The sequence below is a fragment of the Pisciglobus halotolerans genome (assembly GCF_900113675.1).
GTDB lineage: Bacteria > Bacillota > Bacilli > Lactobacillales > Carnobacteriaceae > Pisciglobus > Pisciglobus halotolerans.
This window is the reverse complement of the sequence record NZ_FOQE01000014.1, coordinates 1-52,134: the sequence shown is the minus strand read 5'-3', so window position 1 is coordinate 52,134 and position 52,134 is coordinate 1. Positions and strand designations below refer to the sequence as shown.

Below are 52,134 nucleotides of genomic sequence, written 5' to 3'. Positions count from 1 at the left end.
GGGCTACTGATAGCCATGAAAAAAGATGCAATGTGAATCACTTAGTGTTAGGCTTTAGCCGTTACACTAAGTTTGAAGCTTGCAAGCATTGAGACGTGATTTTCGGCTCACTGTGTTCTCATGGCTTTCCATCAGTAGCTCATCGACCAGAGGAAATTTCTTTATCAACGTTATTTGACGAAGAACTCAAAAAAGCATGGCAGAGTTTGGCTCTGACCATGCTTTGAATGAATAAACGTTCCTATCGTTTCTCATAAAGGCTTTCAAAAGAATCGCAAAGAAACGTTTAAAACGCCTAATTAAAATAGATAGCAACGAAAATATTAGTCGTAAAGAGGGCGTTGTGTTGTTAGTTCGTGGACAGCCTCTTTGATCTCAGCTAGCTTAGCTTCATCATCTTTTGATTCAAGTGTCGCCACGATCAATTCTGCCACCTTTTTGGCATCTGCTTCATCGAATTTTCTTGTTGTGATAGCTGGAGTACCAATACGGATTCCACTGGTCTTCATTGGACTGAGTGTTTCGAATGGAATCGTATTTTTATTGACTGTGATTCCTACTTGATCTAACAATTTTTCAGCTTCTTTTCCATTTAAATCAAATGGACGAACGTCTAACAGCAACAAATGGTTGTCTGTTCCGCCACTAACAAGGTGTCCTTTTGACTGCTTCAATACTTCAGCCATTGCTTGGGCATTCTTGATGATTTGTTCTCCATACGTCTTAAATTCTGGTTGCATGGCTTCTTTTAAAGCCACAGCTTTTCCAGCGATGACATGTTCCAATGGTCCGCCTTGAATGCCTGGGAAAATCGCACTATTGATTTTTTTACCGAAGGCTTCTTTGGCCAAAATCAAACCGCCTCTTGGACCGCGAAGTGTTTTGTGAGTAGTGGTAGTCACAACGTCTGCATACTCAACTGGGTTTTGATGCAACCCTACTGCCACCAATCCAGCAATATGCGCCATATCAACCATAAAGTAACTGCCAATTTCATCAGCGATCGCTTTGAATTTTTTAAAGTCGATGGCGCGCGGATAAGCACTTGCACCAGCAATGATCAACTTGGGTTGGTGTTCGAGTGCCAGTTGCCGAACTTGTTCATAATCAATGGTTTCGGTAGCTTTATCAACGCCATACGCCACAAAATGATACTGCTTGCCGCTAAAGTTGACGGGTGATCCATGTGTTAAGTGTCCGCCATGTGTAAGATCCATTCCCAAAACAGTATCGCCAGGCTCCAGTAAACTATTATAAACCGCCATATTAGCGTTTGAGCCGGAATGGGGTTGAACATTAGCATATTCTGCTCCAAATAGCGCTTTGGCTCTGTCGATCGCCAAGTTTTCGATCACATCTATATATTCACAGCCGCCATAATAGCGTTTGCCCGGATAACCTTCTGCATATTTGTTCGTTAAGATACTCCCTTGGGCAGCCAACACAGCTTTTGAAACAAAATTTTCAGAAGCAATCAATTCAATATTTTGTTCTTGACGTTGTTTTTCGTGTTCGATCGCTTCAAATACATCTGGATCCATTTGTTTGATTTCCATCTCTCTCATCTCCCATTGTTCACTTTTCCAAAAAGCAGCGGCCCGTTTCTCCAAAAGCTTGGATCATACGTATCTCATGTACTCGATACAGCAGGTAAGAAGCCAAAGCTCCTTATTGTATCCGCTTCTCTTTTCTCTTCTCTTTTCTCTTCTCTTCTATCCTACACTACTGTCGGTTTCTTGTCACTCACCAAAAAAGTGAGCACCTGCTGCTTTCTTTAATCGATTCATATAAGCTATCCCCAACCCTTTTTCAGGAAAAGCTTCAGCTAAGATCAGCGTGGCGTTTGTTGTTTCAAAATAGCGCAAACCGGCAAATAGACGATGAGCTGCCATTTCGATATTTCCTTCTTTGCCTAATGAAAAAGGAATCAGATCATCAGACTGCAAACGAGCGATTCTGTCTTCATTTGCCAATAATCCGATTTTTTCCCCTTTATGCTGATAAAAAGCAATGGCTTCTTCCCACACTTTGTCATCTCCGTCTACGATCACGACAGGTTCTTCAGGAGAATAGTGCTTGTATTTCATTCCAGGAGCTTTAGGCACTTCATCAGCACTGACCAAATGAGCATCGACATAAACAGTTCCAATCACTTGTTCCAATGCTTCCTTGGATACGCCGCCGGGACGCAAGATCGCTGGGCGACTTGGGTCAGTAATATCTAAGACGGTCGACTCTAATCCAACACCTGTTTCTCCATCATCTAAGATTCCTGCAATATTCCCTTTTAAATCGTGATAAACATGTTCAGCTGTTGTTGGGCTCGGCTTTCCGGAAGTATTAGCACTGGGACCGACTAAAGGAGTTCCTGCTTCTTTGATCAGCTGCAACGTCGCCTCGTTGTTCGGCATGCGCATTGCCACGCTGTTCAATCCAGCTGTTACTGTCGGCGCAAATACATCTTCTTTTACTTGAAAGATCAACGTCAACGGTCCTGGCCAAAAAGCAGACATTAGTTTCTCTGCTACAGCTGGCACCGTTTTAGCATATTTTGCGACTTCTGCTTTAGAAGATACATGTACGATCAATGGATTATCGCTTGGTCGTCCCTTTGCTTGGTAGACTTTGCTGACCGCTGTTTCGTTCAGCGCATCAGCTCCTAATCCGTATACCGTTTCAGTCGGAAAAGAGACGCATTCTCCTTCTCGTATTTTTTCCGCTGCTTCCTTTATTTCGTTTGTATGAAATATTTTTGTTTCCAACATGACTTCCTTCTTTCCTTTTATCCCTTTCACGCAAAGTGCCATCGTTCAAAGCTTAGAACTTTATTAACTTAATTGAACGAATATTAACCGGTCTTGTCCGCTCATATCTTTTTCAACCGACACTTCTGCGGTGGGAAAAGCTGCTTCAAATAAAGATTTTACTGCCTTTCCCTGACGAAAACCGATCTCTAAATAAATTTGTCCGCCTGCTTTCAAGCGTTCAGGCAATTCTTTTGCTAAACGTTGATAAATCTCTAACCCATTAGACGCTGCAAAAAGGGCCATTTTCGGCTCATAAGCCAGCACCGATTCATCCATGAACTTTTTTTCATTCTCAGCAATATATGGAGGGTTAGACAATATGATGTCAAACTGTTCATCTTGTACTGGTTCGGTCAAGTCGCCTAATTTGAAGCGAACTGCTGCACCGAGTTCTTCTGCATTTTCTTCTGCTACTTTCAAAGCATGAGCAGAAAGGTCTGTCGCGGTCACAGAAAAAGAGGGCCGTTCTTTCTTGATGGTAATGGCGATCGCACCTGTTCCTGTGCCAATATCGAGCACCTGCAATGTTTTTCCATCAGGATTTCGCTTTAAACATTTATCCACGATCTCTTCCGTTTCAGGTCGAGGGATCAAGGTGTCTTTGGTCACTTTAAAAGAGTAGTCATAAAACCATTCATAGCCTAACAAATGCTGGATCGGAATACCTGATCCATGCTCAGAAACGTCTTCGATCAATTGCTTTTTAACGGCTAAAGGCATCGCCTGATCCAAATGCAATAACAAATCCGTCCGATTCCACTGTTGTCTTTCCATCAGCAGCCGTTCAGCAGCTGCTGCCTCTTTCCCGCTGGCTTTTAAAAAAGAAGAAGCCCATTTCAGGACTTCTCTTACAGTTGCATTAGTACTCATTATTCTTTAACTTCTCCAGTTTTGAAGTTTGGTCCGCTAAGATCAAGGCATCAATGATCTCATCCAATTCGCCGCCTAAAATCTTATCCAGCTTTTGAATCGTCAAACCAATACGATGATCCGTAACACGGTTTTGCGGGAAGTTGTACGTTCGGATCCGTTCTGAACGGTCCCCTGTTCCAATGGCAGATTTCCGTTCTGCATCGTATTCACTTTGAGCTTCTTGTTGAATCTGATCATATACTCTTGCACGCAAGACTTTCATCGCTTTCTCACGGTTTTTGATTTGTGAACGTTCATCTTGCATAGCCACAACAATCCCTGTTGGAAGGTGAGTCAACCGTACTGCAGAAGCTGTTTTGTTGACGTGCTGTCCACCTGCACCGCTGGCATGATAAATATCTGTGCGGATATCTTTGTCTGCAAGGTCTAATTCTACTTCTTCTGCTTCTGGCATAACCACGACGGTCGCAGTCGATGTGTGCACGCGTCCTTGTGATTCGGTTGAAGGAACACGTTGTACACGATGTGCACCACTTTCATACTTCAGTTTGGAATAAACGTTGTTGCCCGTGATCATAAAGGTAATTTCTTTATAGCCGCCAATACCAGTAATGTTCGCATTCATTACTTCCGTTTTCCAGCCTTGTGCTTCTGCATAACGTTGGTACATACTGAACAAGTCGCCAGCAAAGAGCTGAGCTTCGTCTCCGCCAGCAGCGCCGCGGATTTCCATAATGATATTTTTATCATCATTTTCATCTTTAGGCAGCATCAAAATTTTGATCTTTTCTTCTAATTCATCTTTTTGACCCTTCAGATCTGCCAATTCTTCTTTAGCCATTTCAGCCATTTCTGGTTCTAAGTTTTCGTTCAGCATTTCTTCTGTTTCAGAAATGCCTTCCACGACTGCTTTATAATTTTTATAAGTCGCTACGGTTTCACGTAAATTTGCTTCTTCTTTTGACAATTGCATGAAACGTTTCGTATCACTGATGACATCTGGGTCACTGAGCAGTTCATTTAATTCTTCGTAACGTCCCAACACACTTTCTAATTGATCAAACATTTTCTTTTTCCTCTCTTCTACTTTCTTCTACCGTTACCATTTGCGGCGGGTGGTGATAATGTTTGCGACAAACGGGAAGGTAACTTTCATTGCCGCCGATCTGGATCTGCTCGCCTGCATAGACGGGTTTCCCGTCCACGATGCGTAAGTTCATCGTCGCTTTCTTATGGCAGTACCAACAAATGGTTTTCATTTCTTCTATTTTATCAGCGTATAACAACAGATATTTTGACCCTTCAAAGAGCTCATTTTGAAAATCATTTTTTAAGCCGAATGCCATCACAGGGATACCTAATTCATCCACAACTTTTGTCAACTGCAGAATATGCGCTTTTTTTAGAAACTGTGACTCATCGATCAAAACGCAAGCTGGATTGTAATCTAATGTATCGACGACCTCTAAAATATCCGTTTCATCATAAATCGACACAGCTGATCTGCGTAAACCAATTCGGCTGGATACGACTCCAGTTTCATCGCGATTATCGATCCCACTTGTCATGATGAGGACAGGTTTATTCTGTTCTTCATAGTTGTGGGCTACCTTTAAAATTTCAATTGTTTTCCCACTATTCATTGCACCATACTTAAAAAATAACTGAGCCATCTCTTTTAATCCTCATTTCATCTGTAGAAATCCAATAAAATTATACTGTAAAAAATCGGAACATACAAGAGAGATATGGTATAGGATCGCGTCCATTAAGTGTTAGAAAAAGGTTTTCGCACTTATGCTGGCCATGTTTGCTATTTTTTATTTTTTTGCTTTTTTATCCAGAACGATGATAGACGCAAGGCAAATCCTTCACTTTTGCTATTGAGCTTGATGGATATCCTAAATCTTAATGAATGAGGATAAAATGAATAGGCGAGACGTTGCGTTGGATGTTTTTCTTATTTCGCACAAAAAAAGGAGCCTGCTTTTCACAGTCTCCTTTTCCTCTACAAGCTTATTTTATTTGGTTAATTTTTTCCCTGGAGTAGAAGCGATGATTTCTAAGTTGCCGTTGATCGACCAAGATTTCAAGTCATTTGGCAAAATAAAGTGCATTCCTTTTTCGATCCATGCTTCGTGTTCAGCATCAATAATCAAATTTCCTTCTCCTGAAAGGACACTGACCAATGTATAAGGTGCATCAGCTGTGAAGGTTGCTACCCCGCTGACATCCCATTTGTACACATTAAAGAAGTCCGTTTCGACAAAAGTCGTGATATCAACGTTATTTTCTTTATCTGTGTGGATATCCAATTCAGGATCAACATGCGGTGTGTTGGTTACTTCAATCGATTGTTTAAGGTGAAGCTCACGTGGTTTGCCATCGTCACCTTTACGATCATAATCATACACACGGTAAGTCGTATCGCTAGATTGTTGCGTTTCTAAAATCATGATACCGCCGCCGATCGCATGGATCGTGCCACTTGGAACAAAGAAAAAGTCGCCTTTTTTCACTTTTATTTTTCTTAGCAAATGTTCCCAATCGCCGCTATCGATCATCTGTTTCAATTCTTCTTTCGATTGAGCATGATGACCATAAACGATTTCTGCGCCTTCATCTGCATCGATAACATACCAACATTCAGTTTTGCCTAATTCGCCTTCATGTTCCAAGCCGTATTCATCATCGGGATGGACTTGCACGGAAAGATCTTGACTAGCATCGAGGATTTTTGTCAATAAAGGAAAAACATCGCCTTCACTGTTTCCAAAAACTTCCCGATGTTTGTCCCAGACCTCATTTAGCGTCATGCCAGCAAAAGGACCATTTTCAACAGTACTTGGACCATTTGGATGAGCGCTGATCGCCCAGCATTCTCCTACGTGTTCACTCGGCAGTTCATACCCAAATTCTTCCAGTTTTGTTCCGCCCCATATTTTTTCTTGCATAACAGGTTTTAAAAATAAAGGATATTTCAACATATTTGTTCCCTCCGTGCTTTAAATTTTCACATGCTCATTTTAGCATAAATCATTACGATTGTTGAGCAGAAACTATGCACTATCTACTTAAATGAAAAGGCTATTGCTTTTTTCTTTCAAATTACCGGTGTTCCAATCAACGTTTTTATGGACAAGTCAAGCATGTACACAACTTTACATTTGAAAGATGAAGCCCGGATATTCATTTGAAATCTGAGCATTTTATTTCTATTTGGTCAAAATGCATCATACAGTTCGGGATGTCCATTCGGCACTCGTTCTACAAAGTCTTGTAAAACAGCTTTGTCAGCTAAGATGCGTTCATGAAAGGCCATCTTTTTAATATCCTGACTATGAAGCAAAAAGCAAGTCCAGTCCTGAATCGTTCCTTCGATCCAATGATGTGCCGGAACTTTTTCTTCCTCTTGCACTTTGGTTACTTTCCTGCCGGTCGTGCGCAGCTCCACTTTCCAAAGGCCGTTGTTCCATTCAGCAAAGTCGTCTTTCACCTTGAGATAAAAAGTCGCTTGCGCTCGTTCTAAAAATGGATAAGTTTGAATGAACGCCGGAAAGTCAACGATTCTTGCCATCATATGGGGCTGTGTTTTCTGCTGGATACGAGGATTTTCAAATAAGTCAGCTAGTTTTTCCCCATCGTTAGCCACATAAGAAAAAGCAGCGAAAGAAGAGCGATGCGAAGTGATGAATTGCCACAATCCTTTAAATGCATCATGGGTCAAATAGACCATTTCATCTAACACAAAGGTTGATTTTTGCGACTTACTGAAATGATAAAGCAAATAACCTTGTGCCTGATTATCTTCATCAAGATAAAGAGCGACCTGTTGATGTTTATGCTGCTCCAGTTTTAATTCCCAATTCCATTCTCTTCTTACGACTGGACCAACAGCTTGTTGATACCTTTTTTGGTACAAGTCAGCTAATTGAGAAAGGACTTGTGTACCCTTGACTCGTTTCACAGTTCCTTTTACCTCTTTGAAATGAGGCAAGTCTTTATTTGCGATGGTATACGTTGTTTGATTAAAAACATGTTCATACCCATATTTGCGATAAAAAGCGTAAGAAAAAGGGCTCAAGAAAGAGAGCAGTTGTCCTTTTTCTTTCATTCCTTTCAGCGCTCGACCGATTAGTTCTGTAATGTTTCCTGAACCTCGAACTTCAGGATAGCTAGAAACATAACTTACACCGCCCATCGGTATCTCTGTTTCATGTAAAAAAATACTCATTTGCAAAACGAGCAACTGACTCGTTAAATGATCTTGATCAATTGCACCATACACAGCTGAATGAAGGGCAAAAGAATGCAGCATTTTTTGGAATTCTTCATCGGGTTCAAGATCAAAAGCATAAGCGGCAAGTTCAAGCATTTCCTTAAAACGATCAGGTTGGATCTGTTGATAGTCCATATTTTCCCCTTCCTTTCTACGTTCAGCATCTTTATTGCTTAGACGGCTTCTTTTTGAGCAAATTGACTGTTGTACAAGTCAGCATAAAAACCATTTTTAGCCATCAATTCATCATGTGTTCCTGTTTCAATGATATCTCCTTGATTCATTACAATAATGTTGTCCGCATCACGAATGGTGGATAAACGGTGTGCAACGACAAAACTGGTTCGGTCTTTCAATAACTTGCTCATCGCTTTTTGGATCAAAATTTCCGTCCGTGTATCAACACTAGAAGTAGCTTCATCCAGTATCAAAATTTCCGGATCTGCTAAAAAGGCCCGTGCAATCGTGATCAATTGTTGTTGTCCTTGAGAAATATTACTGCCTTCTTCATTCAGCACCGTATCATATCCATTGGAGAGACGACCGATAAAGTCATCGACATGAGCTGCTTTAGCAGCTTTCATGATCTTATCATCGCTAGCTTCTTTGCCTTTGCCACCGTATGCAATATTATCTTTGATCGTACCATTGAACAGCCACGTATCTTGCAACACCATTCCAAAATGCGAACGCAATGTTTCTCGAGGAATATTGCGAATATCAGTGCCTTCATATTTGATCGAGCCGCCATTCACATCATAGAATCGTTCTAGCAAGTTGATCAATGTCGATTTACCGGCCCCGGTTGGTCCAACGATCGCGATCATTTGACCATCTTTCACATCAAGGTTAAAATCATTGATCAAATAAGGCTCGTCTGGTCCGCCATATCCAAACTGAACATGTTCAAATTGAACTTTATATGGTGTGTTCGCTTCTTGCTGCGGTATTTCTTTTTCAGAAGAAGTCGTTGTCATTTCAGGTTCATCCAACAACTCAAAAACACGCTCTGCAGAAGCTACGGTTGCTTGGATAATATTGGTCAAGTTAGCGATTTGACGCATGGGTTGACTAAACTGATTGACGTATTGCAAGAAAGCTTGCACATTCCCTAATGTTACTGTCCCATTGGCCACTTGGATCCCGCCGAGTACGGCTACAGCTAGATAAGCAATATTTTTTGCAAAGGTGATCAGCGGCATCATGATCCCTGATAGAAACTGAGCTTTCCAAGAAGCATCATAATAAGCTTCATTTTGTTCTTCAAAGTCTTTTATTTCTCTTTCTTCACGATTATAGATTTTAACGATATCATGCCCAGCATAGGTCTCTTCCACTTGGTTATTCAAAATACCTAAATCTCTCTGCTGTTTAGCAAACATCCGTTGGGAACGCGGAGCGATAAAAGAAATAAAAACCAAACTAATTGGGACTAAAATCATTGTAACGAGCGTCAGTAAGGGACTGATCAACAGCATCATCAGCAAAACAGTTACGAATTGAACGATACTCTGTACAAAGTTGGTCAGTGTTTGCTGGAAAGTCGTTGCGATTTGGTCCATATCATTTACGACACGAGACATGATGTCTCCATTTGAATGAGTGTCATAGTAATTGATCGGTAATCTTTCCATTTTTGCTTTCAAGTCTTTCCGCAAATCATATACGGTACGCTGCGCAATACGCGTCATCATAAACTGTTGGAAATACTGGAAGATACCGGATAAAACATATAAAACAAACACAAAAGCCAGTATCTTCACGATCAAATCAAAACGAATCGGCATCACTTTGACTACTTCTCCAGCTTGCTTCATTGCTTGTCCTTCTTGGAAGCCACGGTAGATTTCAGTTGTGGCTCTTCCTAGGATACTAGGAGTTACAGAACGGAAAATGGTCGCAATGATGGCTAAAACGAGCACGAGGACGATCACCCAAACTCGTCTGGACATATAATGAAGCAAGCGTTTGACGGTTCCCCAAAAATCTTTTGCTTTTTGGGTATCTCGGCTTTTTTGTTTGACAACATTTTTTCTTTCCTTCATTAAATATCCTCCTCTCTCATTTGCGACTTCATGATTTCTTGATAAGTCTCATTTGAAGCTTTCAATTCTTCGTGCGTTCCTTTACCCACGATCGTTCCTTTGTCCAAAACTAAAATCGTGTCTGCATCGATGACTGTACTGATGCGCTGCGCAATGATCATTACAACTGCATCTTTTGTCTCTTTCTTTAATGCTTGCCGCAATTCAGCATCTGTTTTGAAGTCTAAAGCAGAAAATGAATCATCAAAAATCAAAATCTTGGCTTTGGAAACAAGTGCTCGAGCAATACTCAATCGCTGCTTTTGTCCGCCAGAAAAGTTGCCGCCGCCTTGTTCTACATGAGCATCCAACTGTTTGGGCATCGCTTTTATAAAATCGCTTGCTTGAGCAATATCTAGTGCATGCCAAATTTCTTCATCTGTTGCTTCTGGTTTCCCATACTGCATATTTTCACGAATCGTACCAGTGAATAGCAAAGCTTTTTGCGGGGCATAGCCGAGTAAGGTGCGCAATTTATGTTGGGTGATGTCTCGAATATCTGTTCCGTTGATTTTAATACTGCCGGTCTCAACGTCGTAAAAGCGCGGGATCAAATTGGCAATCGTGGATTTCCCAACACCTGTACCGCCAATAATAGCCAGTGTCTGTCCTTCTTTTGCATAAAAGTCAATGTCTTTAAGGGCCAGTTTTTCAGCACCCGTGTAACGGAAGTCAACATGTTCAAAGGCAAGTGAAGCTGGTTTATCCTTATCGAGCGACTGACTTCGCGCTGGATCTTTCACACTGCTTGTTTTATCTAATACTTCATTGATACGAGCGGCAGAAACTTGCGCTCTTGGATAATACATAATGACCATACTCAACATCATGACACTCATTAAAATTTGTCCTGCGTACGTCAGAAACGTTACTAAGTTCCCGGCTCCCATTTCATCAAAGCTGATCAAGCGGGCACCGATCCATACGATAAAAATGTTGGTCAAACTAAACGCTAACGTTAAAGACGGCATAAGAAAAGCCATGATGGTTTGTCCTTTGATCGCCGTTTCAGCAAAATCTTTGTTGGCTTCGTCAAACCGTTCAATTTCATGTTGTCCTTTACGAAAAGCACGAATCACCCTGACACCCGTCAACCCTTCTCTGAAAACCAAGTTGAGTCGGTCTGTCTTTCTTTGTAATGATTTAAAAATCGGTACAGCAAAGTACATAATAATGCCGATCAATAAAGCCAGTAACGGTACAGTTCCTAAAAATACGCTAGCCATTCTTGGTTCACGCTGATAAGCTAAGTAACCAGCTCCAATGATCATGATGGGCGACATGATCACCATGCGCAACATCATCATGAAAATCAATTGCACCTGTACCACATCGTTTGTTGTACGAGTCATAAGTGAAGCTGTTCCAATATCATCCATTTCATCTCTTGAAAAATAAGATACTTTTCGATAAATCTCATTTCGAATCTCTTTCCCTGTTCCTTGCGATTCTTTAGCAGCAACATAAACATTGGCTACTGCCCCACCGATCGAGATCAAAGAGACAATAATCATATACATACCCATTTTCAAAATATAAGGGATATCTCCATTAGCAACTCCATTATCAATGATGTCTGCCGTTAAAGTCGGCAAGTATAATTCGCCGACTGTTCGAATGATCATGAACAAGACAGCTAACCCGATCATCCCTTTGTTCATTCTTTTAGCAAGTTTCAGCATCCTGCGACCTCCTTTTTTACATTTTCTTCTATCATAATGAAGTGACATCAGCATCCCACATGCTTTCTCCCTCATTCCAAACATACTTTCTGATTCGGATCGCACTCTTGACCAGTACGCTTTTATCTGTTCTCAGAATAAAAAAAGATGCCTCCCTATCATCATAGTATAATGATAAGAAGACATACAAACGATAGACTCTACTTTTGGCAGATGATTTTTGCTCTGCTTCTTTTAGGTCAGTTTATATTGTCATGACTCTTGCATTTTCATCGCTTAGAGACAGGATATACTTTGCTGGATGGAACGGCAACAGTGCTTCCGATAACGATTTTGCTTTTTCATTCTGTGTTATTTCAGGCTTTCTCCGTATCCTATTTTTAGTTGAGCTGCGCGAGGTAGTGGCTCGGGTAAAATTCAAAAGTCGCTCGCATGCGCGGGATGCTCTGCGCCGCGCTTTTTCATTTTCCTGTCGCCCCTATCAACCTCACTCCGCATCCTCGTTTTAATTGAACTGCGAAAGCCAGAGTCTTTGCAAAAAAGATAAGTTGTTTTGATGCGCGCTCCGCTACTCTCTTCAACAACTTCCTGTTTTTGCTGTGACTCTTTCAGGCTTTCTCCGTATCCTGGTTGTTGAGTTGCGCTCCCCAGAGATCTCCGCCTAACTTGCAACATCCGCACAACCGCTTCGCTGGGTTGCTTGCGTTGTTCCTTCGTTAGTGCTTGTTCTCTTGCAGAGTCACTCCACATCCGGGTTATTTTGCATTTGTTTTTTTTCTTTTTGTATGATTTCGGCGGGTTGGTAGCTTTCTTCGTTTTGGTATAGGTTGGAGTTGTCTTTGTACCATTTGAAGATGTGGGTAACGATAATTTTTAAGATGGCATAGCCGGGTATCCCGATGAGGACGCCGGTTACGCCGAAGAGTTTTCCGGCTGTTAAAAGAACAAATAGGATCGTAATAGGATGGATTTTCAGGGTGCTGCCTAGGATCTGCGGTTGGATCACTCGTCCTTCAATTAGTTGTTCGATCCCAAAAACCAAAATGACTTTAACGAACATCGCAGGCGAGTCGACTAATCCAACTACGATAGCGGGAATGGTTGCCAAAAAGGAGCCTAGGTAAGGGATCAAGTTTAAAAATCCGGCCAGTGTTCCTATACTTGCTGCATAGTCTAAGCCGATAATGCTGAAGCCGATCCAGAACATCATCCCTACGAAAAAGGCAACGACCAGCTGACCTCTCACATATTGACTGACTTGCATATTCATTTCATACATCACATGATACGTTTTGCTGCGCATTCTTGTAGGAACAAATTTTAATAGGTAATTCGGTAATTCGCGTCCATCTCGCAATAGGTAAAATAAGATAAAAGGCATGGTAACAATTGCGATGACCACACTGGTGACGGTGCCCAAAAAGTTGCCTAGTCCATCAAAAGTGGAACCTAAGACCAATTTTCCTTGGTCGGTAAGTGTCGTCAGCAAGTTTTCTCTGAATTCATCCCATTGTATCTGCAACTGTGAGAAGCCTTGACTCTTAATGAGTCCTTCGACTTTCAAAGTCAATGTTTTCCAATAATCTGGCCAGTTATCAACCAAACTAACGATCTGATTGCGAATGAATGGAAAAACGGTTGTGATCCCCCAGATCAGCAAACCAACAATCACAATAAAGACGATCGTGATTCCCCAAACACGCGGCACTTTTTTCTTTTCTAACCAATCGATCACTGGATTTAGTAAGTAATACAAGATGGCCGATAAAATTACTGGCAGTCCGACGATTTCAAAAAAGCCTCTGACTGGATTTAAAATATAAGATACTTTGCTGAAGACGAGAATATTCAGCAGGATCAATAAAGAAATACTAAAAATCGCTACTGCTTTATTATTCAACACCCACTGTTTAAACCAACCGACTACAGCTTTTCGGTTGCCTATTTTCTTCTCTGGATTTTCCAATCAAAAAGACCTCCTCTAACAACAAATTTGACTAAAAAGAAGCCAATATCTTTAAGAAATACTGATTTTTGTGCCAACCTTTAAGACCGGCAATTCATGAGGAGCTAAATAAATGGCATTCTCGATGCGATGGTCTTTTTCATCAGGCACTTCAGAAAAGTTCAAGGTAACGTGTCCGATACTGTTGAAATTTTTATTGGCCAAAGTTCCGACCTCTTCAATGGTATAAACTTGATCATCAAAAGAAACCGTTTGGGCCTGGTTCAAATCGACCTGATTCGCTTCTGTTTGAACAGTATGGATAACGGAAACTTTTCGCAGTTCCTCGGTTGCTTCTTCTCCAAATAAAATAATCAAAGGGTCTTTCTTGCTGATGGCAGATGCACCAATTTCTGTAACAGATGATTTAAACATTCGACTCTTCCTTTCGCAAACTTGCTTTTACTGGCTCTATTCTACCATATTCTATTTCAGAATAATAACCTTCTGCGTGTTAGAATTGACTGATAATCTTAGAAACCGTTTGCCAGCAAGCCTATTATACTGGTATGATAGAAAAGATAAATAAAGAAGGCACCTTTTTGTTAACGGAGGTTTAAAAAGTGAATAGAAACGAAACAGATTCTTTGCATAATCTCAGTGAAAAGAATCTTCACCCTCTCTTTTCCATTCGAAAAAATGAGGATCAAATCGAAGTCAGCTTGAAATTACTCAATAAAGACGAGATTAAAATGAAAGACTTTTTCATTATTCATCGAGAAACAGGTAAACGAGAAACATTTGACGCTGTTAGACTAGAGGATGGTTCTTTTGCCTTTTGTCTTTCTCTTTATAACTTATTTGCCGATACGGCCAAAGAAAAAACAAAAGAGCATATTGAATTTTTCTTTTCCTTAGAAATAAGAGACGGCGAAAATTGGCATACTGAAGAGTATCCTCTGTCTTTGAATTTATTTCAGCAGTTTGACTCTTTAGGCTTAAGCCAAAGCACTATCGACGGGAATACGATTATTCCTTACTTCAGTAGAAGAAATGACATCTTCTGTCTGGCAGTCAATGTGCCGATCCGCAGTACACGTTTCATCCGTGATCATACGATCGAAGCCATTTCTGTTTCGAAGGAATCGTTAAAAGCCAGCGGTAGATTAGCTGTTAAAGCTTTTACCGTTAATCGGATCGATGTTTTAACGGTTGGCAGACGGTCTGGAAAAGAAACAGTCATTCATACTGAGCACCAGTTTGAGCATAGGGATGAGCATGAAAAACATTTATCCTATTATACTTATGACTTTTCTTTATCTTTACAAACTTTTACACGCGAGCATTTTGTTAAAAATAAACAAGATGAAGACGTTGATTTTTATTTGACCGTCTATTTGAACGGGCTCTATAGTCCAACTGTGATTCCATTGGCACATCCTAGTGAACCTGTTCCTAAAAACTTTTACCGCGATTTCGGCATCTCTTATGGTCGTTCAACGGCTGTTTTAAGCTTTTACTTTACAGGTATTCAGCAAGCATTGACTTTAGCTATTTCAGTGTATGAAAAAGAAATTTACACGGAATACCGAGAATCGGCTCCTGCCTCATGGCTGATGCATACGCTCTATGAAAAGCGGAACATTTGGGTCATAGGGGAAACGCCTTTGACAGCAAAAGGAAATGGCTGGCACTTCTTCCGCTATATGCGTGAAGAACATCCAGAGATCGAAACGTATTATGTTCTCGACGAACAATCCCCAGATTTTGCCAAAGTTGCGGCCGTCGACCCAGAAGCTATCTTGATTTTTAAATCTAAAAAGTATATCCAAACGCTGTTGGCGTCAAGAGTAATCTTGACGACTGGTGAACCTTATGCCATTTATCCTTCACGCAGTCCTTTAGCGGTTGAACATATACGCGCGAAACATGTTTTGTTAGGTAAAAATGTATTAGGCTTGAATGACTTGAGTCAGACAATCGGCTATACAGAGAAAACATTCCGCAATGATCTGCTCTTAGTCAGTTCAAAAACCGAAGAACGTTATGTCCAGCAAACGTTGGGCTACCCTGAGAAAATGATCCGCAAAACTGGGCTTGCAAAATTTGATGAGTTGCTTTCAGATGCTCCTTCAGATAAAATCCAGCGTCGTTTACTCATTTTGCCTGAAAATCGTTGGACAGGCGCCTTCGATCCGCGAGATGATTTGAAACAAACAGCTAAAGCTTTCTTATCGCTGCTTAATGATGCAGACTTCCAAGCGTTTACAGCGACTCACCATTTAGAAGTTGTTGTTGCTCTGCCTACTTCATTGAAACAATATGAAACGGCATTTGAAGAAACTGACGTGACGTTAGTGCAGCAAGATCAAGAAGAAATGATTGATTTATTTAAAACAAGTCTGCTGTTGATCACCGATGCAGATGCTAGAGCTTTTGATTTTAGTTTCTTAGAAAAACCAGTTTTATTCTATCAGCCTGAAACAGACGAACGCAGAGTAACCAATGAAGCGAATGTCAGACACACTTATTTAAATGAGCTTCCTGGAGAAATAGCTGTAACCAAAGATAGCTTGCTGCATTTATTGGAACTGTTGGCTAACGATCAATTTAATATGTCGCGAAAGAATCGACAAAAAATGGATGCTTTATTTGAATATCGCGATGCTCACTCTAATGAACGCATATTCAAAGCTGTTCAAACTTTCTTATCTTAACTAAATAAAATCAAAAAGACTCGTGTATTGTATCATCTCCAAAAGTTTAACTTTTGGGGACCACTACAATGAACGTGTCTTTTTTCGGTTCTTCCTCTTTTAACGTTGGTAAAGAAATTTCCTACAGTCAATGGGCTGCTGATGGAAAGCCATGAGAACACATTGAGCCGAAAATCACGTCTCAATGCTTGCAAGCTTCAAACTTAGTGTAACGGCTAAAGCCTAACACTAAGTGATTCACATTGCATCTTTTTTCATGGCTATCAGTAGCCCTATGCGCCTCCTGAAATTTCTAGAAATAGGATTCTAACGAGCTTAGCATTAAAAAAATTGATTTTTTACAGACCAACGTTAAATATTGTAGAACCCTTTTTTCTTACTAGCATTTTAGGACCATCCAATCCTGCTGTAAATCGGAGTCGGTAAAATAAAGGATTGTTTTACAAATGTAAGCTTTTTGATAAGAGCTAAGCTTCCGTTGTAAATGAATCCTTTTTCATTTTGTTTTATGGCAACTGTGTTATACTGGATTTGGATAAAATGACAAGCTATCAAGGAGGATACCCATGAAAGAGAAGATTTTCTTAGGGACTTATACAAAACGCGAAAGCAAAGGGATCTACCAGATCACGCTAGATACAGAAGCTAAAAAGTTGGAGGATTTAACGGTTGCAGCTGAAACGAACGGACCAACTTACTTAACTTTGGATAAAGAACACCAGGTCATCTATGCTGTTCTTGGCGGAGACGGTGAAGGCGGCATTGCTTCTTATAAGAAAAATGAAAATGGCGAATATGCGCAAGTCGATACGGCCACTGCTACTGGCGCTTCTCCATGTTACGTGTCTTACGATGCAGATCGTTCATTCGTTTATACAGCTAATTATCACAAGGGACAAGTCGCTGTTTTCAAAACAGATGATGAAGGTCATTTGACATTAACAGACACCGTGCAGCATGAAGGGACAAGCGTTCATAAAAACCAAGACCGTCCTCATGCCCACTACTTCGACTTGTCTCCAGATAAGAAATTCCTTATTGCTTGCGACTTAGGTAATGATACGGTTTATACGTATGCTGTAGATGAAGAAGGAAAAGTGAAAGAAATCAGCACGACAACGGTTGCGGCTGGAACTGGACCGCGTCATATCGTTTTTGCGCCTAACGGAAAGAAAGCCTACTTGTTTGGCGAGCTGAGCAGTGACGTGATCGCTCTTGATTATGATCCAGAAACAGGGATTCTTACACCATTCCAAACCATTTCAACAATTCCAGAATCCCATACTTCTTTCAATGGAGGAGCCGCAATTCGCATTTCAAATGACGGAAAATACGTCTATGCTTCTAACCGTGGACATGATTCTATCGCTGTTTTTGCTGTTTCTGCTTCAGACGGTTCGCTTTCATTAGTTGAATATGTTCCGACTGAAGGGAATATCCCTCGCGATTTTGATTTAGACCCGACAAATCAGTTTGTGGTGGTTGCCCATCAAGATACAGATAACTTAACGTTGTTTGAACGTAACAGTGATTCCGGCAAACTAACACTTCTTGAAAAAGATGTTTATGCACCAGAAGCTGTCTGTGTTTATTTTGCTTAATGCCCTATCATTTAAAAAAAAGCCGAGATGAATTTCTCGGCTTTTTAACTATACAAAATTCATTTTACTTATTTATTGTAAGTTTAATATTTTTATGATACACTAGGTTTATCTTAAACATCTAACCCAAATTTCTTACTTTATAGGAGTGAGTTAATGATAACCGGCATCCATCATATTTCAGCTTTTGTTAAATCCGCACAGGAAACAGACCGTTTTTATACTGATTTGCTTGGACTGAGATTAGTCAAAAATACTGTCAATCAACAAGATACTAACATACGTCATCTCTTTTATGGCGATTACCAAGGAAACCCTGGCACGCTCTTGACCTTTTTTGAACTAAAAAAAGCAGGCCATGCTTACCTTGAAGCAAATTTCTTTTCTACTGTTACCTTAAAGATTCCTAAAGGCAGTTTAACTTTTTGGAAAGAACGTTTAACAGCTTTTGGTCTGCAGGTCGAACACGATGAAGGGCGACTCTGTTTTTATGATCCAGATGGCTTATCTCTTGCCTTCATTGAAATGGATGAAATCCTTCCTGTTGCAGCTGTTGTTCAACAAACTGATATTCCTGCAGCGCATCAAATCACTGGTCTCTTTGAAGCTTCGCTGAAAGTTGAATATCCTGAAAAAACGCAAGCTTTCTTAACTGAATTTTTAGGGTTTAAGCAGTTGAATGATCAGCAATTCATTGACCAAAATCAAGGCTTTATCACGACTGTTTTGCCTTCCGATAGCAAAAAGAAGACACGTTTTGGCCGAGGTGCCATCGATCATATTGCTTATGGCGTTGAAACGGAAGCAGATCTAGAAGAGCTTTATCAAAAAGCTCAGCAAATGTCTGTACCGATTGAACTATACGTTAATCGCGACTACTTTAAATGCCTGTATGTAACGGACCCCAATGGATTACGTATTGAGATCGCGACAAATGGACCAGGCTTTGCCATTGATGAATCGCTTGATTCTTTAGGTGATTCCCTAGCTCTACCCTCTTTTCTAGAAGATAAAAGAACTGCTATTACCCAACAATTGGAGGAATTTTAAATGGAAATGATTAAAGGTATACACCATGTTACAGCGATTACGAGTAGTGCAGAAAAAATTTATGACTTTTTCACCTATGTTTTGGGTTTGCGTTTGGTAAAAAAGACGGTTAACCAAGATGATATTCATACGTATCACTTATTCTTCTCAGATGGCGCTGGAAATGCTGGAACAGATATGACATTCTTTGATTTTCCAGGCATCCCTAAAGGTTCTAAAGGAACAGATGATATTTCAAAAACATCATTCCGTGTGCCGAATGATGCTGCATTAGACTACTGGGTCAAACGCTTTGACCACTATGACATTGCTCATGAAGGGATCCGCGAACTATTTGGGGCAAAAGTTTTGTCCTTCCACGACTTTGATGATCAGCAATATCAATTGATTTCTGATGAACACAATACAGGTGTGGTAGCTGGTATCCCTTGGCATAAAGGACCAGTACCAGACGAATTTGCCATTACTGGCTTGGGACCTATCTTCTTTAGAGTTTCTCAATTTGACTTTATGAAAGATATTCTGGAAAATGTTCTTTACTTTAAGGAAATTAACAAAAACGAACGGTATCATCTATTTGAAGTCGGCGATGAAGGCGGACATGGTGCACAAATTATTGTGGAACCGACTCAATTCTTGCCGCGCGCTATGCAAGGTTACGGAAGTGTCCATCATGTTGCTTTCCGCGTAGATGACCGCAACGGGATCGAGGAATGGGTCGAACGGATGCAAGACTTTAACTTGCCAAACTCAGGGTATGTAGACCGTTTCTACTTTGAATCCACTTATACTCGCATCTATCCAAATATTTTATTTGAATTAGCAACTGACGGTCCTGGCTTTATCGATGATGAAGAAACGATTGAGACCCTTGGCGAAACGTTAGCATTGCCGCCTAAATTCAGAAATGACCGTGAACGGATCGAAAAACTTGTACGTCCGATCGACACCGTACGCAGCACCAAAGAATTTAAGAAAGAATATTTTGATTAAGAAAGAAACAGACCGATCGAGAGAGGAAACTGAAATGATTCACTTTAGCGCAGACAAGCTTTCAAAAAAACAACAGTACAAATTTATTTCAGGCAGCGTGATTCCTCGTCCGATCGCCTGGATCACAACGCTTTCCAAAGACGGAAAAGTCGTCAATGTTGCGCCTTTCAGCTTCTTTAGCGGTGCATCTAATGAACTTCCGCTGTTGACCTTTGCCATTTTGAGAAACAACGGACAGCCAAAGGATACTGCTCGCAATTTGCTAGAACGCCAAGAAGCAGTTGTGCATATCGTGGATCAAAGCGTGGTTGAAGCGATGAATGCGACTGCTGCTCCGCTTCCGCCAGAAGAAACTGAATTAAGTCGTACAGATCTAACATTGATAAACAGTCAAACAGTTCAAGTTCCCGCGATTAAAGAGGCAAAAATTCGTTTTGAATGCCGGCTTCACCAGTATGTGCCTGTACAAGGTTTAGAAGGGGAAACGGTTTCCGATCTTTTTATTGTAAAAGTGACGGACTTTTATTTTGATGAAGCTGTTTTTGACTCAGAGAAAGAATATATTCAACCTTTGGCTCTGCTACCAGTCGCTCGTTTATCTGGCAACCAATATGCTACGCTTGAAAAAGAATATACCCTTAAACGCCCAACTAACTAAAATCACCCCACTAAAAAAGACGTTGCGATCGCAACGTCTTTTGTATATTTTTTTATTTGCCGGAAACTGTTCCGATTTCATTATTAACAGAAACTTGGCCTGTTTTGCTCAAGCTGTATTCGCTAACTTGATCCATATTAGTGAATACAACAACGATTGCATCATCTTTATCAGCTTCCGCTAGTCCTTTCAAATCAATCGTTGATAGTTTCGTTTCTGGCGTGACTTCTTGCCCTTCAGTTGCAACTGTATTAAAAGGTTTCCCATCTAGTTCAACAGTGTCCAATCCCATGTGAACCAATACTTCGATGCCGTTGTCCATTGTAATTCCTACTGCATGTTGCGTTGGAAATACACTGACCACTTTACCAGAGACTGGAGAATAAATGTTGCCGTCTGATGGTTTTACAGCAAAGCCGTCTCCCATCATTTTTTGAGAAAACACTGGATCTGCTACTTCTTCGATAGCGATCACAGTACCATTTACTGGTGAAAACAGTTTAACTTCTTTACTTTCCTCTTTTTTATCTTTGCCTTTTAGAAAATCGAATAACCCCATTTTCCATCCCTACTTTCTTCATTCTATGTTGCATTTGAAACACGCCAGTTAACAAATGCTATACCTAATGATAACACAATTATGGCAGCGAGTATAAACAAAACTCCTTTTTTGTGTTTCCCTTTTATCGGTTTGCTTTTCTCTTCATCTTCGGATGCTGCAGACATACTTTCAGGCAACTCTAAGTGTGCAAAAAAAGCAAGCACTGCACCAAAGATATTTCCTACGATCAGTTGTTGCAGAATCGCAAACTTAAAGATCAAACCGCTAAGACCTTCTCGACTGCGTTCTTTTACTTCTGTTCCATAGAGCAAATACGCAAAAAATAAATTGAACGCCAACATCAATGAAGTCGCAATCACTGCAACGCCCTGCTCTTCTGTCTGCTGATGCGTTAAAGCAAGATTCAGCGAGCCGAAATATACGAGCGATAGGACGATCCAGTACCCCATAGTAAGGTTATAAAAGAGCGTTTTTCTTTTTTTTACCTCTGCTTTTTTTGTTTCGAACATTCTTTAGCAGACTCCTTTAGTGTATGTTAATAGCTATCTTTCTCTCCTCCATCAGTTTATCAAAAAAGCCTTTTCTTTACAATATACCTTCAGCTGGAAGATCGTATCACTGCACTAAGTTGGAATGATAACTGATTTGCACTCCTACTCAAATTGGTTCTGTCCATTGAGTTGGAATGGTAACTGATTTGCGTTCCTACTCAAACTGATTCTATCCATTGAGTTGGAATGATAACTGATTTGCACTCCTACTTAAACTGATTCTGACCATTGAGTTGGAACGATCAGCTGAATTCCGCTATTTTCTGAGTTGTTTGTTACATGCTCTCCACGCGTTGCTTCCTTTGTTGTTATCCGATTACGCCCACTTCTCTTTTTCTTAGTTCTAGCATATTTTTTATAAATTCGGTATAATACTGTTTGTTGTACATATTTTTCCAAGTATGAAAGGAAGTAGAAAATGGATTTTTTTGAAATTTTAAAAGCAATTGTTCTCGGGATTGTTGAAGGAATTACCGAGTGGCTGCCTATCAGCAGTACTGGTCACATGATATTGGTAGATGAGTTCATTCAACTAGATGCTTCTCCTGCCTTTAAAGAAATGTTTTTTGTTGTCATCCAATTAGGAGCTATCCTAGCCGTCATTTTTCTCTTTTTCCATAAACTCAATCCTCTTTCGCCAAAGAAAACAACAGAGGAAAAGAAAGAAACGATGTCCATCTGGTATAAAGTGATCGTTGGTGTGATTCCAGCTGGTATCATTGGTGTGTTGCTGGATGATTGGTTGAATGCCCACCTTTACAATTATCAAACTGTTGCGATTATGCTGATCGTTTATGGTGTTTTGTTTATTCTTGTGGAAAATAGAAACAAAGGGAAAGCTGCACGTTATGAAAATTTTCAAGATTTAAGCTATCAAACAGCCTTTCTTATCGGTGTCTTCCAAGTTCTCTCCTTGATTCCGGGAACCTCGCGCTCTGGGGCAACGATTCTAGGTGCTATCTTACTTGGTACGTCTCGATTTGTAGCGACTGAATTTTCTTTCTTTATGTCTATTCCTATCATGTTTGGTGCTAGTTTGATCAAACTTTTAGACTTTGGTTGGTCCTTTACTGGTATGGAATTAGCTGTATTGCTAACTGGTATGGTCGTTGCTTTTATCGTATCTGTTTTAGCCATCAAATTCTTATTAGGTTACATCCGCAACAACGACTTCAAAGCTTTTGGCTGGTACCGAATCATTTTAGGGATCCTAGTGATCGGCTACTTTATTCTTTTTCATTAATCAATCAAAAGATCTTTTTGCTTCGGCAGGAAGATCCTTTTTTTTCGATTATTTTGCCACAAAAAGCAAAATAATTTATAAAACAAGGCTAAAGTCCACTATTTTATTTTTCTGTTTCGGCTTATAATGAAAGTGATGGCAAAAGGATTGTTCTATTTCCTCATTGTTCGTAATGTCCGGTTGGTATGAATATTCAAAGGGGGTTTTCAAATGGCTTCACATCGTTTACTTAAATATCTTCTCAGCGCTTCTTTTATCGCAGGTCTTACTAGAGCTTCTCTGAAATATAAGGAAAGCAAGACTAACCAAAAGAATGATCAGCTCTTGTCGCCTTATCTTGGGAATTGGCATATGCAAGATCCAGCAGGTCTCTTTTCGGGACAACTATTGATCGACGCTGAAGAAAATATCGTTTTAAATGGAAAAGCAATGAAAGGTTCAGTAACTGCTTTAACAAAAGATCAGTTGGTTTATACTGACCATTTTGGCTATGAGTTGACATTTAAAGTCCAGGATGAAAACAATTTGACCCTATTAGATAGTGCAGACGACAAAACTTACTTATTGAAGAAAATAGATTAAAAAAGCCGGATAGAATATCATCCGGTTTTTTTACTTTCATTTGCTTCTACCTGGTTTACCTCATTTATTTTCAGCTACTGCTGATTCCCTATCTTATGATGAAACCAATTTTTAAAAAACAACCATTCTTTTGCTAAACGATTTTACATTGCAATCCGCTACTCCCTCCCTTAAAATGAAAGGATACATCAACAACATATAAAGGAGTGCTTTTTTTGAAGATCGATATTTGGTCCGATTTTGTTTGTCCGTTTTGCTATATCGGCAAGCGTCATATTGAAGAAGCTGTCAAAGATTTGGGTAAGGTTGAATTTGAATATCATAGTTTTGAATTAGATCCGCAAGCACCCAATAAGGTAACTAGCAGTATGAGCGATTACTTTGCTCAATCAAAAGGCTTGTCTCTTGAACAAACAGAAGAAATGATCAAAAATGTAACCGAAATGGCCCATCAAGCAGGACTAGATTATCATTATGAAAATATCCAACACAGCAATACAGTCAAAGCTCATCGCTTATTCCAATATGCTAAAATACAAGACAAAGGTACGGAATTTATGGAGCTAGCAAAAAAAGGCTATTTCACACAAGGTCAGTGGTTGAATGATAACCTGTTTCTTTTATCGCTTGCAGATGAACTGGGCTTAGAACATAAGAAAGCTGAAGAAATCTTAGCGAATGAAGATGAATATTTGCTTGAAATGCAAAACGACATTGCATTAGCTCAACAAATCGGTGTACAAGGCGTTCCGTTTTTCGTTATAGATGGAAAGTATGGACTTAGCGGTGCACAACCTGTTGAAACCTTTCAGCAAGTATTAAAAGAAATCAGCGAAAAAGAAGATTAAATAAAGCGATTCAGCTCTTTCTTATAGATGAGGAGAAGGTTTTTTGGAGGAAAAACATGTCTAAACGGATAAAAGTAATGCAAGAAATAGGATATTTCTCAATATTGGCTGTCTTGATCGGGATAGTAGTAGGCGCAATTGATGCGTTATTTGGACGCGTATTGATCGCCATTACAGATTTTCGCGATCTTCATGCTTATTTCTTATTGCCTTTTTTGTCTCTTATTGGTCTGATCATCGTTTATGGTTATCAGAAATTTGGAAAAAATACTGGAAAAGGAATGGGATTGGTATTTGCAGTTGGCAACGAGGAAGAAGACGAAATTCCAAAACGAATGATCCCTTTAGTGATCGCTGGAACTTGGTTGACGCATTTATTTGGTGGAAGTGCTGGACGTGAAGGTGTAGCTGTACAAATTGGTGCCGTCGTTGGTCACCGAGCTGGACGCGTCCTTCCCTACCCATCAGCTGGAAAGTTGTTGCTGGTTTCTGGAATGGCAGCCGGTTTTGGTGGGTTATTCCAAACACCTATTGCAGCTGTTTTTTTCGCTATGGAAGTTTTGATGGTCGGCAGAATCGAAAGTCGGGCTGTTCTTCCAGCTACATTAGCTGCCTTTACAGCTAGTACGACTTCTCACTTGTTAGGACTAGAAAAATTCAGTGTTGTATTAAAGCAAGAGGTTGTTTTTGACCTTTCTTCTGTTTTACGGACTTTGTTGATCGGCATCATTTTCGGGATCGTCGGCGGCTTTTTTGCTTTTGGATTAAAAAAAGCAAAAAGTTGGTCTACTGCTCGCTTCCCGGATCTCTATAAAAGGATTTTTCTGATTGGTTTGCTTGTCAGCTTGTTGCTGATGGCCTTTCACTTTGGCCGTTACTCTGGTTTAGGAACCAATCTGATCAGCGAAAGTTTTACAAATGGTTCTATTTATTCTTATGACTGGTTCTTGAAGTTGGCGCTCACGATCATCACTTTAGCAGCTGGATTCCAAGGTGGAGAGGTGACACCGCTTTTTGCTATTGGAGCCAGTCTAGGATTTATCTTAGCGCCTCTCCTCGGATTTCCAATTGAATTTGCGGCTGCGCTAGGTTACATTAGCGTATTTGCTTCCGCAACCAATACCTTTATCGGCCCAGCTTTTATTGGAGCAGAAGTATTTGGCTTTCAACACTTGCCTTTCTTCTTTTTAGCTGTCATCGCAGCATATGCCTTTAATGGCAATCAGTCTATTTACGGCGGACAAAAAGAAATCATTTGGGAATTGAACGAATAAAAACTCCGAACTTAGGAGAGGTATTCTTGCTGACCAGCAGCAGAACCTCTTCATCCATTCGGAGTTTTTTTGTTATAAAGTTGCAATGGCGATCATCGTCAAGAAGAATAAGAAAGAAACGACATGCATCATTTTTTTGATTTTGAAAAATTCACCTTTTGCCATTTTTAAAAGCGGATAAGCAATAAAACCAAATGCCAATCCGTCTACAATACTAGACGTCAGCGGGATCATGACGACAATAAGGAAAGCAGGGAACCATTCACTGAAATCTTCAAAATCGATCCTTTTCAAACTTTCCATCATGATCGCTCCCGTAATCACAACAACAGGCGAGAGCGCTGCACTAGGAATATAGGTCAGTAAAGGTGTAAAAACAAAGGACAGCAAAAACAAGATGCTCACTGTCACAGAAGTCAGTCCAGTCTTACCGCCTTCTTTGATCCCTGAAGCACTTTCAGCAGCAACAACAGTCGGACTTGTTCCCAACAAACTGGAAAGTACCGTCATGATTCCTGTCACACGAAAAGCTTGTTTAAATTGTTTTTTATCTTCCAACAAACCTTCCAGAAGACCAATCGACTCAAAAATCAAGATCATGGTCATTGAAAAGACAGCCAATATAAACGGCAAGTTGAAGAAAGCAGATAAATCAAACGCACCTAAAATCTGTGGGTATTCCACAATTTGACTCATGGAAAAAGTCGAAGACGTTGGTTGATGACTGCCGGTCACAAGCGATAAAAGCGTGATCACGATAATACCGATAAAAAAGCTGCCTTTGACTTTCCGCAAATATAAAACCGCAGATAGCACGATGCCCAGCAACGTCAACAGAACCAAAGGATCCGTCAGATTTCCTAAGGCAACAAACGAATGACTGCCACCATCCACGATCACTCCCCCGTTTTCCAGCCCAATCATCACTAAAAATAGTCCTATTCCTGCTGTAATTCCTTGCTTTAAAGATTCTGGTATAGACTCCGCCAACTTCATGCCGAGATTTGTAAAACTGATGACGATAAAAATCAAGCTAGAAATCAGAATAACGCCTAGCGCTTGCTGCCAACTCAAGCCCATAGAGACAACGATGGTATACGTAAAGAAAGCATTAACGCCCATCCCAGGAGTCATCACAAGCGGAGCATTTGCAAGCAATCCCATCAATAAACTGCCCATCGCAGAAGCTAAGATAGTCGCAAATACACTTAACTCAGAAGGTATTCCTGCATCTGCCAATATCATTGGGTTTACGACAATAATATAAGAAATTGCAAAAAAGGAAGTCAGCCCTGCCATTATTTCTTGCTTCAAGGACGTTCCTTTTTGATTTAGATGAAATAATTTTTCCATTTTTCTCTCCTCGCATTCATTTAATATAAATTCGCGGAGACATGGGCGAGTTTTCATTTCTGTACCACGCAGAGAGAAAGCAACTTTCTCACACGCCTCAACATTAAATTATACCATAAGAATCCCCTCTTTTCATCAAAAAATAAATATTAGGTAACTTAGTTAACTGTTGAAAAAATATTATCCTTATGCTGACAATATTTCTTTTTATTCTTAAAGTTTAATTCAGATAGTCATAATAGGAAGAAATCTTATTTTTGCCATTTAAGTTCTCGTTTTATTTACAAAAATGAACTCTCTTCGTTTAGAAATATCGTTGCTAGTCCTTAAATGATACTAACGAATGCACTTGAGAAAGCAGTCTTCTCTTTGTTTGCTCAATATAGGATGATGAACTTTTAGATATCTACTAACAGACGATATTTAGCAGCTCGACTATCCTATAGTTGTGCAGCGAATTGGTCCCGATGTGAAAGGAGCAAAAAAAGCTCCTTACATTTGCTTGGTGCCTTTATGTAAAGGGTCAGATAAAGCGGAAATAACTACTTATAATCACACAACATTGTCTGCATGAAAATTTTTGTTTGCCTTTTTTCTGAAAGTTGCGTAAACTAAATGTTTGTGTAAGAATTTTTTGACTAGAAGTACATAACGATGGCCTTTTCTAGTCTGTTTAAGGAGAGGTTATATTGAAACAATTGGTCAGTCGCCTGCTTATGCTGGTCGTTACCGTTATATGGGGAGCTGGATATGTTGTCAGCAGTGTAGGTATTCAAGCAATCAGTCCCTATCAACTGATTGCTAGCCGTTTTTTAATAGCTTTCATCTTATCTTTGCTGTTCTTTTTCAAAGCGCTCAAAGACATTAAGAAATCCACTTTGATTCGCGGCAGTATGATCGGCGTCACGCTCTTTTTGGCTTTCATATTCCAAACAGTGGGTTTGGCTTATACAACACCTTCCAAAAATGCATTTTTAACTGCAGCCGGTGTCGTGCTTGTTCCTTTCATCAGCTCGGTTTTCTTTAAAAACAAAGTGCCGTTAAAAGCCATATTCGGTGCGCTTTTTACATTTGTTGGTTCAGCTTTGCTGTCGCTTGATCAAATCAGCGGATTAAATATTGGTGATATCTTGACTTTGATCTGCGCGGTTTGTTTCGCACTGCAGACTATTTTTTCAGGTTTGTATGTCAAACATGAAAATGTCCAAGCATTAACCATCGTTCAACTAGGAGCTGCTGCCATTTCAGGCCTTGTGACGCTTCTGATCCGCGGCGAAGGCTATAACTTTTCTAGTAAAGAAGCCAATTTATCGGTATTATACTTGGCTTTGTTTGGAACCTTTATTGCCTACTTTATTCAATCAGTTGCCTTGCGCTTCATTTCAGATAGCGAAGCGATGATCATTGCCTCTTTAGAATCTCTTTGGGGAATGGTGCTTTCTATCTTGATTTTGAACGAATGGGTCACCGTCCAAATGCTTATCGGTGCCTTCTTTATTTTATCCGGCTCTATTGTCGCTCAGCTCAATTTTGCTAAAATCAAATGGCCTAAGCGAAAGGTGTCTGCCGAATCAATCCCCCATTTGACAACCGTTGAACAAACAGATCCTTAATCAGCAGAAACAGTAAGACCCATGAAGATACTCCTTTAAAAGGAATCCTCCATGGGTCTCTATTTTTTATCCAATTAAGAAGTCTAATACATTCCATTCTGCATTGGCTTTGTATAATTCTGTATATCCACAATTCTTACAACTGATCGTAATAAACTTTTTATTCTGAATATCCATAAACTTTGCAAAGTTGCCGCCTGTAGCTTGGAACTGATCGTTTTCATATTCGTGGTGCCCACATTTTTCACATTCAAATCTTCTTTTTTCTTCCATCCAACTCTCCTCCTCTTTTTTTCATTATATAAGAAAAGACAGAACATTGGCTATATTTTTTTAACTCGCATCCTTTATGTCATACCGGCTGTCATTCATTTGCTTGCAGCCCCATCAGAAATAGGACACTTGTATAAGTTGCGGGTTCTCAAAAGAAAATGGCACGTTTTTTATCAGCTTCACATCGGTTCATGATGCATATGCTGTTCTTCTTCTGGCAAAACTGAATCAATGTGCCAGATCTCATCTGCATATCGTTTGATGGTAAAGTCAGCTGAGAACGGTCCAGAACTGGCGATATTTAGAAGTGATTTTTGATTCCATTTGTGCGGATCTTGATAGAGTTCATCAACTTTTTCTTGTGCACGCAAATAGCTGTCAAAATCCTTTAGAATAAAGTATTCATCATTATCGTTGACCAATGAGTCAAAAATCACATGACCTTCTTCTAATACATCTGGGATCGTTCCATCGATCAGCGCGTTCAATACTTTTCGCACCTGTGGATTGGTTTCATAAATTTCTCTTGATTGATAAGTGCCATCTTGATAATATTGATAAACTTCTTCAGCTGTCAGACCAAATAAGAATATATTATCGTCGCCGACGTGATCTCGAATCTCAACATTCGCACCATCTAATGTCGCAACTGTTAACGCACCATTCAACATCAACTTCATGTTGCTAGTACCCGATGCTTCTTTACTGGCTAACGAAATTTGTTCACTGACTTCAGCAGCTGGAATAATCAGTTCTGCCAATGAGACACCATAGTTTTCAACAAAAATGACTTTGAGCTTGTCTCCAACAGCGTGATCTTCATTGACTAGTTTAGCTACTGAATTGATCAGCTTGATCACATACTTGGCGTAGAGATAACTTGGCGCAGCTTTGGCTCCAAAGATGAATACACGCGGTTGAATATCTTTTTCTGGGTTCTCTTTGATATCAAAATACCGGTGAATAATATGCAAAACATTTAACAGTTGTCGCTTGTATTCATGCAGACGCTTGATCTGTACATCAAACAAAGCAGTTGGATCGATTTCAATGTCTAACGCTTCTTTGACATAAGCTGCAAAACGTTTTTTGTTTTTCAACTTCACTTCTGCTAATTCATTCAATGTTTCTTCATCTTCCGCAAAACTCTTAAAAATCTTCAATTCAGCAGGATTCTTTTTCCATTCTGTACCGATTTTCCGATCCAATAGAGCGGTCAATTCTTCGTTTGCCAGCTGCAGCCACCGACGCTGAGTGATCCCATTCGTTTTATTATTGAATTTTGCTGGGTACAACTGATTGAATTCTTTTAATACCTCATGCTTCAATAGATTCGTGTGCAGCTGAGCTACACCATTCACACTATGACTGCCGATGATCGCCAAATGAGCCATATTGACATGTCCTTCTTGAATGATGGCTGTTCGATAAGCCATTTCTTCTCCATAAAGCGGAATTTTCTTTTCAATTTGGCGTCTATTCAACTCTTCAATAATTTGATAGACACGCGGGATCGTTTCTTCCAACATATAAACAGGCCATTTTTCCATCGCTTCTTGCATGATCGTATGGTTGGTATAGCTCATCGTCTTTTTAGTGATTTCCCAAACTTGCCCCCAACTCATCTGTTCTTCATCCAACAAGATCCGCATAAATTCTGGGATGCAGAGTGCTGGATGAGTATCATTAATATGTATCGCCACATATTCCGCGATTTCTTGCATAGTACGATCCATCTTTTTATAATAGCGAATAATACTTTGGATCCCTGCTGAGCACAAAAAGTATTCTTGACGCAACCGCAAAAGACGACCTTCATAATTGGAATCGTCAGGATATAGGACTTCTGTCAGTTGATTGACCGATTGCTGATCAGCCAAGTTATGATAATGAATTTCTTCATGCGGCGGAATCTCTGCTGACCATAGTCGCAGTGTATTGATGATTTCATTTTGATAACCTATGACGGCCGTGTCATAAGGAACGGCTAAAATGTTCTGTGTATTTTGGTAAAAAGGCACAAGATGTCCATTTGCGTCTTCATATAAGTAAGCTTGACCGCCAAATCGTACAATCACCGCTTTGTTTTCGCGTCGTGTTTCCCAAACGTTCCCATTCCGCAACCAATTTTCAGGCACTTCAACTTGATGTCCTTCAATAAATTTTTGTTGGAAGAGGCCGTACTTGTAGCGAATACCATCGCCGGCACCCGGGATGCCTAAGGAAGCAAGCGAATCCATGAAGCAGGAAGCTAACCTTCCCAGACCGCCGTTTCCTAAAGCTGGATCGACTTCTGCTTGAATCAATTCATCCAGATCGAGGTGCATGTCTTTTAGAATATCGCGGACCGTATCCAGCAGGTCAAGATTCAGCAAGTTGCTTTTTAACATCCGTCCTGGCAAATATTCCATTGAAAAGTAATACAATTGTTTGACTTGTTCTTCTTCATAATACTTCTTTGTTTTATTCCAGTCTTCTCCTGCATAAGCTTTTATAAGTGTTCCTAAAACGGTGTACAGCTGAGAGGGTGAACACTCTTCAATATCCACCCCGTATAAGCCAGTCGTTACCCGCTGAAAATTTTTTTTAAAATCCGTTCTATCCAGTTCCATAGCGTCCCCCTGCCTTTACTCTTCTCGGGCATCTAAAACGTTGTTTATCCTTCTATTGTTCAGTGATCTGTTCATAGGAATCCAAGTATTCGCGTGTTGATTTTTCCCAACTAAAGTCTTGTCTCATCGCTGTTTTAACTAATGTTGTCCAATCTTTAGACTGATCATAGTAAACAGATAAAGCTCGATCGATCGTCTCTAACATGACTTGTCCATTGAAATCATAAAAGCTAAAGCCAGTTCCTTCACCCGTAAATTCATTATACGGCTGAACGGTATCTTTCAATCCACCTGTTTCATGAACGATCGGCAGTGTACCGTAACGCAAAGAATTGAGCTGAGAAAGTCCGCATGGCTCAAAAGCAGACGGCATGATATATAAGTCGCTGCCAGCATAGATCTGTTGCGCCAATTCAATATCAAAGTCAATAATGGCTTTGAACTTTTCAGGATAAACACTATTGAAAAAGTTGAAACTATGTTCAAACTGTGCTTCTCCAGTTCCTAAAATCAGAACTTGAATATCTCGCTGCATCAATTCATTCATTTTTTCTTCCAGCAAATGGCAGCCTTTTTGTTCCGTCAAACGACTAACCATCGCCATTAACGGTACATCTTCTCTAACCGGCAAGCCTACTCTCTCTTGTAAAGCTTTTTTGTTCGCTTTTTTGCCTTCTAAATGATCAACAGAGAAGTGAGCTGCGATCCATTCATCTGTTTCAGGATTCAGCATGTCATAATCGATCCCATTCAAGATCCCTTTCAGTTTCCAACTATTTTCCCGCAAAACACCTTCCAAACCTAATCCAAATGCTGGCGTTTGGATTTCTTGCGCATAAGTTGGACTAACGGTTGTAACTAAGTCAGCGTAAAAAATACCGCCTTTCAAAAAGTTGACGTTGCCATAATACTCTAATCCATGCTCATGAAACGCGTTATAACCGATATCGAACAGATCCGAGAGCACGATTTGATCGTAAATCCCTTGGAATTGAAGATTGTGAATGGTCAAGACGGTTTTAATAGATTGGTACGCTTGGATCCATTGATATTTATCTTTTAGCAAGACCGGAATGATCGCTGTATGATAATCGTTGACATGTAGCACATCCGGAATAAAATCAATTCTTTCCAGCATTTCAATGATCGCTTGCGAGAAGAAAGCAAAGCGTTCGCCGTCATCATCAAAACCATATAATCCTGGTCGATCAAAATAATAAAGATTGTCGATAAAATAGTACGTTACAGCATCTTTGACAAGTTTTTTGATTCCGCAGAATTGTTTGCGCCAACCCACTTTAACTTCAAATTGAGCGACATCTTCTAACTGTTCTTTGTACACTTCAGGCATTTGTTGGATGTGATACGGAAGTACCACACGGATATCTGCGCCTTGTCGTTTCAATTCTTTAGGAAGAGCCCCGGCAACATCACCGAGGCCCCCTGTTTTAAAGAATGGTGCGCATTCTGCAGCTGCAAACAAAATTTTCACTGGTTTAGCGCTCCTTCCGATTGATGAATCACTTCATTTTTCTTCACCACAATTGGTTTTTCTGGTGTCCCGATTAATTTGACACCTGGTTCAATTTTGACATTCTTGTCTAAGATCACATAATTCAACTCAGTGTCTTCGGCAATTTTTGCCCCTTGCATGATGACCGCATTTTTAACACTGGCCGTTTTTTTGATTTCTACTTTGCGGAAAAGAACAGCATTTTCAACTTCTCCTTCAATGATGCAGTCAGTAGCGACCAAAACATTTTTGACATTAGCTGTTTCCGCATAGTAAGTCGGTGCACCGTTTTTTGCTTTGGTGATCACTTGTTGGTTACGGTAGAACAGTGCATTATAATTGACATCATCTAGCATCTCCATATTGGCTTCGAAATAGCTTTGGGTGCTGTCAATATCTTTTAAATAGCCTGTGTATTCATACCCACTGATTTTATCGCCTGCTTCAAGCGCATATTCAGAAATAAAGCCCATGTCATGTGGTGCGTCATTCTTTTCAGCGCTGTCTAAGTATTCCAAAAACTTATCGACACAGACGATTTCGTACCGCATCTGTATTGGCAGTCTTTCATGGGAAGAAGTTGCTTCCTGATCGACTTCTTTGATCGACTGGATATCAGCACTGCCTTTATCTGCAAACTCATAATAGCAAACATCTTTTTCAAATAAGCTGTCGTTCGTTGGTACATTCTTATAAATCGCAGTAACAGCTGCTCCTCGTTCTTTGTGGTAGCGCAGCACAGCTTGCAAGTCGATGTTGCAAAGCATTTGACTGCCCATGATCACTACATAGTCTGCTTTAGATTTTTTCACGTAACTGCGTTGGTCTTCAAAGTAAGAAGCTTGGCTTTTTTCAAAGTTATCTTTTCCTTTTAATTCAAGCTGCGAGTGGGTAAACACTCCGCCGCCGATCGTTGAATCTAATCCCCATGCAGAACCGCTTCTGATATGGTCATACAAAGAATGTCCGCTGCCTTCGATAAAAATTGCAGCCGAACCGATTTCAGCTCCATACAAGCTCGTCAGTTGAAAGTCGATCAAACGATAGCGGCTAGCAAAAGGAAGTGTGGCGATTGGGCGCCGATTTGTCAAAGGTTTCAACTTTGAATCATTTTCCATCAGATTTAATATGGCACACATCTTATTACTCAACATCTTTTACTCCCCCTATGGTTTCATCTTTTCCTAAAACGGCGATTTCTTTATCTTTTCCAATTAATTGTGCTCCATCGTGGATAACGGCATTTTCTCCGATGATCGCATGGTCAACTGTCACATTCTCTCCGATCGTTGCCCCTGGCATAATAAAGGAGTCTTTGATCTTCGAACCTTTTCCGACTTTTACATTGTAAGATAAAATGGAATGTTCCACTTCTCCAGAAACGTAGCAACCATCTGTTACCATCGCATTTTTCACATTTGATGTTTCTGTCAAAAATTGAGGTGGTGCAGCGACGTTTTTGGTATAAACACGCCAGTTGTCATCTCGAATATTCAAGTCATGGTTAGGATCGATAAACTCCATGTTGGCTTCCCACAGACTTTCTACTGTTCCTACATCTTTCCAATAATCTCTGAAAGCATAAGCAAAGACGTTTTCGCTATTGCGCAAATAAGCCGGGATCACATGGTGCCCAAAGTCAAGCATCTCTCTATTTTTAGCTTGGTTATCTACTAAGTATTGTTTTAGTCTTGGCCAGCTGAAAATGTAGATCCCCATTGAAGCCAAATTATTTTTTGGATGTTCTGGTTTTTCTTCAAACTCGATGATTCGACCTGTTTCATCCGTGTTCATAATTCCAAAACGAGAAGCTTCTTCTAACGGAACCGGAATAACACCAACCGTCAATGCTGCATTTTTTTCTTTATGGAAGTCTAACATTTTTTGATAGTCCATTTTATAAATGTGGTCTCCTGAAAGAACAAGAACATAATCAGGATTGTAGTTATCAATATAGTCGATGTTTTGATAAACGGCATGAGCTGTTCCTTTAAACCAGTTTTCACCTTCAATGCTGGAATAAGGTTGCAAGATGGTCGCACCGCCATCGTGAGAGTTTAAGCCCCATGCTGATCCATTGCCGACATGCGCATTCAGTTCCAAAGGTTTATACTGCTTTACGACCCCTACATTTTTGATTCCTGAATTTGCGCAATTGCTTAAAGCAAAATCAATAATACGGTATCTGCCGCCAAAAGAAACAGCCGGTTTGGCGATTTCTTTGGTCAATTTACCTAATCGACTGCCTTGTCCTCCTGCTAATACCATTGCGATGATTTCTTTTTTCATTTGTCTGCGGAAGAACGGGTGAAGCCCTTCTTCCTCTTCCCTCCTTATTTGTCTACTCCTATTGCACACTCATCTATTTCTTTTTGTCTTTTGGTACGCCATATACACGTTTTGGTTTTAAAATTACTGTACTTAAAGCCGGAATGATCAGCTCGACAGAATGTTGCTGGTGGTCATGAGGAATCTCTTCACTCTTCAAAACACCTTGTCCTGCTGTCCATGTACCGCCAAATTCTTCCATCTCAGTATTCAGCAATTCTTCATACATGCCTGCATAAGGAACGCCTACTCGGAAACCTTTTCGCTCTACTGGAACAAAATTGCAGATCACGATCAAGAAATCTCTAGCTTTTTTCCCTTTGCGGATAAAGGATAAAATCGTTTCGGCACGGTTATCCGCATCTAAAATCTCTATCCCGCTATGATCATGGTCCACTTCCCACAAAGCGCGATTTTCTTTGTAGAGATGGTTCAATGTTTTCATATATTCTAGATGAGCTTTATTTTTCTCATCTTCTAAGCTGATCCACTCTAACCCAGAATAAAAACGCCATTCTAAAAATTGTCCATATTCATTGCTCATAAAGTTGAGCTTTTTCCCAGGAAAGGTCATGTGGTAAGCTTCCAACGTTCGCAAACCAGCAAATTGGTTGTACCGGTCACCAAACATTTTATGCATCAACGATTTCTTTCCATGGACCACTTCATCGTGAGAGAAAGGAAGCAAAAAGTTTTCATTGAACATGTACATGAATGAAAAAGTGATCAAATCAAAATGATCTTTTCTAAATAAGGGATCCATTTCAAAGAAACGCAATGTATCATTCATCCAACCCATGTTCCATTTATAATTAAATCCTAAGCCGCCCTTATCTACAGGTCCCGTCACATTTCCCCAGGAGGTGCTTTCTTCAGCGATCATCAAGACATCAGGATGCCGCTCAAAAATAACCGTATTCATTTTCTGAATAAATTCGACGCCTTCCCGATTATGATTGCTGCCATCTTCATTTGGTGTCCATTCGCCTTCGTCATAATCGAGATACAGCATATTGCTGACCGCATCCACACGCAGACCATCAAGATGACATTGATTTAGCCAAAAGAACGCATTCGAAATCAAAAAACTGTGGACTTGAGGTTTTCCTAAATCAAAGTTCAATGTACCCCAACGAAAGTTTTGTGCACGATTGCTGTCTTGATACTCAAACTGCGGTGTTCCGTCGTAATAAGCCATCCCGTAATTGTTGCGATTAAAATGACTCGGCACCCAATCCATGATGACCCCAATGCCAGCTTGGTGAGCAGCTTCGACAAAATCTTGAAACTCTTCTATTGTTCCAAATTTTGAAGAAAGAGCATAGTAGCCTGTTGCTTGATAACCCCAGGAGGCATCTAGCGGGTGTTCGACTAAGGGAAGGAATTCGATGTGGGTATAGCCCATTTCTTTTGCATAGGGGATCAGTTCAGCTTGCAACTCAGGAAAGGTATACCAAGAACCATCTTCATGCTGTTTCCATGAGCTCATGTGAACTTCATAAATATTCAAAGGACGCTCATAAATCGGATAGCGTTTTTTATTGGCCATCCACAAGCCATCTTTCCATTTTCTTTCGGGAAGGGCTTTGATCACAGAAGCCTCTTTCGGTCTGACCTCAAAGGCAAAAGCATATGGATCGATCTTTAATTTGACCGTTCCGTTTGCCTGTTCGATCCGATATTTATAGGGCTGTCCTTCTTCAGCCTCTTTACAAAATACTGTCCACACACCGGTTTGATCGATCTTTTCCATCGGCAGACCTTCTTCCCAGTTTGTGCAGTCAGAAACAAGCGAAACACTTCTCGCATGAGGAGCCCAAACAGTGAACCGAAAACCTTCTTCTTCTTGACTCGTTTCTTCATGACAACCAAAAGTAAGGTAGCTGTCAAAATACTGACCCGTATTGAATAAGTAGAGTTCTTGTTCTAATTGTTTCTTCGTTTTTTTCATGTTGGATGAACGGCTCATCGCATGCTCCCCCTCTTTCTCAAATATGTATTTAAATTCATTTTAATCAGGTTATCATTATTATTTCATTTTGTCATGGCTTTTTTGTTATTTTTTTTACAAGCAAGCCTTTTTCTTTCAAAAACATTGTCGAACTCTATTTTCACTATAACACTTCTTCTTTAGAAAGGCTTTTAGAAACACTTGTGAAATTTGCGTTATTAAACAATCAGCGCTAGAATCGTTTGCTAAACCTCCATTTATTAAAGGTATTTTGTTTTGTTACGATAAGCATTCTTTGATCGTTATATACATCTTTGTTTTTATTTCAAGTGTATCTTTTACGCTTTCATGGTAAAATGTACATGAGAACCTTTTCTCACCTTTCTTTAACTTTTTTCTTCTCTCACAACATTTGCTCCGTTACTTTTTTTTGAAAGGAGGATACATCATCATGTTAAATATTGCTCTACTGACATTAGGTTTTATCGGTCTTGTTATTGCAGCACTCACACCTAAATCGACAGTAGGAGCGGCTGTTTCTCTAGTCAGCTTTTTGGCTTACTTCCTCGTGAATGACTTAAGCGAATGGTATATGATCATCGTCTTTATTTTGGGGATCGGTCTGCTGATTTTGGAAGTATTCATTCCCGGTTTTGGTATCATAGGAATGACTGGAATCGGGCTGATCGTATTTGGTCTATATCAGACATTAGGCGACTTAACATTGGCACTGCGCGATTTGAGTATCGCGTTCATTCTCACGATCGGTTTGGTCGTTCTGCTGATTCGAAGAGGTTACTCACTGGCGAATTTAAACAAAATCGTATTAAAGAATGATTTAAGTACGACACGTGGTTTCTTAAGTAGTCAGGATCAATCCTCGTTACTTGAACAAACAGGCAAAACCGTAACATTTTTAAGACCAACTGGGAAAGCTCAGTTTGGAGAAGAGATTTATGACGTGTTAAGCAATGGAGAACACATTGAAAAAGATGCAGAAGTTGAAGTGGTTAAGGTAGAAGGGTCAAAAATTATTGTAAGGAGAGTGAAAATGAATGGATAATACAGGAAGTTGGATTGGTTTTGCGATTATTGCTGTCATACTCATTATACTCGTCAGCATTTTCTTGCGTTTTGTACCTGTTGGTTTATGGATCACAGCCTTTTTCTCAGGCGTAAAAGTAGGCATCGGTACATTAGTTGGTATGCGATTGAGACGTGTAACGCCTCATCACATTATTCGTCCATTGATCAAAGCAACGAAAGCAGGATTGTCATTGGATATCAATGATTTGGAAGCTCACTACTTAGCAGGCGGTGATATCAACCAGGTCATTGACGCTTTGATTGCTGCAGAACGAGCAAACATTCCGTTGAAATTCGAACAAGCTGCAGCGATCGACCTTGCTGGAAGAAACGTTTTTGAGGCTGTTCAAGTCAGTGTTAACCCGAAAGTGATCGAAACACCATTCATTGCAGCCGTTGCAAAGAATGGGATCGAAGTTCGTGTTAAAGCAAAAGTAACTGTACGAGCAAATATTGAACGTTTAGTTGGTGGTGCTGGTGAAGATACGATCATCGCGCGTGTTGGTGAAGGGATCGTTACAACAGTCGGGAGCTCATTACAGCATTCTGCTGTTTTAGAAAATCCAGATGCTATTTCCAAAACGATTTTAAATAAAGGTTTAGACTCAGGCACAGCTTTTGAGATCTTGTCGATCGATATTGCTGACGTGGATGTAGGTCGTAACATTGGCGCTCAACTTCAAACAGAACAAGCAGAAGCAGATAAAAATATTGCACAAGCAAAAGCGGAAGAAAGACGTTCAATGGCTATTGCTGAAGAGCAAGAAATGGTGGCAGAAGTACAACGGATGCGCGCAAAAGTTGTGGAATCCGAATCTCAAGTACCACTTGCTTTGGCTGAAGCATTGAAATCAGGAAATATCGGCGCAATGGATTACTACAATATGAAAAACATCAATGCAGATACAGATATGAGAACTTCGATCTCTGATGTATCTAAGAGGGACAGTGATGAATAATGTCAGATTTTCTTAATTTAGGCATCGTCATTTTCTTTGTTTTTTATCTTATCGTTCAAGCAGTCGTTTTTATTTTTAGAGTCATCTCTTCAGTGTCTACAGCAACAAAACCCAAGCCTTCTCGTCAAAATGCGCCTTCTGCTCAAAACAAAAGCAACGCAGCTCCTACTTCTCGTACTGCACCACGATCAACAGCTGGGCAACGTCGGAATGCTGCTACAAAAGCCAGCAGCATCCAAGAACGCATGAAAAAAGAATTGGGAAAAATGGAACAATCTGTTAGTGGAAGAAACGCTGGAACTCAAGAAAAAAAAGCTGCTATTAGAAAAAATCGTGCGTCCCTTATGAGTAAAGAAGGCAAAAATTTTGAGTCTTTTACTAATCAAGAAGGCAGAGATTTCGAAGCTTTCTTGAGTCGTCAAGGACGTACTGGATCAGAAGGAACCGGCAGTGTTGAAGGAACAGAATTTCATCCTCGAGGACACCGTACGATGAAACAGACGATCGTACGCAAAGGACAAATGCAGCATGATAAGAAAAAAAAGATCCAACCTACGAATGAACAACAAAAATGGCTTCATGCTTTTATGTATAAGGAAATTCTGGACAAACCTAGGAGCCAAAGACCGATTAGATAAACATTTTTTATCTAAATGGAATGAGACAAAATTTTTCAAAAGACTCTTTAATATTTTTGAAAGGATTTCTTTTGAATGCTTTTATTAAAACTGATAAAGACAAAAAAAGGAGCAAAAGACCATTTGATCGGTCTTCTGCTCCTTTTTATTTGGGACGGTTCTCTCTTTATCCTTTGGCAGCTCCTCCCATGTTGAATCCTTTTGACATATGGTTTTGAGAAAAATAGTATAGAATAAAAGTCGGCAGCATATAAAGAACGGAATAAGCTGCCAGTTGGCCATAAGCAGCATAACCATATTGCCCAAAAAATTGGAACAATGTGACAGATGCCGGCAGTTTTTTCGGTGAAGAAAGTAAAATATAAGGAACAAAGAAATTTCCCCAGCTGCCGATAAACGTAAAGATCGCAACAGTATACATACCGGACTTCATCAAAGGAACGATGACTTTATATAATGTGCTGAGCTTCGAGGCACCATCGATCCATGCAGACTCTTCTAGTTCGATCGGCACACCATCCATAAAGTTCTTCATCATCCAGATCCCAAATGGCAAAGAAGAAGCTGTCAAAAATAGCAATGTGCCTACGAGCGAGTCGGTCAAGTTGAAAAAAGTGAACAACTGATAGACCGGAACCATAACTGCGGTAATCGGAAGCGACGTCATAAATAAAATCGTCATCAAGAGCTTTTGTTTGTTTTTTAAAGGAAACCGAGACAAAGGATAAGCAGCCAGCAGAGAGAATAAGACAACTAAAATCGTCTGACCGCCTGATAAAAATAACCCGTTGAGGAAAGCTTGCTGGTTTCCGCGATCGGTAATGACTTCTTGATAGTTGGTCAATGTAAAGTGTTCTGGCATTTTCAGTACTTGCGTTGCATTCGCATCAAAAGAAGCCACGAAAACCCAAAGTAGTGGGATCACAAAAATGATGGCAATCAAAGTCAATACAATATAAGCCAGTGCAGAAGATGTTTTTTTATTTTTCATTTTTCTGTCCCTCCTAATCTTCAGTTTTCAGCAAACGAATGTAGCCAAGGCTTAAAATAATGCCGATCCCTAAGATAATCAGCGAAATGGCTGTGCCATAGCCTAACTGGTAATTGACAAAAGCTTGTTCGTACATCAAGACTGGCAAGGTTGATGTGGCCCCACTTGGCCCTCCGCCTGTCATGGTATAAAGCAAGGTGAATACGCCCAATGTGCTGAGGGTAATGATCACAAGATTCGTAAAAATCGTACTTTTGATCATCGGTATGGTAATTTTCCACATGCGTTGCCAAGCCGTTGCGCCATCTATCTTAGCCGCGTCTTCTATATCATTTGGGATGCCGTCTAAAGCTGATTGAAACATCAACATACTCAAAGCTGAACCTTGCCAAATGTTAGCGACGACGACTGAAACCATTGGAAAAGTAAACAACCATGAAATTGGTTGAAGCTGTAAGCCAGCCATAAACCGGTTCAACGTTCCACCATCATGTAAAAAAGACACAAAGATGATGGCCACGATCAATTCCGGTGTTACCCACCCAGCCATGACAGTCCCGCCAACGATTTTCCGAAAAGCTTTATGTTTATTTTTCATTAAAACAGCTAGTAAAAAACCTAGTACTTGTTGTCCAATTATTCCCGAAAATAAGAGGAAAATCAGGGTATTCTTAAAAGAACTGAAAAATTTAGGATCTTTAAACAATTGCACAAAGTTTTGAAAACCGACAAATTGAATGTTTTGTGCAGCAACACCTGTTAAAGATAGATTGGTAAATGAAAAAAAGAGGGTCATGATGATTGGACCAATAAAAAAGATCAGCAGCAGCAGTAAAGAAGGTGTTAAAAACCAAGCTGCCTGTTTGAACATTTGTCGATTTTTCGTTTTTCGCTTCTGTGGACGATTCTGATGGTTCTGCATGTTAACTTCCCCCTTGCTACAGCTAACAGCCCTCTGATCTTTTGAGCTGCTAATCTGAAAAATGAAGGCCAACTCGCTTAGAATTGGCCTCTTCTTTTTGGTTTATTGGTTGATGGTTTTATTTCTTCATGATGTTGTCTGCACCAACGATTCTTTCTAAACCAGCATGATAAGCTTTGACAGCTTGCTCAGGCGTAGCATTTCCAGAGGCTACTGATTCTACCACTTCTTGAATGTGCGTGGAAACAGTTGGATAGTCATCGACAGCTGGTCTGAAATGAGAATATTGTAAAATTTCACCTGCTTCTTTATAGTTGCTGACAGGTTGGTTAAGATATTCTTCATTCTTCGCTACATCCGTTCGAACAGTCATATCTCCTGTTTGAGTCACGTAGCCAAGCTGGTGTTCTTCATCAACAGCCATTTGAATAAATTTTTCTGCTAATGCTTTATTATCAGCTTGTTTTGGAATTGAAAATGCCCAACCGCCTGACATAGAGGTATATTTTGGATCTTTTCCTGTCTGGGTCGGGAATGGAATAAAGTCCCATGTATCTAAAGCATCCAGCCAAGGTTTGGCGCGTCCTTCTCTCCAGCTCCCGGATACCCAGTTTCCATCGATCACCATAGCTACTCCGCCATTCTGCATGTAATCTTCTGCCAACATGGTGCCAATTTGACTATTTGAAGCGACACTCATACTTGGTCCTAAATCATTTTGATAAACGTCTTGAATGAAAGTAAAGGTATCCGTCAATGCATTTTCATCAATAACCCATTTTCCAGCTTCCCAATCGTACAACTCTGAACCTGTTCCGCTATACAGAACTTGGAAAGTCCGCATCGAAGTTGCTTCACCTGTCGACTTGGTTGCATAAAGGAATAGAGGAATGGTTTCTTTGTTTGCCGCGTGCACCTTTTCAGCAGCATCTAAAATATCTTGCCAGTTAGTCGGCTCAAAAGGTACAGAAATTCCTGCTTGATCAAAGATTTTTTTGTCATACCATAATCCTTGGACATCGGTACTGAACGGCACACCGTAAATTGAGCCGTCTTCTCCTTTGACCCCTTCTTTTGTCGTTTCTTCAATGTTGCTCCAATCGTCCCAGTTATTGACAAAGTCATCTAAAGAGCTCAAATAGCCGGCATTGACATCTGAATTCAAGATAAAAGTGTCTTCAATCGCAACATCCGGCGCAGTATCTTTTGACTGCATCATGATAGCTTGCTTCGTGGTTGTATCATCATACAAAGGAATCAGTTCAACATCTACCCCTTCATTTGCAGCCTCAAAATCTTTTTCCAGATCTTTGAACCAGTCTTCCCACCATGAGGGATAAGAAACTTGAAGAACTTTTCCTCCTTCTGTGTTGTCCTGTTGATCTGAACCTGAACCGCCGCCGCAAGCTGCTAGTAGTAGTGCAGAGCCAATCAATAATCCAATCAGAGTTTTCTGCTTGTTCATTTGGTACTCCTCCTTTTGTTCCCAATAAAGGGAATTTTCATCTAAAATAAGCGCTTTCATTTTTTGCTACTGCTTTACCTGCCCCAATTATAGTAAGTTACACAACTTGTGAGCAACTCAAAACACTTCTTCTGATCAAATACCCGCAAGAAATACTCGCAGGTTTCCTTCTTTTCTCCTATCTCAAGTGTGATTGCTTTTGCCCAACTTTTACAAATGGTAAACTAGATGAAATGAGAGCCATTACCGAATAAAGGAGCGATTTTATGCGAGCCGTCACTTGGCAAGGAAAAGAAAAAATGGAAGTTACTACTGTATCTGATCCCATCATTAAAGAACCAACGGACATGATCATCCAAATTACTGCAACTGCTATTTGCGGATCTGATCTACATCTTTACCCTCATGGCAGCGCTATATTATAGAAAGATTATGTCGTAGGCCACGAACCGATGGGAATCGTAGTTGAAACAGGCAAAGAGGTTAAAAAAGTGAAAAAAGGAGATCGTGTCGTTATTCCTTTTAATATCAGCTGTGGACATTGCCATTTCTGTAAGCACGATATGGAAAGTCAATGTGGTAACTCCAATCCCAATCCTGATGTAGATTATGGTGGATTATTCGGTTTTGGAAAACTCAATGGAAATTATCCTGGTGGACAAGCTGAATATTTACGTGTTCCTTTTGCTGATACGTCTTCTTTTGTCGTCCCCGAAAGCAACCTGCCTGATGAAAAGATCCTTTTCTTATCTGATATCGTCCCTACTGCATGGTGGAGTGTTGAAAATAGTCAAGTTAAACCTGGTGATACGGTAATCGTGTTAGGTTCCGGTCCTGTCGGTTTACTTGCCCAAAAGTTTGCAAAAATGAAAGGTGCAGAACGAGTCATTGCAGTCGATTGCATTGCGCATCGAATCGAACATTCTGCTAAAACAGAGGGGGTAGAGACATTCAATTTTATGGAAGCGGATAAGCCAGGAAAAGCTTTGAAAGAAATGACGAATGGCGGCGCTGATGTAGTCATTGACTGTGTCGGCATGGATGGTGTAGAAAGCAAAACCAGCGAGAAACTTTTGAATACCTTGAGTCCTCAAATGGGTACGATTGCTCCTTTAAAAACCGCGATCGAATGTGTCAAAAAGTTTGGTACAGTCCAAATGACTGGCGTTTACCTCTCTCCTGCTGCTTTCTTCCCTTTGAATGAATTGTTTTCTCGCAACGTTGTTTTAAAATCGGGCCAAGCGCCTGTTGTTCACCTTATGCCTAAATTGTACGACATGATTTCCAATGATGTTTTTGATCCTACAGAAATCATCACTCATGTATTGCCGCTTGAAAAAGCCAGCGAAGCTTATCAAATGTTTGATGAAAAAGCAGATCACAATATCAAAACGATTTTGAAACCTTAACACTATTTTTTGTTGTTGCCTTTGTTCAAGTAGAAAAGAAAGGATAAGAGATGCCAAAAATAAAAAGAAAAGAACATCAAATTGAACCCGATAAAGAAGAAGATATTATTATTAAGTCAAGTGGCTTTCGTTTTTACTTCCAAAACTTTTATAATTTGATTTCTTTAACGAATGACCTATTGACAGGTTTGATGTACATGATTGCCAGTGTGCTAAGTTTAATGGGTGTTCCTTCTATTTACAGTACTTCACTCTATCTTTTAGGCGCTGTCTTTTTGACTTTTCGTCCTCTGATCAAAATCGTCCACAATGTCTTTTTATATAATGATCGTGGTAAAGATGAGAATGATGAAGAAGGTCAAAGTGAAACTGAAGAAGATTTGAATGAAGCAGAGAAAGATCGAGATCAAGCTGAAGAAGATCGGAAGCAAGCTGAGAAGGACCGAGAACAAGCTGAAGAAGATCGGAAAAAGGCTGAAGAAAATCAAGAAAACCAAGGCGATCAAGAAAATGAATCACAGCAAGATCCGAGCATCATCAGCAAAGTTCTTCCTGGTTTATCTGATTATGAGCAAGACCAAACAGATGAACAAGAAAAAGAAGAAGAACGTGAAAAACAAAGAGACGAAGAGCAAAAGAAACGTGACAAAGCTGCAAGAGAACGAGAATTGGCACAAAAAGAAAGAGAGCTCAACCAAGAAAATCATGAAGATGGTTAAAAAAAAAATTGTTTGAAACCTATCTTTTTATCATTTCTTAAACGACAAAAAAGCAAGCCCTAATGTAAAGCGGCTTACTTTTTTGTCCTTTTTAGAACCTATTTTTTACATCGAAACGATCTAAAATGCTGCCTAAAACCGGAGCTAATAGAACATAAAAAGCAGCATTCCCTAACGCATGCATCGTATCAAACGGCAATCCTGCAAGGTAATAAGCCCAAAAATTTTGAATCCCAAAAAAAGGCGCTTGAACAGCTGAGATGATAAAACCATAGAGATAACCCGTTAGACCTGCATATAGCACCATCACCACAAAAGGGATTTGATTGATAAAAGGTTTGATGAGTAATCCTGTGATTCCTACTAAAATAGAAAAAGATAAGATTTGCGCGATCGTCCAGACACCCATTCCTAGTTGGATGTTTGAGATCAAAATGGAAAGAATCGCGACGATCCAACTATCAACGACTGTCATTTTAAGAACTAGAATGATCAGAATAACGGTCACAGGTTGCACATTGGGCAAAAACTGAAAAATTACGCGGCTGACATAGCATAAAGCTGTCAGTAAACCTAGCAACGCAATTCTTTGAACAGAAAAAACAGACTTAGTTGCCATTTAAGGTCCACTTCACTTGGTCTCCATCCTTCAATTCATACTCGGCAGCACCTACTGTAGGCTGTTCGTCGTTGACAGTATATAACCACCATTTGCCTTCAGCTTCATCTTGTTCATGTCCATTGATTGCTGTAATAAAGCCGTCTTTTTCTTCAACTTCATAATGCTCTTTCATTGCTTCCAATACAGAGGTTCCTTCTGAAACTTCTACACTTTTTGCAAGGTCTGCTGCTTCTTTTCCATCTATTTCGAATGACATTTCAGCTTGGATCTGAGCATCTTTTTCAGCAGTGTCCACTACACTGGATTGCTCGGAAACAGCTTGGCTTCCAGTCGTCTCTTTTTCTGTTTCTGTTCCACAAGCCGTTAAGACAAACAATAAAGATAAAAAGATAAATGATTTTAATTTTAATTGACGTAACATGATTCTTCCTCCTCAGATTTAAAGCAAAAATAAAATGGTCTGGTGAGGCAATATGTAACAGCGATAACATTAGCTGTTCGACAGTCGCTTTGCCTCGAAGCAACTGTTTTTTGATTTTTTAAGAAAGATCTGACTTAGAGCTGAAGCTCCTTACAGTGGCGGGACCGTGCTGGATTTTCACCAGTCTTCCATCTTATCAAATCAATAATGTGTTTTTGGTAACTGTTCTTTTTTCAATTCTGGATGAAAAACTTTTCCGCCTCGTTCATAAAGCGGCTCAGCTACTCCTTTACGATGGTTCACTATTCGTGCCAAAGCAAACAAGTAATCAGATAAACGATTGACGAATATAGCAACGACGGTATTGATTTTTTCTTCTCTATTTAGTGTGACGATCAGATGCTCAGCTCTTCTCGTTACGGTTCGAGCCAAATGCAATAAACTCGCTACTGGATGTCCGCCTGGAATCACAAACTTCTCAATGATCGGTGGTTCTTCCGCATAAACATCAATCTGTTCTTCGATCCATTCGACAGCTTCTTTTTTGACTTTGTAAGGTCTCTCTCCATCAAAAGTGGCTAAGTCAGTACCGCAATCAAACAACAAATGCTGCAGATCTATCAATTCACTTTTTAAACGATTGTCTTCTTCATCCATTTGGCTGACGATCACACCAATCAACGAATTTAGTTCATCTAATGTCCCATATGTTTCGACGCGTATGTTATCTTTTGGAATGGTTCTTTGACCAATCAAGTTGGTATTCCCATAGTCTCCTCTTTTTGTATACAATTGCATTTTTTCTTCCTCCTTCCTTGTTCAACGTCGCACTATCTAGTATAGCATATTCTTCGACAGACACAATATCTTGTATGTATTTTTATTTTTTTACCTTTTTAATCTAAATCTAGCGTCAAAAAAAACATTATTTATTTTTTCTTAAAGTTAACTTGTAAAAAGTAAGCAAATGATGTTATACTACTACTTAAGAACATGATACTTAATCAGAAAGAGGTTAGTTATTTGAAAACTGTTGCTTTGGTAGGGAGTTTACGTAAAGATTCTTATAATATGAAATTGGTGAAACACATTCAAGAAAAGTTTCCAGAATTAGGAATTGAAATAGCTGATATTTCTCATTTGCCTTTCTTTAATGAAGAAATCGAAGCAGATCCAGGTCAAACGGTCCGCGATTTCCAAGCTTTAGTGAAAAGTGCAGATGCTGTTATCGTTGCAACACCTGAATACAATGCTTCAATGCCAGCTGTCTTAAAAAATGCGATCGACTGGGTTTCTCGTGAAGGAAAAGAAATGGCTGGAAAGAAAGTCTTGATCATGGGCGCTTCAATGGGCGCTTTAGGAACCGTCAAAGCTCAAATCCACTTACGCGATGTTTTAGATACTGTTGGTGTAGCTGCTTATGTCATGCCAGCAGCTGGCGGAAATGATATCTTTGTAGGAGCTGCTCATACAAAATTTGATGAAAATGGCCAATTGACCGACGAACCAACTGCTCAATTCATTAGCATGGTCGTTGAACGCTTCAAAAATTTTGCTGCTTTAGAAGTTAACTTATAATGTTTAAATAAAATCAAAAAGACAGACCTTCACTATTATATAAATACAATGTGAGGTTTGTCTTTTTTTATCATTTTTATCCGTTGCAAAAGAAGCTGTGTTCTTTTGAGCGTTTCCGTTATTAATTAAATAAATTGACGATAGCATCCCAGATTTGTCTAAAGAAATTTCCGATTTTATCTGTTAAGCCACTTTCTTCCGCTTGGTTGACCAAGTTGCCTAATTTATCTTTTACCGTGTTAGAAAGGTTTTGCAACTGATCCTTTACTTCTTGTGAATCAATAGCAGAAGTTTTTTGATAGTTTTCAAACAATTTCATTAATTGATCCATTTGATCTTGAGTAACAACATTGTCTAAGTTATTTTTTTCTATCGCATCGTTGATGATCTGCTGAATTTCTTCTTTTGTTGCTAGTTTACCTTGTTGTTCTTTCAAGTCCGCCAATCCTTGCTTGATATCAATGATGGCTTGATCAAGTTTGCCCGAATCAAAATCACTTTTATCGGCATTTTCTTGAGCGATATCGTTTGTCGTTTCTAATTCTTCCTGTGCTACTTCCATCCGGTCTTGATCTAGATCTTCTCCATTAACATCAAAAGCTTTATACACACCTGTCAAAGCACTTTCACCTGTTGCTGGACGAATACTTGCTACGAGGATCGTTGCATCTGCAATCCCCGCTGTGATAGCCGCATTAGCATATTGCTCTTGGGTGATTTGTGTAATATTTTCTGGCGTTTTGATATTTACTTTTACACCATGCCCACTGTCTTCTTTTTCAACCAAGACAGATGAGATCAAGCTTGAAGTATTCCCTGATCCAGAGCCCAAATAGTGGATCACATCTTGACCATTGATTGCTACACTCGCTACATTTTCTGCGTTTTCGATTTGCAGCAAATCAGCTGTTTCTTTTACTTCACTGTTGGATAGCCCTCCGCCATGTACAAAAGTTGGTTTTCCCCACTTTTCATTCACCACAGTCGTATCTATCCCATCACTTGCCGCCGATACTGGTTGAGAAAACCCCAGTGTACCGCCAATTCCAAGCACTACTGCCGAGATCATTACAGCTTTTTTTAATCGTTTCATTTTATTTTCCCTACTTTCATGTTGACTTTATTTTATCTTACTGAAGATTTTTCTATTTGTCGTCAAACTTTAGACGGATGTTTTGGTCTTCAATTTGAATATTTTCGGTACAGCTGAATGAAATTGCATCAACTTTCCAGAAGTTGGATGTTTGAACTTGATCGTTGTGGCATGTAAACCTAAACGTTTTAATGGATTCGTTTGTGCTCCATACTTCTTGTCTCCAACGATTGGATGACCAATATCTGACAGATGCACACGAATTTGATTTTTTCTTCCTGTCTCTAATGTTAATGTTAACAAGCTATAATTACCATTCGTTTGCGCAACATGATAATGTGTCACTGCTCGTTTACCGCCATTGTCTTTAGGGCTAGAATAAACTTTAAAAGCTTTATTTTCACTTAGCCAAGAATCGATCGTATCTTCTTTTTTAGCTGGTTCTCCTTCAACCATTGCTGTATATATCCGTTCAGTCACCATTTTTTTCCAATTATCCTGCAATATTCGTTTTGCTTTTTCATTTTTAGCAAACATCATCACCCCAGAAGTATCTCGATCCAAACGGTGAACAACAAATACTCTATTTCGAGGATTTTTGTCTTTCACATATAAGCTCAGTTGATAATGAGCTGTCCATTCATTAGGGTGCTTGGCTGCGACAGATAAAATCCCGGCTTCTTTATCAATGACGATTAAATCTTGATCTTCATAAAGAATGCGGATGCCCATTAGTTCGCTTTTTCGCTGCATTTCTTTATTTTCAATGATTTCTATCTCTTGTCCAGGCTTGAGTACAGCATTGTGCTGTGTGATCGTTTTTCCGTCAACCTTGACCTGTCCTCGAGACAAAATAGATTTAGTGGCATTGCGACTACTTTTTATTTTCTGCTCCAATAAAAATGGAAGCAATTCACTTTCACCTTTTACGATGTACTTTTTTTCTGTTTGTTTTTTAGATTGGTGCCGTTTTGCTGATTTTTTCAACAGTCATCCCTCACTCTCTTTCCTATTATACACAAATGAAGTAAAATGTTTATCTTATCCTCTTTTTTTATTTATCTAAATTTACTAATGTAGCAATTGTTAACTTTATTGTCTACTCTTCTCTCCAAATATTGAAAATAATTTTAATAAAATAATAAATTGAATTTCTTCTAATTTCCTGTATAGTAAGATTTGTTACAAAAGTAAATGGACTTTTTTTAGGAGTGAAGACCTATAGAAACTTGGATTCAAAGTATTATGGAACAATTTGGTTACTTTGGAGTAGCTTTTTTGATCATGATTGAAAATATCTTCCCGCCGATCCCTTCTGAAGTTATTTTGACTTTTGGCGGTTTTATGACGACTCATACCTCTCTAAATATAACTGGAATGGTGCTAGCCTCTACAGTAGGAGCTGTCTTAGGCGCTTTGATTCTGTATTTTATTGGGAGATTACTCGATATTAGTCGTTTAGAAAAAATAATCGATCGATATGGAAAATTTTTGAGATTAACAAAAGAAGATCTTTATAAAGCTGATGCGTGGTTTGAGCGGTATAATGTATGGACCGTTTTCTTTTGTCGATTTATTCCATTGATCAGAAGTTTGATATCGATTCCTGCAGGGATGTCCGACATGAGCTTAGGTCTCTTTCTCGTTTTTACTACGATCGGGACTTTGATTTGGAATACTATCCTGATTTATTTAGGTTCGATCGTTGGTGCTCAATGGGAAACAATCGTTCACTATATGGACATCTACTCAAACATTGCCTATGCTATTATCGCCCTTGCGATCATTCTGGTGGCTGTATGGTATATCCGCAGAGTTAAAAAAACAAAATCTTAATATTTCATAGCTTATCTAAAAAAGCAGCCGCTCTATTCTCCTTCTGGATTGAGCTGCTGCTTTTATTATTGAATCTGATTCAGTTACATCTTTTCATTTTTACTTATTTTTAACTTTCTTCCTAACTTGTCAGCTCATAACTTTCATCAATCAATTCTTTAATACTATCAACAGATTTCATCTCATTTAAATTGACACTGACCCACTTTGACTTGTTCATATGGTAAGCCTGATAAATGCCTTCCTTTTTTCTTAAAGGACCAATCAATTCTTCTCTTGTTTTCAAGTTTAGTATATCAATTTCCTGATTGTCATTTAAACCAATTTTATCACTAGATACATTCATGACTAAACCAAACCATTTCTCATTATTCTAATGTCTTAAAGCTGCATAGTTAGGATAGGTTTCCCAAGGATAATCAGGTGTTACGTGATACTTTACTTTAACGAAATCAAAAATTTCTTCTCTCTTCACCATAAATTTTCACCCATTTGTTAAATTGCTTATTTTTTTATATATCCAGATCTCTTTGTGCCAATTACCTTGTTGACGTTGTGTTTCTATCGACCTCGCTCCGCATTGTCATGGCTCTTGCGATTTTAATCGCTTAGAGACATGCTACACTTTGCCGGAACGGCAACAGTGCTTCCGATGACGGTCTTGCTTTTTCGAACTTTCTCCGCATCCTCGTATAATATAGTTAGTTAATAAATATACGTATTTGTTAACTTTTTAAATCATTATGTCTCTCATTTGAGATATAATTTATTTGTACAGATAGAGGTTGTAGTTCGCATCCTTGGAGCCTTGTCTTCGTCGCACAGACTGACACCTCTTCTTTACGAATAATATACGAATGAGCTGGATGGCACATGGTTGTCGCATATCGAACGAGGTTGTATGTTTCGTAAAGCAGAGAGGATAACCTTTATCTAAAATTTTATAAGGCAGGTGTTCTTTATGTTTTTTGTTGGTATAGATATTGGTAAAAGATATCATGAA

Annotated in this window: 45 protein-coding genes, 2 pseudogenes and 1 riboswitch; of the genes and pseudogenes, 18 read left to right on the top strand and 29 right to left on the bottom strand. The window is 39.6% G+C overall.

Annotated features, from left to right (window positions below; translation table 11 throughout):
* Positions 1-323 precede the first annotated feature (323 nt).
* The 11 genes from glyA to BM057_RS06290 all read right to left on the bottom strand — a co-directional run bounded on the left by glyA (position 324) and on the right by BM057_RS06290 (position 14,105).
* Positions 324-1,556 carry a serine hydroxymethyltransferase gene (gene glyA / locus BM057_RS06345; RefSeq protein ID WP_092092277.1) on the bottom strand — a complete coding sequence of 411 codons (1,233 nt, stop codon included), beginning with the start codon at positions 1,554-1,556 and terminating at the stop codon, positions 324-326.
* A 183-nt stretch (positions 1,557-1,739) separates the two neighbouring features.
* A complete protein-coding gene (locus BM057_RS06340; RefSeq protein ID WP_047391871.1) occupies positions 1,740-2,762 on the bottom strand; it encodes an L-threonylcarbamoyladenylate synthase in 1,023 nt (340 codons plus the stop codon).
* 66 nt (positions 2,763-2,828) lie between these two features.
* Positions 2,829-3,677 carry a peptide chain release factor N(5)-glutamine methyltransferase gene (gene prmC / locus BM057_RS06335; protein ID WP_092092273.1) on the bottom strand — a complete coding sequence of 283 codons (849 nt, stop codon included), beginning with the start codon at positions 3,675-3,677 and terminating at the stop codon, positions 2,829-2,831.
* Positions 3,667-4,746 (bottom strand): peptide chain release factor 1, encoded by a 1,080-nt coding sequence (prfA, locus tag BM057_RS06330; RefSeq protein WP_047391849.1) that lies wholly within the window; start codon positions 4,744-4,746, stop codon positions 3,667-3,669. Before prfA ends, prmC begins: the two co-directional genes overlap by 11 nt.
* On the bottom strand, positions 4,739-5,353 hold the full coding sequence (locus BM057_RS06325) for a thymidine kinase (RefSeq protein ID WP_052181855.1): 615 nt from the start codon (positions 5,351-5,353) through the stop codon (positions 4,739-4,741). Before BM057_RS06325 ends, prfA begins: the two co-directional genes overlap by 8 nt.
* A gap of 348 nt (positions 5,354-5,701) precedes the next feature.
* On the bottom strand, positions 5,702-6,664 hold the full coding sequence (gene manA / locus BM057_RS06320) for a mannose-6-phosphate isomerase, class I (protein WP_092092281.1): 963 nt from the start codon (positions 6,662-6,664) through the stop codon (positions 5,702-5,704).
* A 239-nt stretch (positions 6,665-6,903) separates the two neighbouring features.
* Positions 6,904-8,094, bottom strand: a complete 1,191-nt coding sequence (locus BM057_RS06315) for a GNAT family N-acetyltransferase (protein WP_092092271.1) — start codon at positions 8,092-8,094, stop codon at positions 6,904-6,906.
* Positions 8,095-8,132: 38 nt separating this feature from the next.
* Positions 8,133-10,004: an ABC transporter ATP-binding protein gene (locus BM057_RS06310; protein ID WP_092092269.1), complete on the bottom strand. Its 1,872-nt coding sequence runs from the start codon at positions 10,002-10,004 to the stop codon at positions 8,133-8,135.
* A complete protein-coding gene (locus BM057_RS06305) occupies positions 10,004-11,725 on the bottom strand; it encodes an ABC transporter ATP-binding protein (protein ID WP_092092267.1) in 1,722 nt (573 codons plus the stop codon). Before BM057_RS06305 ends, BM057_RS06310 begins: the two co-directional genes overlap by 1 nt.
* Positions 11,726-12,464: 739 nt before the next feature.
* Entirely contained in the window at positions 12,465-13,691 is a 1,227-nt protein-coding gene (locus BM057_RS06295; RefSeq protein WP_092092263.1) for an AI-2E family transporter, read from the bottom strand.
* 51 nt (positions 13,692-13,742) lie between these two features.
* On the bottom strand, positions 13,743-14,105 hold the full coding sequence (locus BM057_RS06290) for a PTS glucitol/sorbitol transporter subunit IIA (protein ID WP_047392632.1): 363 nt from the start codon (positions 14,103-14,105) through the stop codon (positions 13,743-13,745).
* 188 nt (positions 14,106-14,293) lie between these two features.
* On the opposite strand from BM057_RS06290, the gene BM057_RS06285 reads away from it, so the two are divergent.
* The 5 genes from BM057_RS06285 (at position 14,294) to BM057_RS06265 (ending at position 20,689) form a co-directional block, all read left to right on the top strand.
* The gene (locus BM057_RS06285) at positions 14,294-16,387 is read left to right on the top strand and encodes a CDP-glycerol glycerophosphotransferase family protein (RefSeq protein ID WP_092092261.1); all 2,094 of its coding nucleotides are present in this window, start codon (positions 14,294-14,296) and stop codon (positions 16,385-16,387) included.
* A gap of 566 nt (positions 16,388-16,953) precedes the next feature.
* Complete coding sequence (locus BM057_RS06280; RefSeq protein WP_092092259.1) at positions 16,954-17,988, top strand: lactonase family protein; 1,035 nt, start codon at positions 16,954-16,956, stop codon at positions 17,986-17,988.
* A 156-nt stretch (positions 17,989-18,144) separates the two neighbouring features.
* Entirely contained in the window at positions 18,145-19,038 is an 894-nt protein-coding gene (locus tag BM057_RS06275) for a VOC family protein (protein ID WP_092092257.1), read from the top strand.
* Positions 19,039-20,031 (top strand): VOC family protein, encoded by a 993-nt coding sequence (locus BM057_RS06270; RefSeq protein ID WP_092092255.1) that lies wholly within the window; start codon positions 19,039-19,041, stop codon positions 20,029-20,031.
* Between the two features lie 34 nt (positions 20,032-20,065).
* Complete coding sequence (locus tag BM057_RS06265) at positions 20,066-20,689, top strand: flavin reductase family protein (RefSeq protein WP_092092279.1); 624 nt, start codon at positions 20,066-20,068, stop codon at positions 20,687-20,689.
* A gap of 52 nt (positions 20,690-20,741) precedes the next feature.
* Here BM057_RS06265 and BM057_RS06260 read toward each other — a convergent pair whose 3' ends face one another.
* Together BM057_RS06260 and BM057_RS06255 are read right to left on the bottom strand one after the other, a co-directional pair.
* On the bottom strand, positions 20,742-21,248 hold the full coding sequence (locus BM057_RS06260; protein WP_092092253.1) for a PTS sugar transporter subunit IIA: 507 nt from the start codon (positions 21,246-21,248) through the stop codon (positions 20,742-20,744).
* 23 nt (positions 21,249-21,271) lie between these two features.
* Positions 21,272-21,760 (bottom strand): hypothetical protein, encoded by a 489-nt coding sequence (locus BM057_RS06255; protein WP_092092251.1) that lies wholly within the window; start codon positions 21,758-21,760, stop codon positions 21,272-21,274.
* Between the two features lie 460 nt (positions 21,761-22,220).
* Between BM057_RS06255 and BM057_RS06250 the strand changes: the two genes are divergently transcribed.
* The 4 genes from BM057_RS06250 to BM057_RS06235 all read left to right on the top strand — a co-directional run bounded on the left by BM057_RS06250 (position 22,221) and on the right by BM057_RS06235 (position 25,749).
* Entirely contained in the window at positions 22,221-23,045 is an 825-nt protein-coding gene (locus BM057_RS06250) for an undecaprenyl-diphosphate phosphatase (protein ID WP_092092249.1), read from the top strand.
* Between the two features lie 210 nt (positions 23,046-23,255).
* The gene (locus tag BM057_RS06245) at positions 23,256-23,627 is read left to right on the top strand and encodes a DUF4828 domain-containing protein (RefSeq protein WP_052181799.1); all 372 of its coding nucleotides are present in this window, start codon (positions 23,256-23,258) and stop codon (positions 23,625-23,627) included.
* Positions 23,628-23,842: 215 nt separating this feature from the next.
* The gene (locus tag BM057_RS06240; protein WP_047390671.1) at positions 23,843-24,475 is read left to right on the top strand and encodes a DsbA family oxidoreductase; all 633 of its coding nucleotides are present in this window, start codon (positions 23,843-23,845) and stop codon (positions 24,473-24,475) included.
* Between the two features lie 56 nt (positions 24,476-24,531).
* Complete coding sequence (locus BM057_RS06235; protein WP_092092247.1) at positions 24,532-25,749, top strand: chloride channel protein; 1,218 nt, start codon at positions 24,532-24,534, stop codon at positions 25,747-25,749.
* A gap of 72 nt (positions 25,750-25,821) precedes the next feature.
* Here BM057_RS06235 and BM057_RS06230 read toward each other — a convergent pair whose 3' ends face one another.
* A complete protein-coding gene (locus BM057_RS06230) occupies positions 25,822-27,102 on the bottom strand; it encodes an NCS2 family permease (RefSeq protein WP_177186184.1) in 1,281 nt (426 codons plus the stop codon).
* A 689-nt stretch (positions 27,103-27,791) separates the two neighbouring features.
* Here BM057_RS06230 and BM057_RS06225 point away from each other — a divergent pair.
* Positions 27,792-28,715: a DMT family transporter gene (locus tag BM057_RS06225; protein WP_092092243.1), complete on the top strand. Its 924-nt coding sequence runs from the start codon at positions 27,792-27,794 to the stop codon at positions 28,713-28,715.
* Between the two features lie 66 nt (positions 28,716-28,781).
* Here BM057_RS06225 and BM057_RS06220 read toward each other — a convergent pair whose 3' ends face one another.
* The 6 genes from BM057_RS06220 to glgB all read right to left on the bottom strand — a co-directional run bounded on the left by BM057_RS06220 (position 28,782) and on the right by glgB (position 37,410).
* Positions 28,782-28,988, bottom strand: coding sequence for a zinc ribbon domain-containing protein (locus tag BM057_RS06220; RefSeq protein ID WP_047390667.1), 207 nt, complete (start codon positions 28,986-28,988; stop codon positions 28,782-28,784).
* A 179-nt stretch (positions 28,989-29,167) separates the two neighbouring features.
* Positions 29,168-31,600: a glycogen/starch/alpha-glucan phosphorylase gene (locus tag BM057_RS06215; RefSeq protein WP_092092241.1), complete on the bottom strand. Its 2,433-nt coding sequence runs from the start codon at positions 31,598-31,600 to the stop codon at positions 29,168-29,170.
* 52 nt (positions 31,601-31,652) lie between these two features.
* Positions 31,653-33,092, bottom strand: a complete 1,440-nt coding sequence (glgA, locus tag BM057_RS06210; RefSeq protein WP_092092239.1) for a glycogen synthase GlgA — start codon at positions 33,090-33,092, stop codon at positions 31,653-31,655.
* Positions 33,089-34,267 carry a glucose-1-phosphate adenylyltransferase subunit GlgD gene (gene glgD / locus BM057_RS06205; RefSeq protein WP_047390662.1) on the bottom strand — a complete coding sequence of 393 codons (1,179 nt, stop codon included), beginning with the start codon at positions 34,265-34,267 and terminating at the stop codon, positions 33,089-33,091. The genes glgA and glgD overlap by 4 nt, the downstream gene beginning before the upstream one ends.
* Complete coding sequence (locus BM057_RS06200) at positions 34,257-35,402, bottom strand: glucose-1-phosphate adenylyltransferase (RefSeq protein WP_092092237.1); 1,146 nt, start codon at positions 35,400-35,402, stop codon at positions 34,257-34,259. Before BM057_RS06200 ends, glgD begins: the two co-directional genes overlap by 11 nt.
* 73 nt (positions 35,403-35,475) lie before the next feature.
* Positions 35,476-37,410, bottom strand: coding sequence for a 1,4-alpha-glucan branching protein GlgB (gene glgB, locus BM057_RS06195; protein ID WP_092092235.1), 1,935 nt, complete (start codon positions 37,408-37,410; stop codon positions 35,476-35,478).
* Positions 37,411-37,843: 433 nt separating this feature from the next.
* Between glgB and BM057_RS06190 the strand changes: the two genes are divergently transcribed.
* The 3 genes from BM057_RS06190 to BM057_RS06180 are packed head-to-tail and all read left to right on the top strand — an operon-like array spanning position 37,844 to position 40,075.
* Positions 37,844-38,455, top strand: coding sequence for an NfeD family protein (locus tag BM057_RS06190; protein ID WP_092092233.1), 612 nt, complete (start codon positions 37,844-37,846; stop codon positions 38,453-38,455).
* On the top strand, positions 38,448-39,437 hold the full coding sequence (floA, locus tag BM057_RS06185; RefSeq protein WP_047390657.1) for a flotillin-like protein FloA: 990 nt from the start codon (positions 38,448-38,450) through the stop codon (positions 39,435-39,437). The genes BM057_RS06190 and floA overlap by 8 nt, the downstream gene beginning before the upstream one ends.
* Positions 39,437-40,075 (top strand): hypothetical protein, encoded by a 639-nt coding sequence (locus tag BM057_RS06180; RefSeq protein ID WP_092092230.1) that lies wholly within the window; start codon positions 39,437-39,439, stop codon positions 40,073-40,075. Before floA ends, BM057_RS06180 begins: the two co-directional genes overlap by 1 nt.
* 166 nt (positions 40,076-40,241) lie before the next feature.
* Here BM057_RS06180 and BM057_RS06175 read toward each other — a convergent pair whose 3' ends face one another.
* From BM057_RS06175 to BM057_RS06165, 3 genes are all read right to left on the bottom strand, one after another.
* On the bottom strand, positions 40,242-41,066 hold the full coding sequence (locus BM057_RS06175) for a carbohydrate ABC transporter permease (protein ID WP_047390654.1): 825 nt from the start codon (positions 41,064-41,066) through the stop codon (positions 40,242-40,244).
* A gap of 13 nt (positions 41,067-41,079) precedes the next feature.
* Positions 41,080-41,988, bottom strand: coding sequence for a carbohydrate ABC transporter permease (locus BM057_RS06170; protein ID WP_047390652.1), 909 nt, complete (start codon positions 41,986-41,988; stop codon positions 41,080-41,082).
* A 118-nt stretch (positions 41,989-42,106) separates the two neighbouring features.
* Entirely contained in the window at positions 42,107-43,453 is a 1,347-nt protein-coding gene (locus tag BM057_RS06165) for an extracellular solute-binding protein (protein WP_177186183.1), read from the bottom strand.
* Positions 43,454-43,719: 266 nt separating this feature from the next.
* Between BM057_RS06165 and BM057_RS12115 the strand changes: the two genes are divergently transcribed.
* From BM057_RS12115 to BM057_RS11950, 3 genes and pseudogenes are all read left to right on the top strand, one after another.
* On the top strand, positions 43,720-43,878 hold the full coding sequence (locus tag BM057_RS12115) for a hypothetical protein (RefSeq protein WP_425439023.1): 159 nt from the start codon (positions 43,720-43,722) through the stop codon (positions 43,876-43,878).
* 27 nt (positions 43,879-43,905) lie between these two features.
* Positions 43,906-44,862 carry a zinc-binding dehydrogenase gene (locus BM057_RS06160; protein ID WP_425439022.1) on the top strand — a complete coding sequence of 319 codons (957 nt, stop codon included), beginning with the start codon at positions 43,906-43,908 and terminating at the stop codon, positions 44,860-44,862.
* A gap of 50 nt (positions 44,863-44,912) precedes the next feature.
* Positions 44,913-45,194: pseudogene (locus BM057_RS11950) on the top strand (YrhK family protein); the annotation flags it as partial.
* Positions 45,195-45,672: 478 nt separating this feature from the next.
* Here the strand turns inward: BM057_RS11950 and BM057_RS06150 are convergent.
* The 3 genes from BM057_RS06150 to BM057_RS06140 form a co-directional block, all read right to left on the bottom strand.
* On the bottom strand, positions 45,673-46,200 hold the full coding sequence (locus BM057_RS06150) for an ECF transporter S component (protein WP_092092224.1): 528 nt from the start codon (positions 46,198-46,200) through the stop codon (positions 45,673-45,675).
* On the bottom strand, positions 46,190-46,624 hold the full coding sequence (locus BM057_RS06145; RefSeq protein WP_092092222.1) for a DUF4430 domain-containing protein: 435 nt from the start codon (positions 46,622-46,624) through the stop codon (positions 46,190-46,192). The genes BM057_RS06150 and BM057_RS06145 overlap by 11 nt, the downstream gene beginning before the upstream one ends.
* A gap of 79 nt (positions 46,625-46,703) precedes the next feature.
* A riboswitch (adenosylcobalamin (AdoCbl) riboswitch) is annotated at positions 46,704-46,841 on the bottom strand.
* On the bottom strand, positions 46,826-47,422 hold the full coding sequence (locus tag BM057_RS06140; RefSeq protein ID WP_177186182.1) for a cob(I)yrinic acid a,c-diamide adenosyltransferase: 597 nt from the start codon (positions 47,420-47,422) through the stop codon (positions 46,826-46,828). It overlaps the preceding riboswitch by 16 nt.
* Positions 47,423-47,647: 225 nt before the next feature.
* Between BM057_RS06140 and BM057_RS06135 the strand changes: the two genes are divergently transcribed.
* The gene (locus BM057_RS06135; protein WP_092092220.1) at positions 47,648-48,202 is read left to right on the top strand and encodes an NADPH-dependent FMN reductase; all 555 of its coding nucleotides are present in this window, start codon (positions 47,648-47,650) and stop codon (positions 48,200-48,202) included.
* A gap of 121 nt (positions 48,203-48,323) precedes the next feature.
* Here BM057_RS06135 and BM057_RS06130 read toward each other — a convergent pair whose 3' ends face one another.
* Complete coding sequence (locus BM057_RS06130) at positions 48,324-49,295, bottom strand: DUF1002 domain-containing protein (protein ID WP_092092218.1); 972 nt, start codon at positions 49,293-49,295, stop codon at positions 48,324-48,326.
* Positions 49,296-49,364: 69 nt separating this feature from the next.
* Positions 49,365-50,282, bottom strand: a complete 918-nt coding sequence (locus BM057_RS06125; RefSeq protein WP_218147453.1) for an RluA family pseudouridine synthase — start codon at positions 50,280-50,282, stop codon at positions 49,365-49,367.
* Positions 50,283-50,540: 258 nt separating this feature from the next.
* Between BM057_RS06125 and BM057_RS06120 the strand changes: the two genes are divergently transcribed.
* Positions 50,541-51,131, top strand: coding sequence for a DedA family protein (locus tag BM057_RS06120; RefSeq protein ID WP_218147452.1), 591 nt, complete (start codon positions 50,541-50,543; stop codon positions 51,129-51,131).
* Between the two features lie 121 nt (positions 51,132-51,252).
* On the opposite strand, the pseudogene BM057_RS06115 reads toward BM057_RS06120, so the two are convergent.
* Positions 51,253-51,486, bottom strand: a pseudogene (locus tag BM057_RS06115) (MmcQ/YjbR family DNA-binding protein); the annotation flags it as partial.
* Positions 51,487-52,134 lie beyond the last annotated feature (648 nt).

Excerpts from the sequence above, each read along its gene's own strand:
- BM057_RS12115 (WP_425439023.1), top strand. The coding sequence starts at position 43,720 with ATGCGAGCCGTCACTTGGCAAGGAAAAGAAAAAATGGAAGTTACTACT.
- BM057_RS06145 (WP_092092222.1), bottom strand. The coding sequence starts at position 46,624 with ATGTTACGTCAATTAAAATTAAAATCATTTATCTTTTTATCTTTATTG.
- BM057_RS06200 (WP_092092237.1), bottom strand. The coding sequence starts at position 35,402 with ATGAAAAAAGAAATCATCGCAATGGTATTAGCAGGAGGACAAGGCAGT.
- BM057_RS06230 (WP_177186184.1), bottom strand. The coding sequence starts at position 27,102 with ATGGAAAAATTATTTCATCTAAATCAAAAAGGAACGTCCTTGAAGCAA.
- BM057_RS06140 (WP_177186182.1), bottom strand. The coding sequence starts at position 47,422 with ATGCAATTGTATACAAAAAGAGGAGACTATGGGAATACCAACTTGATT.
- BM057_RS06310 (WP_092092269.1), bottom strand. The coding sequence starts at position 10,004 with ATGAAGGAAAGAAAAAATGTTGTCAAACAAAAAAGCCGAGATACCCAA.
- BM057_RS06270 (WP_092092255.1), top strand. The coding sequence starts at position 19,039 with ATGGAAATGATTAAAGGTATACACCATGTTACAGCGATTACGAGTAGT.
- BM057_RS06150 (WP_092092224.1), bottom strand. The coding sequence starts at position 46,200 with ATGGCAACTAAGTCTGTTTTTTCTGTTCAAAGAATTGCGTTGCTAGGT.
- BM057_RS06315 (WP_092092271.1), bottom strand. The coding sequence starts at position 8,094 with ATGGACTATCAACAGATCCAACCTGATCGTTTTAAGGAAATGCTTGAA.
- floA (WP_047390657.1), top strand. The coding sequence starts at position 38,448 with ATGGATAATACAGGAAGTTGGATTGGTTTTGCGATTATTGCTGTCATA.
- BM057_RS06170 (WP_047390652.1), bottom strand. The coding sequence starts at position 41,988 with ATGCAGAACCATCAGAATCGTCCACAGAAGCGAAAAACGAAAAATCGA.
- BM057_RS06165 (WP_177186183.1), bottom strand. The coding sequence starts at position 43,453 with ATGAACAAGCAGAAAACTCTGATTGGATTATTGATTGGCTCTGCACTA.
- BM057_RS06305 (WP_092092267.1), bottom strand. The coding sequence starts at position 11,725 with ATGCTGAAACTTGCTAAAAGAATGAACAAAGGGATGATCGGGTTAGCT.
- BM057_RS06190 (WP_092092233.1), top strand. The coding sequence starts at position 37,844 with ATGTTAAATATTGCTCTACTGACATTAGGTTTTATCGGTCTTGTTATT.
- BM057_RS06175 (WP_047390654.1), bottom strand. The coding sequence starts at position 41,066 with ATGAAAAATAAAAAAACATCTTCTGCACTGGCTTATATTGTATTGACT.
- prfA (WP_047391849.1), bottom strand. The coding sequence starts at position 4,746 with ATGTTTGATCAATTAGAAAGTGTGTTGGGACGTTACGAAGAATTAAAT.
- BM057_RS06255 (WP_092092251.1), bottom strand. The coding sequence starts at position 21,760 with ATGTTCGAAACAAAAAAAGCAGAGGTAAAAAAAAGAAAAACGCTCTTT.
- BM057_RS06160 (WP_425439022.1), top strand. The coding sequence starts at position 43,906 with ATGGGAATCGTAGTTGAAACAGGCAAAGAGGTTAAAAAAGTGAAAAAA.
- BM057_RS06260 (WP_092092253.1), bottom strand. The coding sequence starts at position 21,248 with ATGGGGTTATTCGATTTTCTAAAAGGCAAAGATAAAAAAGAGGAAAGT.
- BM057_RS06180 (WP_092092230.1), top strand. The coding sequence starts at position 39,437 with ATGTCAGATTTTCTTAATTTAGGCATCGTCATTTTCTTTGTTTTTTAT.
- glgD (WP_047390662.1), bottom strand. The coding sequence starts at position 34,267 with ATGTTGAGTAATAAGATGTGTGCCATATTAAATCTGATGGAAAATGAT.
- glgB (WP_092092235.1), bottom strand. The coding sequence starts at position 37,410 with ATGAGCCGTTCATCCAACATGAAAAAAACGAAGAAACAATTAGAACAA.
- BM057_RS06220 (WP_047390667.1), bottom strand. The coding sequence starts at position 28,988 with ATGGAAGAAAAAAGAAGATTTGAATGTGAAAAATGTGGGCACCACGAA.
- BM057_RS06130 (WP_092092218.1), bottom strand. The coding sequence starts at position 49,295 with ATGAAACGATTAAAAAAAGCTGTAATGATCTCGGCAGTAGTGCTTGGA.
- BM057_RS06245 (WP_052181799.1), top strand. The coding sequence starts at position 23,256 with ATGGCTTCACATCGTTTACTTAAATATCTTCTCAGCGCTTCTTTTATC.
- BM057_RS06235 (WP_092092247.1), top strand. The coding sequence starts at position 24,532 with ATGTCTAAACGGATAAAAGTAATGCAAGAAATAGGATATTTCTCAATA.
- glyA (WP_092092277.1), bottom strand. The coding sequence starts at position 1,556 with ATGGAAATCAAACAAATGGATCCAGATGTATTTGAAGCGATCGAACAC.
- BM057_RS06290 (WP_047392632.1), bottom strand. The coding sequence starts at position 14,105 with ATGTTTAAATCATCTGTTACAGAAATTGGTGCATCTGCCATCAGCAAG.
- BM057_RS06280 (WP_092092259.1), top strand. The coding sequence starts at position 16,954 with ATGAAAGAGAAGATTTTCTTAGGGACTTATACAAAACGCGAAAGCAAA.
- BM057_RS06250 (WP_092092249.1), top strand. The coding sequence starts at position 22,221 with ATGGATTTTTTTGAAATTTTAAAAGCAATTGTTCTCGGGATTGTTGAA.
- BM057_RS06275 (WP_092092257.1), top strand. The coding sequence starts at position 18,145 with ATGATAACCGGCATCCATCATATTTCAGCTTTTGTTAAATCCGCACAG.
- BM057_RS06120 (WP_218147452.1), top strand. The coding sequence starts at position 50,541 with ATGGAACAATTTGGTTACTTTGGAGTAGCTTTTTTGATCATGATTGAA.
- prmC (WP_092092273.1), bottom strand. The coding sequence starts at position 3,677 with ATGAGTACTAATGCAACTGTAAGAGAAGTCCTGAAATGGGCTTCTTCT.
- BM057_RS06265 (WP_092092279.1), top strand. The coding sequence starts at position 20,066 with ATGATTCACTTTAGCGCAGACAAGCTTTCAAAAAAACAACAGTACAAA.
- BM057_RS06325 (WP_052181855.1), bottom strand. The coding sequence starts at position 5,353 with ATGGCTCAGTTATTTTTTAAGTATGGTGCAATGAATAGTGGGAAAACA.
- BM057_RS06215 (WP_092092241.1), bottom strand. The coding sequence starts at position 31,600 with ATGGAACTGGATAGAACGGATTTTAAAAAAAATTTTCAGCGGGTAACG.